The organism is Mesorhizobium sp. CA6, assembly GCF_020165035.1.
Lineage (GTDB): Bacteria > Pseudomonadota > Alphaproteobacteria > Rhizobiales > Rhizobiaceae > Mesorhizobium.
In genome coordinates this window covers 57,672-111,776 of the sequence record NZ_JAIUHI010000013.1, presented here as the reverse complement: position 1 = coordinate 111,776, position 54,105 = coordinate 57,672, and the positions used below count along the sequence as shown (strand labels likewise).

General features: G+C 63.7%; 60 protein-coding genes and 1 pseudogene (1 of these 61 cut by a window edge). 37 read left to right on the top strand and 24 right to left on the bottom strand.

From position 1 onward, the window contains the following. Positions 1 to 320 precede the first annotated feature (320 nt). Together LB526_RS20290 and LB526_RS20285 are read right to left on the bottom strand one after the other, a co-directional pair. The gene (locus LB526_RS20290; protein ID WP_224629466.1) at positions 321 to 476 is read right to left on the bottom strand and encodes a hypothetical protein; all 156 of its coding nucleotides are present in this window, start codon (positions 474 to 476) and stop codon (positions 321 to 323) included. A 42-nt stretch (positions 477 to 518) separates the two neighbouring features. After that, the gene (locus LB526_RS20285) at positions 519 to 2,279 is read right to left on the bottom strand and encodes a thiamine pyrophosphate-dependent enzyme (protein WP_224629464.1); all 1,761 of its coding nucleotides are present in this window, start codon (positions 2,277 to 2,279) and stop codon (positions 519 to 521) included. Between the two features lie 145 nt (positions 2,280 to 2,424). Here LB526_RS20285 and LB526_RS20280 point away from each other — a divergent pair, with 145 nt between their 5' ends. From LB526_RS20280 to LB526_RS20270, 3 genes are all read left to right on the top strand, one after another. Beyond that, positions 2,425 to 3,321 (top strand): alpha/beta fold hydrolase, encoded by an 897-nt coding sequence (locus LB526_RS20280; RefSeq protein ID WP_224629462.1) that lies wholly within the window; start codon positions 2,425 to 2,427, stop codon positions 3,319 to 3,321. Positions 3,322 to 3,455: 134 nt separating this feature from the next. Then, entirely contained in the window at positions 3,456 to 3,644 is a 189-nt protein-coding gene (locus LB526_RS20275; RefSeq protein WP_224629461.1) for a hypothetical protein, read from the top strand. A 617-nt stretch (positions 3,645 to 4,261) separates the two neighbouring features. Then, on the top strand, positions 4,262 to 4,525 hold the full coding sequence (locus tag LB526_RS20270) for a hypothetical protein (protein ID WP_224629459.1): 264 nt from the start codon (positions 4,262 to 4,264) through the stop codon (positions 4,523 to 4,525). A gap of 36 nt (positions 4,526 to 4,561) precedes the next feature. Here LB526_RS20270 and LB526_RS20265 read toward each other — a convergent pair whose 3' ends face one another. From LB526_RS20265 to LB526_RS20255, 3 genes are read right to left on the bottom strand one after another with little or no spacing between them, the layout of a single operon-like run. After that, entirely contained in the window at positions 4,562 to 4,774 is a 213-nt protein-coding gene (locus LB526_RS20265; protein ID WP_140696544.1) for a hypothetical protein, read from the bottom strand. Between the two features lie 49 nt (positions 4,775 to 4,823). Continuing rightward, positions 4,824 to 5,423 (bottom strand): hypothetical protein, encoded by a 600-nt coding sequence (locus LB526_RS20260; protein ID WP_224629458.1) that lies wholly within the window; start codon positions 5,421 to 5,423, stop codon positions 4,824 to 4,826. A gap of 14 nt (positions 5,424 to 5,437) precedes the next feature. Next, the gene (locus LB526_RS20255; protein ID WP_224629457.1) at positions 5,438 to 6,166 is read right to left on the bottom strand and encodes a DUF4142 domain-containing protein; all 729 of its coding nucleotides are present in this window, start codon (positions 6,164 to 6,166) and stop codon (positions 5,438 to 5,440) included. Positions 6,167 to 6,602: 436 nt separating this feature from the next. On the opposite strand from LB526_RS20255, the gene LB526_RS20250 reads away from it, so the two are divergent. Further along, positions 6,603 to 7,517, top strand: a complete 915-nt coding sequence (locus tag LB526_RS20250; RefSeq protein WP_224629456.1) for a hypothetical protein — start codon at positions 6,603 to 6,605, stop codon at positions 7,515 to 7,517. Positions 7,518 to 7,577: 60 nt separating this feature from the next. Here the strand turns inward: LB526_RS20250 and LB526_RS20245 are convergent, their stop codons facing one another. Both LB526_RS20245 and LB526_RS20240 read right to left on the bottom strand, forming a co-directional pair. Continuing rightward, entirely contained in the window at positions 7,578 to 8,651 is a 1,074-nt protein-coding gene (locus LB526_RS20245; protein WP_224629455.1) for a sensor histidine kinase, read from the bottom strand. After that, positions 8,651 to 9,394: a Crp/Fnr family transcriptional regulator gene (locus LB526_RS20240; RefSeq protein WP_224629454.1), complete on the bottom strand. Its 744-nt coding sequence runs from the start codon at positions 9,392 to 9,394 to the stop codon at positions 8,651 to 8,653. The genes LB526_RS20245 and LB526_RS20240 overlap by 1 nt, the downstream gene beginning before the upstream one ends. Positions 9,395 to 9,511: 117 nt before the next feature. On the opposite strand from LB526_RS20240, the gene LB526_RS20235 reads away from it, so the two are divergent. Then, positions 9,512 to 9,691: a hypothetical protein gene (locus LB526_RS20235; protein ID WP_224629453.1), complete on the top strand. Its 180-nt coding sequence runs from the start codon at positions 9,512 to 9,514 to the stop codon at positions 9,689 to 9,691. 184 nt (positions 9,692 to 9,875) lie between these two features. On the opposite strand, the gene LB526_RS20230 is transcribed toward LB526_RS20235, so the two are convergent. From LB526_RS20230 to LB526_RS20220, 3 genes are all read right to left on the bottom strand, one after another. After that, positions 9,876 to 10,094, bottom strand: a complete 219-nt coding sequence (locus LB526_RS20230; RefSeq protein ID WP_224544276.1) for a hypothetical protein — start codon at positions 10,092 to 10,094, stop codon at positions 9,876 to 9,878. A 226-nt stretch (positions 10,095 to 10,320) separates the two neighbouring features. Next, a complete protein-coding gene (locus LB526_RS20225) occupies positions 10,321 to 10,509 on the bottom strand; it encodes a DUF3606 domain-containing protein (protein WP_224629451.1) in 189 nt (62 codons plus the stop codon). A 251-nt stretch (positions 10,510 to 10,760) separates the two neighbouring features. Next, positions 10,761 to 11,069 (bottom strand): DUF982 domain-containing protein, encoded by a 309-nt coding sequence (locus tag LB526_RS20220; RefSeq protein ID WP_224629450.1) that lies wholly within the window; start codon positions 11,067 to 11,069, stop codon positions 10,761 to 10,763. Positions 11,070 to 11,437: 368 nt separating this feature from the next. On the opposite strand from LB526_RS20220, the gene LB526_RS20215 reads away from it, so the two are divergent. From LB526_RS20215 to LB526_RS20205, 3 genes are all read left to right on the top strand, one after another. Beyond that, positions 11,438 to 11,599, top strand: coding sequence for a hypothetical protein (locus LB526_RS20215; RefSeq protein ID WP_224629444.1), 162 nt, complete (start codon positions 11,438 to 11,440; stop codon positions 11,597 to 11,599). 93 nt (positions 11,600 to 11,692) lie between these two features. After that, positions 11,693 to 12,499 (top strand): nucleotidyltransferase family protein, encoded by an 807-nt coding sequence (locus LB526_RS20210; protein ID WP_224629443.1) that lies wholly within the window; start codon positions 11,693 to 11,695, stop codon positions 12,497 to 12,499. Further along, on the top strand, positions 12,492 to 13,238 hold the full coding sequence (locus tag LB526_RS20205) for a metallophosphoesterase (RefSeq protein WP_224605575.1): 747 nt from the start codon (positions 12,492 to 12,494) through the stop codon (positions 13,236 to 13,238). The genes LB526_RS20210 and LB526_RS20205 overlap by 8 nt, the downstream gene beginning before the upstream one ends. A gap of 179 nt (positions 13,239 to 13,417) precedes the next feature. Here LB526_RS20205 and LB526_RS20200 read toward each other — a convergent pair whose 3' ends face one another. The 3 genes from LB526_RS20200 to LB526_RS20190 all read right to left on the bottom strand — a co-directional run bounded on the left by LB526_RS20200 (position 13,418) and on the right by LB526_RS20190 (position 15,300). Next, positions 13,418 to 13,846, bottom strand: coding sequence for an SRPBCC family protein (locus LB526_RS20200; protein ID WP_224629441.1), 429 nt, complete (start codon positions 13,844 to 13,846; stop codon positions 13,418 to 13,420). 77 nt (positions 13,847 to 13,923) lie between these two features. After that, complete coding sequence (locus LB526_RS20195) at positions 13,924 to 14,523, bottom strand: NADPH-dependent F420 reductase (RefSeq protein WP_224629440.1); 600 nt, start codon at positions 14,521 to 14,523, stop codon at positions 13,924 to 13,926. A 42-nt stretch (positions 14,524 to 14,565) separates the two neighbouring features. Continuing rightward, positions 14,566 to 15,300: an SDR family NAD(P)-dependent oxidoreductase gene (locus LB526_RS20190; protein WP_224629439.1), complete on the bottom strand. Its 735-nt coding sequence runs from the start codon at positions 15,298 to 15,300 to the stop codon at positions 14,566 to 14,568. A 291-nt stretch (positions 15,301 to 15,591) separates the two neighbouring features. Here LB526_RS20190 and LB526_RS20185 point away from each other — a divergent pair, with 291 nt between their 5' ends. Then, positions 15,592 to 16,488, top strand: coding sequence for a LysR family transcriptional regulator (locus LB526_RS20185; protein ID WP_095768902.1), 897 nt, complete (start codon positions 15,592 to 15,594; stop codon positions 16,486 to 16,488). 219 nt (positions 16,489 to 16,707) lie between these two features. On the opposite strand, the gene LB526_RS20180 is transcribed toward LB526_RS20185, so the two are convergent. The 3 genes from LB526_RS20180 to LB526_RS20170 are packed head-to-tail and all read right to left on the bottom strand — an operon-like array spanning position 16,708 to position 20,260. Next, positions 16,708 to 17,523, bottom strand: a complete 816-nt coding sequence (locus LB526_RS20180; protein WP_224629438.1) for an alpha/beta hydrolase — start codon at positions 17,521 to 17,523, stop codon at positions 16,708 to 16,710. A 10-nt stretch (positions 17,524 to 17,533) separates the two neighbouring features. Continuing rightward, positions 17,534 to 19,018 carry an NAD-dependent succinate-semialdehyde dehydrogenase gene (locus tag LB526_RS20175; protein ID WP_224629437.1) on the bottom strand — a complete coding sequence of 495 codons (1,485 nt, stop codon included), beginning with the start codon at positions 19,016 to 19,018 and terminating at the stop codon, positions 17,534 to 17,536. 15 nt (positions 19,019 to 19,033) lie between these two features. Continuing rightward, positions 19,034 to 20,260, bottom strand: coding sequence for an iron-containing alcohol dehydrogenase (locus LB526_RS20170; RefSeq protein ID WP_224629436.1), 1,227 nt, complete (start codon positions 20,258 to 20,260; stop codon positions 19,034 to 19,036). Positions 20,261 to 20,395: 135 nt separating this feature from the next. On the opposite strand from LB526_RS20170, the gene LB526_RS20165 reads away from it, so the two are divergent. Continuing rightward, a complete protein-coding gene (locus LB526_RS20165) occupies positions 20,396 to 21,094 on the top strand; it encodes a GntR family transcriptional regulator (protein ID WP_224629435.1) in 699 nt (232 codons plus the stop codon). A gap of 107 nt (positions 21,095 to 21,201) precedes the next feature. After that, positions 21,202 to 21,795 carry a DJ-1/PfpI family protein gene (locus LB526_RS20160; protein WP_224629434.1) on the top strand — a complete coding sequence of 198 codons (594 nt, stop codon included), beginning with the start codon at positions 21,202 to 21,204 and terminating at the stop codon, positions 21,793 to 21,795. Between the two features lie 157 nt (positions 21,796 to 21,952). On the opposite strand, the gene LB526_RS20155 is transcribed toward LB526_RS20160, so the two are convergent. After that, a complete protein-coding gene (locus LB526_RS20155) occupies positions 21,953 to 22,717 on the bottom strand; it encodes an SDR family oxidoreductase (protein ID WP_224629433.1) in 765 nt (254 codons plus the stop codon). Positions 22,718 to 23,007: 290 nt separating this feature from the next. Here LB526_RS20155 and LB526_RS20150 point away from each other — a divergent pair, with 290 nt between their 5' ends. The 8 genes from LB526_RS20150 to LB526_RS20115 all read left to right on the top strand — a co-directional run bounded on the left by LB526_RS20150 (position 23,008) and on the right by LB526_RS20115 (position 29,809). Next, positions 23,008 to 23,280, top strand: a complete 273-nt coding sequence (locus tag LB526_RS20150; protein WP_095768828.1) for a hypothetical protein — start codon at positions 23,008 to 23,010, stop codon at positions 23,278 to 23,280. Between the two features lie 293 nt (positions 23,281 to 23,573). Next, the gene (locus tag LB526_RS20145) at positions 23,574 to 24,776 is read left to right on the top strand and encodes an ABC transporter substrate-binding protein (protein WP_095768827.1); all 1,203 of its coding nucleotides are present in this window, start codon (positions 23,574 to 23,576) and stop codon (positions 24,774 to 24,776) included. 77 nt (positions 24,777 to 24,853) lie between these two features. Then, complete coding sequence (locus LB526_RS20140) at positions 24,854 to 25,720, top strand: branched-chain amino acid ABC transporter permease (RefSeq protein WP_224544285.1); 867 nt, start codon at positions 24,854 to 24,856, stop codon at positions 25,718 to 25,720. Between the two features lie 7 nt (positions 25,721 to 25,727). Continuing rightward, positions 25,728 to 26,708 carry a branched-chain amino acid ABC transporter permease gene (locus LB526_RS20135; protein WP_224629431.1) on the top strand — a complete coding sequence of 327 codons (981 nt, stop codon included), beginning with the start codon at positions 25,728 to 25,730 and terminating at the stop codon, positions 26,706 to 26,708. Between the two features lie 3 nt (positions 26,709 to 26,711). Beyond that, complete coding sequence (locus LB526_RS20130) at positions 26,712 to 27,491, top strand: ABC transporter ATP-binding protein (protein WP_224629429.1); 780 nt, start codon at positions 26,712 to 26,714, stop codon at positions 27,489 to 27,491. Further along, positions 27,488 to 28,210: an ABC transporter ATP-binding protein gene (locus tag LB526_RS20125; RefSeq protein ID WP_224527782.1), complete on the top strand. Its 723-nt coding sequence runs from the start codon at positions 27,488 to 27,490 to the stop codon at positions 28,208 to 28,210. Before LB526_RS20130 ends, LB526_RS20125 begins: the two co-directional genes overlap by 4 nt. Positions 28,211 to 28,221: 11 nt before the next feature. Further along, a complete protein-coding gene (locus LB526_RS20120) occupies positions 28,222 to 28,965 on the top strand; it encodes an aspartate/glutamate racemase family protein (RefSeq protein WP_224629428.1) in 744 nt (247 codons plus the stop codon). 136 nt (positions 28,966 to 29,101) lie between these two features. Beyond that, on the top strand, positions 29,102 to 29,809 hold the full coding sequence (locus tag LB526_RS20115; protein ID WP_224629425.1) for a GntR family transcriptional regulator: 708 nt from the start codon (positions 29,102 to 29,104) through the stop codon (positions 29,807 to 29,809). A 46-nt stretch (positions 29,810 to 29,855) separates the two neighbouring features. On the opposite strand, the gene LB526_RS20110 is transcribed toward LB526_RS20115, so the two are convergent. Continuing rightward, on the bottom strand, positions 29,856 to 30,758 hold the full coding sequence (locus LB526_RS20110) for an SDR family oxidoreductase (RefSeq protein WP_224629423.1): 903 nt from the start codon (positions 30,756 to 30,758) through the stop codon (positions 29,856 to 29,858). Between the two features lie 80 nt (positions 30,759 to 30,838). Between LB526_RS20110 and LB526_RS20105 the strand changes: the two genes are divergently transcribed. Further along, positions 30,839 to 31,693 carry a helix-turn-helix transcriptional regulator gene (locus LB526_RS20105; RefSeq protein ID WP_224629421.1) on the top strand — a complete coding sequence of 285 codons (855 nt, stop codon included), beginning with the start codon at positions 30,839 to 30,841 and terminating at the stop codon, positions 31,691 to 31,693. Positions 31,694 to 31,803: 110 nt separating this feature from the next. Further along, complete coding sequence (locus LB526_RS20100; protein WP_224629419.1) at positions 31,804 to 32,139, top strand: hypothetical protein; 336 nt, start codon at positions 31,804 to 31,806, stop codon at positions 32,137 to 32,139. Between the two features lie 167 nt (positions 32,140 to 32,306). On the opposite strand, the gene LB526_RS20095 is transcribed toward LB526_RS20100, so the two are convergent. Beyond that, positions 32,307 to 33,260 carry a LysR family transcriptional regulator gene (locus tag LB526_RS20095; RefSeq protein WP_224629410.1) on the bottom strand — a complete coding sequence of 318 codons (954 nt, stop codon included), beginning with the start codon at positions 33,258 to 33,260 and terminating at the stop codon, positions 32,307 to 32,309. A gap of 85 nt (positions 33,261 to 33,345) precedes the next feature. Between LB526_RS20095 and LB526_RS20090 the strand changes: the two genes are divergently transcribed. Further along, entirely contained in the window at positions 33,346 to 34,176 is an 831-nt protein-coding gene (locus LB526_RS20090) for a class I SAM-dependent methyltransferase (protein ID WP_224629409.1), read from the top strand. Positions 34,177 to 34,188: 12 nt separating this feature from the next. Beyond that, the gene (locus tag LB526_RS20085; protein ID WP_224629408.1) at positions 34,189 to 34,692 is read left to right on the top strand and encodes a hypothetical protein; all 504 of its coding nucleotides are present in this window, start codon (positions 34,189 to 34,191) and stop codon (positions 34,690 to 34,692) included. Here the strand turns inward: LB526_RS20085 and LB526_RS20080 are convergent. Continuing rightward, on the bottom strand, positions 34,689 to 35,228 hold the full coding sequence (locus LB526_RS20080) for an Lrp/AsnC family transcriptional regulator (RefSeq protein ID WP_140785449.1): 540 nt from the start codon (positions 35,226 to 35,228) through the stop codon (positions 34,689 to 34,691). The two genes, LB526_RS20085 and LB526_RS20080, sit on opposite strands and share 4 nt — an antisense overlap. Positions 35,229 to 35,276: 48 nt before the next feature. Here LB526_RS20080 and LB526_RS20075 point away from each other — a divergent pair, with 48 nt between their 5' ends. Together LB526_RS20075 and LB526_RS20070 are read left to right on the top strand one after the other, a co-directional pair. Continuing rightward, positions 35,277 to 36,461 carry an MFS transporter gene (locus LB526_RS20075; RefSeq protein WP_224629406.1) on the top strand — a complete coding sequence of 395 codons (1,185 nt, stop codon included), beginning with the start codon at positions 35,277 to 35,279 and terminating at the stop codon, positions 36,459 to 36,461. A gap of 91 nt (positions 36,462 to 36,552) precedes the next feature. Further along, positions 36,553 to 36,978 (top strand): GNAT family N-acetyltransferase, encoded by a 426-nt coding sequence (locus tag LB526_RS20070; RefSeq protein ID WP_224629405.1) that lies wholly within the window; start codon positions 36,553 to 36,555, stop codon positions 36,976 to 36,978. On the opposite strand, the gene LB526_RS20065 is transcribed toward LB526_RS20070, so the two are convergent. Beyond that, positions 36,979 to 38,094 carry an anhydro-N-acetylmuramic acid kinase gene (locus LB526_RS20065; RefSeq protein WP_224629403.1) on the bottom strand — a complete coding sequence of 372 codons (1,116 nt, stop codon included), beginning with the start codon at positions 38,092 to 38,094 and terminating at the stop codon, positions 36,979 to 36,981. Positions 38,095 to 38,319: 225 nt separating this feature from the next. Between LB526_RS20065 and LB526_RS20060 the strand changes: the two genes are divergently transcribed. The 9 genes from LB526_RS20060 (at position 38,320) to LB526_RS20020 (ending at position 47,122) form a co-directional block, all read left to right on the top strand. Further along, complete coding sequence (locus LB526_RS20060) at positions 38,320 to 39,009, top strand: SDR family NAD(P)-dependent oxidoreductase (protein ID WP_224527819.1); 690 nt, start codon at positions 38,320 to 38,322, stop codon at positions 39,007 to 39,009. A 203-nt stretch (positions 39,010 to 39,212) separates the two neighbouring features. After that, a complete protein-coding gene (locus tag LB526_RS20055; RefSeq protein ID WP_224629401.1) occupies positions 39,213 to 40,049 on the top strand; it encodes a substrate-binding periplasmic protein in 837 nt (278 codons plus the stop codon). Between the two features lie 2 nt (positions 40,050 to 40,051). Next, complete coding sequence (locus tag LB526_RS20050; RefSeq protein ID WP_224629395.1) at positions 40,052 to 41,416, top strand: dicarboxylate/amino acid:cation symporter; 1,365 nt, start codon at positions 40,052 to 40,054, stop codon at positions 41,414 to 41,416. Then, positions 41,413 to 42,210 carry an aspartate/glutamate racemase family protein gene (locus tag LB526_RS20045; protein WP_224629393.1) on the top strand — a complete coding sequence of 266 codons (798 nt, stop codon included), beginning with the start codon at positions 41,413 to 41,415 and terminating at the stop codon, positions 42,208 to 42,210. The genes LB526_RS20050 and LB526_RS20045 overlap by 4 nt, the downstream gene beginning before the upstream one ends. Before the next feature lie 197 nt (positions 42,211 to 42,407). After that, positions 42,408 to 43,250: a MetQ/NlpA family lipoprotein gene (locus tag LB526_RS20040; RefSeq protein WP_224527832.1), complete on the top strand. Its 843-nt coding sequence runs from the start codon at positions 42,408 to 42,410 to the stop codon at positions 43,248 to 43,250. A gap of 83 nt (positions 43,251 to 43,333) precedes the next feature. Then, positions 43,334 to 44,425, top strand: a complete 1,092-nt coding sequence (locus LB526_RS20035; RefSeq protein ID WP_224629391.1) for a methionine ABC transporter ATP-binding protein — start codon at positions 43,334 to 43,336, stop codon at positions 44,423 to 44,425. Next, positions 44,406 to 45,059 (top strand): methionine ABC transporter permease, encoded by a 654-nt coding sequence (locus tag LB526_RS20030; RefSeq protein ID WP_140844297.1) that lies wholly within the window; start codon positions 44,406 to 44,408, stop codon positions 45,057 to 45,059. Before LB526_RS20035 ends, LB526_RS20030 begins: the two co-directional genes overlap by 20 nt. A gap of 225 nt (positions 45,060 to 45,284) precedes the next feature. Continuing rightward, entirely contained in the window at positions 45,285 to 46,304 is a 1,020-nt protein-coding gene (locus LB526_RS20025; RefSeq protein WP_224629389.1) for an isopenicillin N synthase family dioxygenase, read from the top strand. 464 nt (positions 46,305 to 46,768) lie between these two features. Beyond that, entirely contained in the window at positions 46,769 to 47,122 is a 354-nt protein-coding gene (locus LB526_RS20020) for a hypothetical protein (RefSeq protein ID WP_224629388.1), read from the top strand. Positions 47,123 to 47,254: 132 nt separating this feature from the next. On the opposite strand, the gene LB526_RS20015 is transcribed toward LB526_RS20020, so the two are convergent. Continuing rightward, entirely contained in the window at positions 47,255 to 48,157 is a 903-nt protein-coding gene (locus LB526_RS20015) for a LysR family transcriptional regulator (RefSeq protein ID WP_224629387.1), read from the bottom strand. 101 nt (positions 48,158 to 48,258) lie between these two features. Here LB526_RS20015 and LB526_RS20010 point away from each other — a divergent pair. Together LB526_RS20010 and LB526_RS20005 are read left to right on the top strand one after the other, a co-directional pair. Then, positions 48,259 to 49,244: pseudogene (locus LB526_RS20010) on the top strand (zinc-dependent alcohol dehydrogenase family protein). Positions 49,245 to 49,343: 99 nt separating this feature from the next. Continuing rightward, entirely contained in the window at positions 49,344 to 50,303 is a 960-nt protein-coding gene (locus tag LB526_RS20005) for a dihydrodipicolinate synthase family protein (RefSeq protein ID WP_224629385.1), read from the top strand. 73 nt (positions 50,304 to 50,376) lie between these two features. Here the strand turns inward: LB526_RS20005 and LB526_RS20000 are convergent, their stop codons facing one another. Next, complete coding sequence (locus tag LB526_RS20000) at positions 50,377 to 51,273, bottom strand: AraC family transcriptional regulator (protein ID WP_224629383.1); 897 nt, start codon at positions 51,271 to 51,273, stop codon at positions 50,377 to 50,379. Positions 51,274 to 51,422: 149 nt separating this feature from the next. Between LB526_RS20000 and LB526_RS19995 the strand changes: the two genes are divergently transcribed. Continuing rightward, entirely contained in the window at positions 51,423 to 52,148 is a 726-nt protein-coding gene (locus LB526_RS19995; protein WP_224629381.1) for an SDR family oxidoreductase, read from the top strand. A 64-nt stretch (positions 52,149 to 52,212) separates the two neighbouring features. Here LB526_RS19995 and LB526_RS19990 read toward each other — a convergent pair whose 3' ends face one another. Beyond that, positions 52,213 to 54,105, bottom strand: partial view of an acyl-[ACP]--phospholipid O-acyltransferase gene (locus tag LB526_RS19990; protein WP_224629379.1) — the 3' portion only. It continues 1,512 nt past the right edge of the window; the window shows 1,893 of its 3,405 coding nt (coding positions 1,513-3,405); the start codon falls outside the window, past its right edge; its stop codon occupies positions 52,213 to 52,215.

The following is a 54,105-nucleotide window of genomic DNA, read 5'->3' as shown; positions in this document are numbered from 1 at the left end:
AGCCGAGAGAAGTCTAATCATGGGGAAGTCTCCTGTTTGATCGCCAGATTGCGATATGTCTCAAACAAGAAATCCCTGTCGATGTTCCAGACTGGCAGGTGCTATTCCATAACTTCTTGTCGATTACACCTGGAACCAACAATGCTGCCATATCGAATGCGCGTCATAGAACAACTAGGCTTATCTGTTGTTCGAACTTTCTGCCTCGGGTCGATCCCGGCCGCGATGTTGGAGTCGTTTCACATCGCCTTCGACCGTGTCCCGCCATGGCTCCTTGAACGTGCCCTTAGAGGTGCCGATGCCGGGATCGTTCTCCCATATCAGCGTCGCTCGGATTTTTTGGATTTCGGGCGCTGGTTTCCCTGATGACCATTCCTCGCAGCCCGGTCCATCAAGACTTCACGCGGAACCTGCCGCATCGCCGCCAGGATTTCCCGATCCGGGGTGCCGCCGCCGCCGAGATGAACATCGACCATTCGACGGCGCTGGCGGGAAAGGTCGAGTGTCAGAATTCCCGCCTATTCGCCGGCCTCCATCATCGTCTTGGCTGGCTCCTGCGCGACGTTTTCCTCGATCTGGTCGCGGCCCGGAGTCCGAGGCAGCGCCTTGCGGAAGTTCTTGGCGTAATCGGGCGGCATTTTCGGCGGCATCATCGGCTCATAGGCGTCGACGAGCGCTTCTATGATCACCGGCCCGCTGGCGGCGAAAGCCTGGTCGAGCACGCGCTCGACCTCCTCCGCCCGCTCGATGCTGAAACCTTTTCCACCCATCGCCTCGGCGGCCTTGGCAAAATCGATCGGCTGCAGCTCGCAGCCGAATTGGGGATTGCCGAGGAACATCATCTGCTCCCAGGCGATCTGGTTCAGCATGTTGTTCTTGATGACCAGGAGTTTCAGCGGAATGCCATAGCGCACGGCCGTCGAAAACTCGCCCAGTTGCATGGCGAGCCCGCCATCCCCGACGATCGCCGCGATAGGGCGGCCGGGAAAGGCTATGCCGGCGGCGATCGCATAGCTGAGGCCGCAGGACATGGAGGCAAGCGCACCGGAAACGCTAAAGGCTTGTCCCGCGCGGAGATCGACATGACGGGCGGCAAGCTCCGTGTTCTGGCCGGAATCGGTGGCCAGAATCGCATTCTCCGCAAGACGTTCGCCGAAGGCGCGCGCGACGCGTTGCGGCTTGAGAGGATGAGCCAAGTCGTCTTCGGACTGGCGCATCATCTCGCGCCATTTGCGCATCGAGCCTTGCGCCGTCGCCAAGAACTCGCCGTCAGCTTTCTGCTTCAGCCGCTTGTTGAGGGCGCGCAAGGTCCCCGCCGCGTCGCCGACCAGACCGGCTTCGACCGGAAAGCGCAGGCCGATGCGCTGCGCATCGCAATCGATCTGGACGCCACGCGCCTTGCCCGGCCGCGGGTAGTACTCGATGTAGGGAAAGGTCGAGCCGACAATGAGGACGGCGTCGCATGTTTCCATCGCCTCCTGCGATGGCAAGGTGCCCAGAATGCCAATGCCGCCAGTGGTGTAAGGATGGTCGTCCGGCAGCACCGCCTTGCCCAGCAGCGCCTTGACGACCGGCGCCTGCAACAGCCGCGCCGATTCTTCAAGCTCGGCCGCCGCGCCGATCGCTCCGCGCCCCGCAAGGATCGCCACGCGCGCTGCGTTGTTGAGAATGGCCGCGGCCTTGTCCAACTCCCCGTCTTGCGCGACGCAGTGAGGAGCGAACATGCCCTGCGGCGTGTGCGCCGGCCGGTTGCGCTTGGATCGCTTGGCCGCGTTGGCGGGCTGTTCCTGGATATCGCTGGCGATTGAAAGATGGGCGACGCCCCTGCGGGCGAGCGCGGTGCGGCAGGCGAGGCTGGCCACGTTCTCCATATGCGCCGCGTCCGAGACCTGGACGTTGTAGACGCTGACGTCGTTGAAGACGCGGGTGAGATCGACATCCTGTTGGGTGAATGTCTCGATCAGGTCATGGAACTGCATGCCGGTAATTGCCAGCACCGGCGCCTGGTCGAGCTTGGCGTCGTAGAGGCCGGTGAGAAGGTGAGTACCGCCGGGCCCCGACGTTGCGAGGCATACGCCGAGCTTGCCTGTCCATTTGGCGTAGGCGCAAGCCATGAAAGCGGCCGATTCCTCATGCCGCACCTGGACGAAGGATATCCTGTCCCGGTTTTTGCGCAGCGCCTCCATGACGCCATTGATGCCGTCGCCGGGCAGGCCGAACACGACTTCGACGTTCCAGGCAATCAGGGTGTCGACGAGGATTTCGGCTGCGTTGGGCATGGCGAGGCTCCGCTGTTGGCTTCCGAACCGGCAAGACCACGGTTGGTTCCCTCGTCGGATCGGGCCGGGCCGGCGGTCACAAGGAACAAACCTGATTGCAAGGGGTTGTGGCGGCCATTGCCATGTGCTGCTCTGAGGAGGATCTGTGGACGAGCCTGTTTTCTGCGACACGCCGCTGCTGCGGGTCGCCTATGTGAGCGGCGGATCCGAGGACGGAGCGCCTGTGCTGCTCCTTCATGGCTGGCCCGATGATGCAACCACGTTTGCGGACGTGTCGCCATTTCTTCACGCCGCGGGCTTTCGCACCTTCGCGCCATGGCTGCGGGGGTTTGGAGGAAGCGTGTTCCACTCCGGCGAAACGATGCGCTCAGGCGAGATCGCCGCCATGGCGCAGGACGCGCTCGACTTTGCCGATGCCATCGGCCTCGTACGGTTCGCGGTTGTCGGCCACGACTGGGGGGCGCGCATCGCCTACCTGCTCGCCTCCGTCTTTCCGCAGAGGATAAGATGCTGCGCGGCGCTTTCGCTGGGATGGCAACCCGGCTCGCTTCCGACGCCGCCTTTGGAGCAGACGAGGGCCTTCTGGTACCAGTGGTTCATGGCGACCGAGCGTGGCGAGCAGTTCGTGCGACAGCACGGCCATTCCTTCGCGCGATTCCAATGGGGCAGCTGGAGCCCGCCAGGCTGGTTTGACGACGCGCTGTTTGAACGTGTGGCGAGGTCCTTCAAAAATCCGGACTGGCGGGATGTGACGCTGCATTCCTATCGCGTGCGCTGGGGGGAGGCGGATCCCGATCCGCGCTACGCTGAACTCGCGCGCAAGCAGGTTGAGGCGAAGGTCATCTCGGTGCCGACACTGGTCCTTCATGGCGATGACGACCGCGTCGTTCTGCCGGGTTCGTCCGAAGGCAAGGAGGAGTATTTCTCGGCAAGCTACGAACGTGAGCTTCTGCCGGGCGTCGGCCACTTTCCGACCCGCGAGGCGCCTGAGCAGACCCGAGAGGCGCTGGAGAGCTTCCTGACAAGCTTCGGCAGGCAATAGGCTGCGCCGACTTCGATATTCGGGACAGCTGTCCCGAGAGGAAGTTCGTCGGTCCAGCAGACTGGCGAGACAGGAACCTTTTTCCCGTCAGTGGGTTAGTGGGGAAGGCATTAACCCATGTTAGGGGAACGGCCGTGACACGCAAGCTTCGTGAAGTGCTCGGATCGGAGGAGGAACCCTCCAAGATCACGACGCCGGAGCGCGAGACGAGCGTCGCGTTGGAGGCGCTGAGAGGCGAGAATGCACCGTCTCGAATGTTGGCACTGGCGCGTAAGCTCGACGCGGCGATAGCGTTGCGGACGCGCAAAGCCCGCCCGAATTGATTGTCGACTGCGACGTTCCGATCGCGACGATGCGGAACAATCATGGCCGGCAGTTGTTCGTCTCCAAACCTTCCATGGGCGATCGGATGAAGGGCATAATTCAAAGCCTGATTGCCGAGTTTCTGCCGCGATGGTGGCGCCGAAAATCTCGCGCCCCGGCACCGAGGCAAGCGCCGGTTCGTGTGTTCTCGCGGGTAAAATCGGACAGTTCCCAAGCGACCGGGGCAGGGGAAGGATCGGATGAAGGTCCAAGATAGCCAAGCCAGGGCATGCCCGCTCCGCCGGCTGAAACATTCATCCCGATTGCCGTTCGGCAACATCATTTCCGCGGGCGCGAGGCGACACCGAAAATGCCGAAGAAAGTTTTCCCAGTACCCGACGTGCTAGAAACGTGGAAACTTTCTCCGGAACATTTCTGTCGCCTGCCGGTTCGAAAGCCGATCGCCCTCCCTCTAGCGATCCAGGGTCCCATCAGGCCCATGGCCCGTTGCCGCATGCAGGCAGCGGGCCTTCTTCGTCTGGATCGCCGCGTGGCTCCCGAACCGGACGCAAGGGGAACAAGCGGGATATCTTCGGGTTCCTCTGAGATAGCGGGAACTGTCACCCAGGAGGCCGCAATGAGCGAGGCTATGACGACCTCAAATCACGAAGTGATCCGAGCTTGGATCGAGGCGCGCGAGGGTAGGCCTGCCGTCGTCGCCGGGCCGGGGAAGGGCGCGATCCTGCGGGTCGATTTCGGCGCAGGCGACGAAGATCTGAGACCGATCGAATGGGAAGACTTCTTCAAAGTGCTGGACGATGACAATTTGGCGTTCGTCCACCAGGACATGACCGCGGAGGGTGCCATCAGCCGCTTCAACAAATTCATCACGCGCGAGTAGGCCTCCGGGAAAGAGCGGATATCGCGCTCGAACTCTTCACTGAACCCCCGGCATCTTGCTGGCATCCTGCGGATTCTTCGTGATGCCGGCGGCCGGTGAGGTATCCTGCGGCGCGTTCCCGCCCTGGTTTTGCTCGGGTGTCCGTTTGACGGGCGCTGTTTGCCAGCCTGTGCCGACATAGACGAAGGCCCAATAACAGAGCACCAGGACCACCGCAGCCAATATCAGTGGCAGAAGCACCCGTCTCATGTCGAACTCCTGGCTGGCTTTGCGTCTGTTGTGGCCGCCGACGGCGAGGTTAGGTCGCCCTTCGGCGCGCCGCTTCCCGCTCGACATCCTCAGCCGAGTAATCGCCGGCAGCCGGATCGAAGGCTGCCCACCCGTCCGCTTCATATTCGCTGCGGCGGTCGGCGATGTTGACCGACGCGGAGCTGTGAAGGACTTCCCGGGCTTCCGAAGCGAGGTCGTCCTCGACGCGAGCTGTCACCAGCGTGCCGCCGCGGCGGACGCCTTCGGCATAGACATGCGCGTCTTCCTCCGGCACGCCGGCATCGGTCAGGCTGCCGATAATGCCGCCGGCCGCGCCGCCCACAATCGCTCCGGCGACGGCGCCCGCGGCTGTCGACGCCAGCCAGCCGGCCGCGACGACCGGCCCGACGCCAGGTATCGCCATGGCGCCCAGGCCTGTTGCCAAGCCTCCGGCGCCGCCCACGACCGCGCCGATACCGGCGCCGCTGGCGGCATCCTCGGCGGCCGGGGATGGCGTGTTTCGATACCAGCCGCGGGCATTGTTGGCCATGATGCTGATGTCGGATGACGGGACGCCAATGGATTCCAGCTCGCCCACCGCGTCAGCGGCGTCGTCATAGTCGTCGAACAGCGCGGTGATCGTTTGCATGTCGGTTCTCCTGTCTATTGTTGGCCGGCGAAGACGTTGCCCTGATAGTCGAGTGCAACGGAGGTGCCCTTGCCGTCCTTCGTCGCCTGGCCACGCCAGATGCCCTGCTCGTCCTTGGCGAGCGCTGACACGTCCGCATAACCGGCATCCTGGATGCGCTTCTTCGCCTGCGCCTCGGTGAAGCTGTTTGCGCCGGGAACCGGAGCGGGTGGTTTGGGTGTCGATGCCGATTTGACCGCCGGCATGCTCGCGCTGGCGCGGGCGATCTTCTCGATCATGTCCTGATGCATTTTCAGTGTCGGCAGGGTTTCCGCCGCGAAAGATTTGAGCGCGGGATTGTCTCCGTCCTTGGCGTAGGCCTCGAACAGGCCGACCGCGTCCGCATGTGCCTTGCGCTGCATCTCCACGTAAGGCTGATCCAGCGAGGCCGTCGTGCTCTGCAACCGTTCCAGATCGCTCTTATGCTCCGCATCGGATCCCGTCGGTACCTGCAATTTCTGCTCGGCGGCGATCTTCTGCAGTTTGGCGTTCGCCGCGCCGTGGTCGGTGATCATCCGCTTGGCGAAATCCTTGATCTGCTGATCCTTCGCATTGTCTTGCGCGATCTTGCTGGAATCCACTTCGAACATCCCGCCGATGGCGGCCTTGTCGACGAAGGTCTGCGCGTCGTCGGCCGCGAAGGCCGGAAGGGCAAGCATCAACGCGACGGCCGTCGATGGAACGAGCAACATACGCATGCTCATGGCTGAAGGCTCCTTGCTGTTTGATGGGGCCCGAACCGCTATTCCCGGCCTTTGTTCCGCGACAGACTTGTGGCGTTTCAAAAGGCCAAAATGGAATCCGCCAGCTCTGGCCGGGCGGGTTTCTGATCGACCGACCATGGCGAAGCCCGGTCAGCGGGCAAGAGAGGAGCCGGTGAATTCGTCGATGAGGATCGGCCCTTTTTCACAACGGAGACGGGCCTTTGCCTCAATCAAGCGTTCGGAGTCGAGGCGAAACCGGCCTTTGCCTCAGAGCTCTGCTCGCGGGTGGAACGAAAGCCGAATCCGGGAATTACCTACAAGCACTGAACATTACTTGCAGGAGGAAGAAATGGGACGAGGTATTTTACTCTGGCTGCTCGGCGTTCCGATTCCGATCATTATCCTTTTGATGCTTTTCGCGCGGTAGGAGCGGACAATGACCAATGCCTTTTCCGCGGTCGACGAAGCCGCGGTCGAAACATCTTCGTCTGCCGTCAATTGGGGACCCATCGTGGCGGGCGCTTTCGCCGCGGCCACTCTGACGCTCGTCCTCATGCTCGTCGGTTCCGGGCTTGGTCTGACGATGATGTCGCCCTGGGGCGGCGCTTCGCTGACGACTTTCGCCGTGTCGACCGCGGTCTGGCTGATCATAGTGCAATGGCTGTCATCCGCGCTTGGCGGCTATGTTGCCGGACGGCTTCGCACCAAGTGGGTCAACGTTCATACCGATGAGGTGTATTTCCGCGATACCGCGCACGGGTTCCTGGCCTGGGCGCTTGCCACCTTGCTGGTGGCCACCGTCCTTGGTACGGCGATCTCGGGAATTGTCGGCACTGGCGCCCAGGCGACGACCGGCTTGTTGAGCGGCGCCGCAGCCGGTGCAGCTTCGCAGGCCTCGTCGGCGCAGTCGCCATCCGCCAATGATTTGGCTGGATATTTCGTCGACGCGTTGTTCCGGCCGGCCGATAACGCAGCCGCTGCAACACCACCGGCCGGCACGCCTCAGAACAATGCCGATGCCGCTGGGCAGGCAACACGCATACTGGCAATCAGCGCTGCGAACGGCGAAATGAGCGCGAATGACAAGGCATATCTTGCCCGCCTGGTGGCATCGCGGACGGGCCTGCCACAAGCCGATGCGCAGAAGCGGGTGGACGACGTCCTCGCTGGCGTCGAGGATGCCAAGAACAAAGCCAAGGCGGCCGCCGACAAGGCCCGCAAGGCAAGCGCCACCACTGCTCTGGTTGGCGCATTGTCGCTGGTGATCGGCGCCTTCATCGCGGCCGTTGCGGGAGTGCTTGGCGGCCGGCAAAGGGACGAGGACGAGGCTCGCTTTTTGAGAAGCAGCTGACGGTCATCGCGCCTAGTCTGGATGAGGGCGGCAACCATGTCGCCGACGGCGGTGGTCGTGCTACTGGCCGCCGATGGCCTCAAGCGGGATGGCAGCCGTGAAATTGAGCCCGCTCGGAGCCAGCCGCAAGTCCACCGTCGCTCCGAGCTCGTATGGCAAGGTGCCCTCCAGAACCTCCAAGCCGAAGCCGCGCCGCTCGACGGGTTTGAAATCGTGGGATCCGCTCTCCATCCATTTGAAATGGAGCAGGTCCTCTTCCTCCAGCTGCCATTGGATGTCGATGCGGCCTGCGCGGCTAGACAGTGCTCCGTATTTCAGGGCGTTGGTCGCTAACTCGTGGATGGCCAGCCCTATTGTCTCGGCGGCCTTGGGCGCAAGCGTCACGGGCGGACCGTCGATCGTCAGGTTCTCGCCTTCCCGGCCGCCCGCAGCACGCAATTCTTCCGCCACGATCAATGCCAGACTGATACCGATCGACGGACGGCGTGTGATGGCCGCCTGGACCCGGGCGAAGGCGTTGATGCGGCCTTCCAGATGGGCCGCGGCTTCGTCCAGGGATTCGCTTCTCTCCATCGTGCGCCGCACGATCGAGCGGATGACGGCCAGCGTGTTGCGCACGTGATGCTGCAATTCGGCGAAGCGGGCCCGGTGTTGTTCCTCGCATTCCTTCTGATGCGTGATGTCGTAACCGATGCCCCCGATCTGGGCGACCTTTCCCGCTTCATCGCGCATCGGAAAATCGGCGTTGCGCAGCCAGCGTATCTCATTGTCGGCCGGCCGGCATATACGGTATTCGAAGGTGACGCTTTTGCCGTCGCGAATGCGCTCGATCTGGGCCAGCACATGCTCGCGGTCTTCAGGCAGGACAAGGTCGATCCAGCTGGCGAAGTTGTCGCCAGCCAGGGCCTTTTCACGGCTCATGCCGTAAATGGCGTCGAAAGCCGGGCTCAGATATTCCCACTGCAGCGTCTCGGCGTTGCGAATCCAAAGCACGTCCGAGGCGGCCTCTCCGAAATCCTGCAGGTTCTCCTCGCTTGCGCGCAGCCCGGCTTCGGCACTCGCATGCTCATGCAGGGCCGTCTGGACCTCGGCCAGGCTGCGTTCAAGCGGCTCTTTGGGCGGACCCTTTGACATCACTCTTCATTGGCATCGAGATGCCTGCCTTCGCGATCGAGATGCAGATAATTGGGATTGAACAGCGCGACGTCCTGCAATGCCTTAAGGTTGGGAATGGTCAGAGTCCTGTCCTTCAGCACGATGAGGTTCGAGGCGCGCAGCTCCTGCAGCGTGCGATTCACATGAACCGTCGACATGCCCAGCGTCTCGCCCAGTTCCGTCTGCGTCAACGGGAACTCGCAACTGCTGTTGCTCGTGCAGCCCGCAGCTTCCAGCCGGATGAACAGCTCGCATAGTAAATGCGCCATGCGCTCCAGTGCATCGCGCTGCCCGAGGTTGACGGTCCACTCGCGCTGTATCGCCGCTGCGACGAGCGATTCCCACCACAGTGCCTGGGTGATGCGCGGATGCCCGATCATCATCTCGTCGAAGGCCGTGCGCGAGATTTCCGAGACCACGACCGGCGTGATGGCGCCGATAGAATGGTCCATTTCCTTCAGGACGAAGACATTCAGATCGCACAGGTCCCCAGGCAGGAAAAATGCGATGATCTGCCTGCGGCCGTCTTCGAGGGTCTTGTAGCGGCAGGCCCAGCCCTCGCTGATCAGATTGATGAATTCGGGCTTCTCGCCCTCGTGGATGATATCCTCGCGCGCGGCGAAACGTCGAACCCGTTGCGCCGCTATTCTGAGCAGCATGTCCTTGTCGGCCTGCGAGAGCCGCGTGAACTTCTCGAGCTTCCGGATCAGAGGCCGCCTCATCCTTATCCTTCTTGTCCGTGATACACAGAACGATCGGGCAACGACCTTACCTATGTTAACGTCCGTTTGCCGCGGACGACTGCGAGCAGGAAGCGCATATGGACGACAAAGTCGCCGATGCTCGTGCACCGTCCTGGAGACGCGTATTTTCCTGAGCAGGATATCACAGCCGCGATTTTCGCGCTCGGTTTCACGGCTATCGATCCCGTCGCGGCCAGCCACGAGGCCTTGGAAGCGCCTGGTCAAGATCGCGTCGAAATGGGCATCACCGATCTCGAGGGCCGGAGCCGCGATTGATCATGCGTCGTGTGCCAAGCGCTGAGAAGCGGCTGCCGCGAGTGTCCGCCACCGGCTACGACGCAGCCGCGCCCCTCTCGTGTTGCCAATCGCAGCTGGACAAGCCCACTGCCGACCAATCCGGCGCGTCACCCGCTGGACATGGCGCGCCGGCCTTGCGGCCCCTTGAGAGATCCTCGCCGGATTAAACCGACATCAAGTCGAAGCTGACGGCGTGTCCGTGCTTGACGGCCGACCGCGCGATCATGTTGCTCAATTGAGGAGACTCTACCGAGCAATCCGGCATGACAGTAAGGATGGCCCGCGTGGCCGCGGCCACCGACACCGGCGAGCGGTGCGAGGAACGCGTTTCCATATAGTGCTCGATGAGTTCGTTCAGCCGGACAGGATGATATTTGATCACGCCGCACCTCCCTAAGCCGCGCTTATTCTCTTGCAGCCAACGAATGCTCCCGGTCTCGCGGTCGCGCATTAACCCATGAGAGGGAGTCGGGAAAATTCTTTGAAGCTTCGGCGCTGCAACGACACGTCTGGAGACATTGGCGCTTCGGTCAATCACACTGGCTTTGCGCGCGCATTCCCTTCGCCGGCGGCTTCAGCCAGACGCATCCGCGCCAGGTCATTCCGGCCTAACGGGAACCAAGCGCCTTGGCTTCGCGCTCCAGCGTCGCGCGGTCATTGCCGTGTTTGCGAATAAGCTCCCGGGCTTCGGGCATCGTCAGCTGGAATTTCCGCGCGAAATACGCGACCTCATATTCTTCGTCGCCCGATATTCGGTCGCGGTCGCGGAAATCACGCTGGTTCTTGTCGTCGGTCATCACCGTTCCTCCTGGTTGAAGAACAACGTCCGCCGGTAAACGTTCCGTCGGCCGCTGCACGGAACATGCGGCTCGGTGCGGTTCGGAAGTCCCCCCTCGCACCCGCCGGCGTACCGAGCGCCTGATCGGAGAAACGGCATGGCCATCGCGGGGAGCCGCCTTTTTGCTGGAACGATCCCGCTGGCTGGTGGATCAGATCGGGGCGGGCAAAATCTCGGCTCGCCCATGGCGGACCCGGGATGCGTCTGATCTCAGCTCTGGTCGCGAAGCAATATTCTGGCGTCCTCGGCAGCAGCGATGAAAGCCTGGTGTGCGACCCTTGGCGGCTCCTGATTGCGCAACACCGCAAGGCAGGCCTGGATCGCGCGGCGCCGTGTCCTCAAATGAGGCTTGGGCCAATCGTGCAAAAGCACGTCAGCCGCATCCAGCACCGACACGACGACGCGGTCACGGTCGATGCGACCTGGCTGCACCACGACCGGTTTGCGAAAACGTTTGCTGCGATAGCGCATGGCCGCTTTGCCGCTGAAACGGTGATCGGACACGGCATCATCCTTCAATCGGCGTTTGCGACAACAACCTATGTTAAGGCGGCGCGACCGATCGTGGCGCAGAGTGCGGCGGCCTTAGTTCCCTCACCGAGGCAGGCCCGGTCTGCGCTCCTGTGTCACCAACGAGGATAAGCAGACCGGGCTTTCAATTGGCTCCGCAATGCCTGCGGAAGGCCTTCAGCGATCCCATTCTCCATGGAAAGCGCGCTTCTTCAGTAAACATGGACGCGACCGCTACGTTCCGTCTCGTCGAGCAAGGGTACGGCCGTGAATCGAGATCGGCTTAACTGTAGCCTCGCAGGGACGGTGGGCGGAACATTTGGCCGCCAACTCGGTTAGCCGGACGACCGACCGCCTCCAACCGGGAAGGAAAAGCCATGCTCGGTGTCGATCTGTGGGCCTTCGTCGTGATCGGCGGGCCGATTATTCTCCTGCTCGTGCTCGTTTATGCTCTTTTGACTCGCCGGCACCGAGGGCCGGCCGAACGCCGCGAGAGCGATCGTGCAACCGAGCGCCTATACCGCAACCAAGGGGACTGAGGTGAGGCTCACCCACAGTCGCCGGCAACGGAACCAGCCGGTCAGGTTGCTGTTTACATCCCGGATGAAGATTTGAGCTCGGAGCAACGGTCGATGGCCGATGACGAGTTGCCGGGCGTGCTGGCGACGCTGCCTGTGATCGACGCCAAGGCGGAGCCGACGCTGAAGAGCGCGGAGGCGGAAGCTTTCTATACGCACGCGATCCGCGAGCTCGCCACCACCGACATTCCTTTTCTGGTTGCCGGGACATATGCGGTGAGCGCCTATACCGGCGTCGTGCGCCAGACCAAGGACCTCGATATCTTCTGCAAGGCAGGCGATTGTCCGCGCATCCTCGCCCATTTCAAGGATATCGGCTACGCCGTCGTGATCGAGGACGATCGCTGGCTGGGGAAGGTCTTCGAAGGTCCGCATTTCTTCGACGTGATCTTTGCTTCCGCCAACGGCACCATGCAGGTCGAGGACCAGTGGCTGGAGCATGCCCGGCAGGTCGAGCTGCTGGGCAGCCGGGTCAGGATCATCGGACCTACGGAACTTATCTGGTCGAAATGCTTCATCCAGGACAGGGGACGGCACGACGGCGCCGATATCGCCCATACCATCCTCAAGGCACATGAGCAGATCGACTGGCAAAGGCTGCTGTCTTATCTCGACATCCACTGGGAGGTGCTGCTGATGCAGTTGCTGAATTTCCGCTGGATTTATCCCAGCGAACGCGACCGCATTCCCGACTGGTTGCTTGACGATCTGCTCGACCGGCTCGCCAGGCAGCGGCAATTGCCTTCACCGAGGATGAAGATCTGCCGCGGCCGACTGCTGTCGCAAGTCGACTACGAGATCGATGTCAAGGAATGGGGCTTTGCCGGTGTCGGCGGCGTTGGAGAATTTCACGATGGCTGAACAAAGCAGGGCAAACAAAACGAGCGGAAACGGCAAAATCAAAGTCGCCGCGGTGGGCGATCTGCATGTTCAGGAAGATGCCCAGACCTCCCATCGCGACCTGTTCGGCGAGGTTTCGCGCGAAGCCGACGTCCTGGTGCTTACCGGCGACCTCACCAATCTCGGCAAGCCGAAGGAGGCCGAGCTTTTGGCGGAGGATCTCCGGGCCTGCTCGATTCCCGTGGTCGCGGTGCTCGGCAACCACGACTACGAATCCGGTTGCGCCGAGCAGATAGCGGCGACACTTCGCCAGGCCGGCGTTTACCTCCTCGACGGACAGGCGACGGAACTGATGGAAGTCGGCTTCGTCGGCGTCAAAGGTTTTGTTGGCGGGTTCGGCTCGAGGATGCTCGGGTCCTTCGGTGAGCCGGCAATCAAGGCCATGGTGGCCGAGAGCGTCAGCGAGGCGATGCGGCTGGAAAACGCCATGCGGCAAGTCCGCGCCAAGCGGACGCTTGTTGTGCTTCACTACGCCCCGATCGCGGAAACGGTCGCTGGCGAGCCGCCTGAAATCTTCCCGTTCCTCGGCTCTTCCCGGCTGGCCGAAACGATCGACCGGTTCAAGGTGAGCGCCGTCGTGCATGGTCACGCGCATCGAGGCACCTTCGAAGGTCAAACTCCCGGCGGCGCGAAAGTCTACAATGTCGCCATGCACGTCGCGAAGCCGACGGGCCGGCCCTATGCGCTGCTCGAGATCTGAGCCGGCCAGCGACTTGGTGACCGGGTGGCTAGACCTCGTCGACCTGGCTGCCTTCCTTGGAAGGGCCCGCGGTGTGGACAGTCCCCAAGGAGCGGATGAAGCGCTCGAAGGCGCACAATGTTTCTCTGTCCGCTCAATGTGCAGAGGCGCTGGGCAGCCCAAGCCTAAGGACCCGTAGGTTAACCTGCCTTGACTTCTACTTTCGCCTCCGCCGCGCCGGCGAGACGTTCGATCCGTTCCTGGTGATAGCGATAGAGCCCACCGGGATGCTTGCGCCCGAGTTCTTCAAGGAACCAAGGCCCCTGCTGTGTTTCCTCGGTCAGCCAGTGGCAGCCATCATCCGTGGGAGTGATGACCCAGCCATGGTACGCGCTCGAGCCGGTGTCATCACCATCGACAGTCGTTGCCCACGCAAGTCGGCGGAAGGGCTCGCACTCCGTAATAACCAGGCTCATCGGGAATCCGACGGTCACTCGGCTGTATTTGGTCCCGCGCGCCAATTCCCTTTCGCCGCTCAGGATTTTCACCTGGTCTTCAGGAGGAAAGTAGCTCGACCAGTTCTCAGCATCGACCAGCAGCTTCCATACCACTGCTGGGGGCGCTTTCACGTCTATGTCGTTGAGAGCATAGATCGCCGACGTTTGGGGTCGTGCTTTTCGGGCCAAATCACACGGTTGTACACCGATTACTGCTCCTTCTTGAACAGATCCTGGAAGATGAGCCGGCCCCAGATGCGGCCGCGTGCGTGCACCAGCGCGCCGCCCTCGTTGAGCCTTCCCAGCTTGACGGGTGCGAACCCGAGTTGTTTGGCCAAGGCCGCCACCTGAGCGGTCGCGTCCTCATCGTCGCTCGACAGGAAGACCACCCGGTGGCCGCCCTCGACGACCGGATCGGCAGCCAAGATGGCTGCAATGAGGTGATTGAAGCCTTTCACGAACTTGGCGCCGGTGAACGACTTTGCGACGAAGGCGGAGGACGGGAGGCCGTGCAGCTCGTCAGGTACAGGAAACGCATTCATCGCGTCGATGACCGTCTTGCCGTTCCAGCTCGGCAGGCCCTTCGCAACCTCGCGATGCTCCCCGAAAGGGACCGCCAAGATGATTGTGTCGGCCTCGAGTGCTTCCCGCAGCGACTTGGCGACTACCGTGGGTCCAATCGCTCGAGCCTGCGGCGCCAATGCCTCGGGCGGCTGGCGGCTCGCGACGGTCACGCCGATGTTCTTGCGGGCGAAGGCGCGGGCGAGGGCCTGGCCTACCGCACCGAATCCTACAATTGCATAGCTCACAATGCTTCTCCGATCCGTGTTGATATTGGATTTCCCGGCCTTTCAGATCGCCGAGAAGCCGCCGTCGACAGACAGCTCCAGCCCATTCACGAAGCTCGAATCGTCTGACGCAAGAAACAGCGCGGCCGCCGCAATTTCCTCAGGACGCCCCATCTTTCCCCGCGGGATCAGGGACTCGAACATCCGCTTCGCCTCCTCGGTGAGAACTTGGTCCTGCATCGGTGTGGCGATCGGCCCCGGGTGCAGCACGTTCACCCGGATATTCCTGCCCTTCAGCTCGTTGAGCCACCCGCGGGCGAATGCATGCAACGCTGCCTTGCTCGCTGCATACACGCTGTAGCCGGGGAAACCTTTCAGCGAAGCAACTGATCCGGTCATGAAGATCGAGCCGCCATCGTTGAACAGCGGCAACGCCTTTTGCACCGTGAACAGCGTGCCGCGCGTATTCAGGCCGAAGGTCGCATCGAAATGCTGCTCGGTAATCTCGCCCAGCGGGACGGACTCGCCCATGCCGGCGCTCGCATACAGGACGTCGATCTTGCCCTTTTCCCGTTTCACCGTGTCGAACAGGCGGTCGAGATCGTCGAGATTGGCCGCGTCGCCGCGCACGCCGGTTACGTTCCGGCCAATCGCCTTGACAGCCTCATCGAGCGCCTGTTGTTTCCGGCCCGTGATGAAGACATAGGCGCCTTCTTCAACGAACCGCTTGGCGCTCGCCAGCGCCATGCCGCTCGATCCACCCGTGACGACTGCAACCTTACCGTCGAGCTTTCCCATGATTTGTCCTTTCAGGCTCCATCTTTGGTTGTTCGGGGAAGGACCCCGAGAACTCCGAGATGGGTCCGCCGGCATCGGGCTTTGAGTGCACAAGCGCGCACATCGGTGGTGCGAAATCGATCCGGCTGGACGACTGACGCCAGCCGCGACGATCGGTGTCCGCTGTTCGGAATGGGCCGCGCTTGTCAGCGTGGGCTATGACGATCGCCCGTGCTACTCACATACGAGATGCTGTTCGATGTATTGGACACATGCTTTGGAAGGCGCACCTCGGCGGTGCTGGATTGCACCATGATCGACTGGGATGACGTTCGCCACTTTCTTGCCGTCGCGCGCGGAGGCTCCGTGCGGGCTGCCGCTGAGCGCCTCGGTGTGAACCACTCGACCGTGCTGCGACGCATCGCCCAGCTCGAGGAACGCCTCGGGGTGCACATGTTCGAAAAGCTGCCTTCGGGCTACCGCCTGACGGCTGCGGGCGAGGAGGTCCTTGAGTTCGCGGATCAGATGGAAGCGTCGTCGCACCTGCTGGAGACGCGCATCTTTGGGCGAGACCAGAGCGTGCGCGGGCTTCTGCGGGTGACGCTGGCGCCGCCGCTCGCGACACACCTGCTCATGCCGGACTTCGCCGAGTTCGCGCGTCTGCATCCAGATATCGAGATGGACATCTTGTCGTCCGGCGAGCTGGCAAATCTGACCAACCGAGAGGCCGACGTCGCGATCCGCGTCGTCTACGACCGCAAAACCCTGCCGCTCAATCTTCACGGCCTGAAGGGGCCGGAGGTGTTCGGCGGCGTCTATATGTCTCGCGATCGGCTGGCCGCGTGGCGTGCGGGCGCGCCTGATCCGATCCGGTGGATCGTCATAAGCATTCATGGAATTCCGGATTGGGCGAGCGACGGCGAGGTTCGCACCACCGGGGTTCCATTCAGGACCACGGACGGCGAGGCGCAGATCGTTGCCGTCCGGCAAGGGCTCGGGATGACCACGCTGCCGTGCTTCGTCGGCGATGCCGACCCTCTACTGGTGAGGGTGCCGGGAACCGACCTGCACATGTACGGAACGCTCTGGCTTCTCACGCAGGGGGAGTCCCGCAAGACGAAGCGCGTGCGGCTCTTCACCGAGTTCATGTCCCGCAGGCTTGCCGCGCACGCGCCGCTTCTCGCCGGGCTGTCCATATCGCGCGACTGACGCGCGGCAGGTCGCCGGAGACGCTTGCGCATCTGATGGTTCGGGCGACGGCAGCCTTCAAGGCGGGGAACTTTTTGAGCGGCTACGGTCTCTTACGGTTTGACGCTTTTGTCGCCATAGCCGCCCCATGCAGCCGGCGCGCTTGCGGCCTGCGCCGCTTGAGCGGGATTGAGCGCAGCATTCCACTTCGCGGCCAGCGCCCGGTATCTGGATAGGGCTCTATGTGGCGATGAGCTTGGCCAGACGATCCGATGCCTCGGTTCCACTCACTCCAAGGTCGCGAACGCTGCTCATGTGATTGGCACCGAGGAGGGCGGTTTGAGAGACTGCCAGCCCTTGCTTTCGCAGATGCTTCGCAAATGCCTCGGCCTGGCTGTGGAACGGCGGCGTTTCCTCGGCTCCAACAGCAATCTCGACCTCTACGGCGGGATCGAAGCGATGTGTCAGCGGCGACAGGCTGGCGGCCTCCTCGTCCGTTATGGCGATCTCGGCGGCAAGGAAGGAGGTCTGCAGAGGCTTCAGCTCGTACAAGCCGCCAAGCAGCAGCGCGCCTTTGACGCTTGATGATCGGCCGTCATCGTTGAACAGCATCGTCGCCAGATGGGCGCCGGCGGAGTGCCCGCTGACCGTCAGGCGGCCGCAATCGCCGCCATGCTCGGCGATGTGCTCGAGCACCCAACGCTTGGCTCGGCGCACCTGCTCGACGATGGCGGCCATCCTCACCGAGGGCATCAGTGAATAGTCGACGATGATCGCGATCGCGCCCGCCCGCGTCACCGTGTCCGCGACATAGGAATAATCGCGCTTGGAGAACATGCGCCAGTAGCCGCCGTGGATGAACATGTGCACCGGCAGGCGATCGCGTTTTCCCAGGGGAAAGAACAGATCGACGGTTTCGGCGGCGTCCGGTCCGTAGGCGATATCGGCGACGCTCGGGATTTTCGCCCGGGTCTCCGCGCTGCGGCGAACGATCTCGGCGACGATATCGTCGAACTCCGTAACGTGGTCGCGGATGCGAAACGGATCCCTGGTCACGCCTGCGCCCTCACATCGTCACGGCGATATATTTGGGTTCCAGGAACTCGCTGATGCCGTGCTTTTGCCCGCCTTCGCGTCCCAGGCCGCTCTGCTTGACGCCGCCGAAGGGAGCCGCAGGGTCGGACATCAGGCCCCGATTCAGCGCTATCATACCCGACTCTATCCTTGATGCCACGCGCATGCCCTTGGCCAGATCGCGCGTATAGATATAGGCCGCCAACCCGTATTCGGTGTCGTTGGCGCGCGCGATGACTTCGGCCTCATCGTCGAAGCGCATGATTGGAGCGACGGGACCGAATATTTCCTCGTGCGCCATCTCCGAATCCGGGGCAACGTCGCAAAGAACCGTCGGCGGGTAGAAAAAGCCCTTGTCATCCGAGGCTGCGCCTCCGCACAGCACCTTTGCACCGCGACGGACCGCGTCTTTGACGAGCCGGTCGATTTTCTCGATGGCTTTGCGAGTGATCATCGGGCCGCATTCGGTCTCGACGTCCGTGCCGAGGCCTACCTTGAGCGCGGCCATGCGCTTGCGCAGTCCCTCCGCGAACGCATCATGGATACCCGCCTGGACATAAAGCCGGTTGGCGGCAGTGCATGCTTCGCCGGCGTTGCGCATCTTGGCAATCATCGCTCCGTCGAGCGCTGCCTCCAGGTCGGCGTCGTCGAACACGACAAAGGGAGCGTTGCCGCCAAGCTCCATCGAACAGGAGATGACGTGCCTGGCGGCTTCGGCCAGAAGAACGCGCCCAACGCCGGTGGAGCCGGTGAACGAGAGTTTGCGCACTCGCGGGTCGGCGAGCATGGCAGCGGTCAGTGGCCCCGGTTTGGACGTGGTGAGAACGTTCACGACACCGGGCGGGACGCCGGCGTCCTCATACAGCGCGGCAAGCGCATAGGCAGTCAGCGGCGTTTCGCTGGCGGGCTTCAGGATCACGGTACAGCCGGCTGCGAGCGCCGGCGCGATCTTGCGTGTGGCCATGGCAGCTGGAAAATTCCATGGCGTGATGAGCACACATATGCCTATCGGCTGGTAGTCGATGACGATGCGGTTTGCGCCGGAAGGCGCAAGGCCGAACTCGCCGCTGATGCGAACCGCTTCCTCGGCGTTCCACCGAAAGAACTCGGCCGCATAAGCGACTTCGCTGCGTGCATCGCGCAGCGCCTTGCCGTTCTCCAACGAAATCAGCACGGCCAACGTCTCCGCCCGCTCGGTCATCAGTTCGAAGCAACGTCTCAGGATCTCCGACCGTTTGCGTGGGGCGGTTTCGCGCCAGGACGCCGCCGCCTTGGCCGCGGCGTCGACGGCGGCGGCGGCGTCAGCCAGCGTAGCATCGGGAACATCCGCGATGACGGATTCCGTCGATGGATCGACCACCTCGATAACGCGCCCGTCCGACGAGGGCCGCCATTGCCCGCCGATATAGAGCCCGTGTGAGAACGTGGCATATTCGGAGACGTCCTCCTCATCCAAAAGCCCTGGAGAAGCGTTCATCAGGTGTCTCCTGTTTCACATCAGAACGGCGGGCATGTCGCCGTCATAGGCCGCTTGCACCAGCCGTCGCATCGCGGCGGCGTCGAAAGGGCGGGGGTTGTTCTTGATCAGGCGGTCGATGCCGAGCGCCTGCTCGGCGGTCCACTCGATCTTGCCGGCAGGCAGGCCCAGCTCAGCCAGCGTCCGTGTGATGCCGATCGAGCCGAAAAGCCGTGAGACCTCTGCGATCGCCGCGGAAGCCCTGTCCTTGAGTTCAATGTCCGCCTGGGGCAAACCGAGCGCGGCGCCGACCTCCGCAAACTCGCCGGCGGCGGCGGGCAAGTTGTAGTTCATCACATAGGGAAGCATGGTCGCCACCCCCAACCCATGCGGCGTGTGGGTGAGCGCGCCAACCGGATACTGCACGGCATGGGCGGCGGCCGTCCCGGCGGTGCCGAAGGCGCAGCCGGCCGCCAAGGCGCCCATCATCACATCGGCGCGCGCATCCTCGTCCGCACCGTCCCGGTAGGCCCTTTCCAGGCTGCGGCCAAGAAGCTTGACGGCCAATAGCGCGAAATGGTCGGTGAGAGCGCTCTTGCCCACAAAGACGTGCTGCTGCGGCAGTGTCGGATCGGTTCCGCGCCTCGCCGCCGTAAAGGCTTCGATGGCGTGCGTCAGGGCATCGGCGCCGGCAATTGCCGTGAGCGCGGGCGGGCAGGTCGCGGTCAGCTCCGGGTCGCACAGCGCGACGGCGGCGATGAGGTGGGGACTTGAAATGCCGACCTTCAGCAGGCGCTCCGGATCGGAAATGACGGCTACCGGAGTCACCTCCGAGCCGGTGCCGGCGGTGGTCGGCACGGCAATCAGCGGCAGTGCTGGGCCCGGGACCTTGAACTCGCCATAGTAGTCCTGAAGCCTGCCGCCATGACTGATCAGCAGCGCCGCGCATTTGGCCATGTCGAGGCAGCTTCCGCCACCGATCCCAACGATCATGTCGGGTTTGAAATCCTTCGCCTCGGCAACACAGACCGCGACGCTGTCCCGAGGCACGTCCGGCAGCGTGCGGTCATGGACAAGGATTTCAACAGAGGCATTGCTCAGCGCGGCCATCATCTCGCCGAATATGGCCGTTGCCGCGAAGCGCTCGTCCGTGCAGACGAGCGCGCGCTTGCCATGCCTGGATGCGACCTGCGGCAGCACCTGGCGCTGGCCTTTGCCGAACAAGATCTCACGCGGCAATCGCGCTGCGGCGAACAAGGTCATCGAGTGAGCCCTTCCAGTATGGATCGGCGATCCATCGCTTCCATTTAGGCGTATCCGCTATAAAATCGTATAGGATATAGGATTGAATTGGCCGGAGCATCGTGTTAGTGGTCCTTCCTGTCAAGAGGTAAAAAGATGCAGAACCCCGATGTGAAGCTTGATGACGACGCGCGGCCGACAGGCAGAATTCAGCGCGCAAACAGCCTCGCGGGAGACGTCTACGAGGCGATCTTCCAGCAACTCATGTCGCTCAAGATCGCGCCGGGGTCCCGGATTACGGTGGACAATCTCGTCCGGGAGCTGGATGTCTCGCATACGCCGATCCGCGAGGCTCTCGGGCGCCTGGAAGGCGAAGGCCTGGTGATCAAGACCCATCTGATCGGCTATCGCGCCGCACCGCAGATCACACGCCGGCGTTTTGACGAGCTTTACGAGTTGCGCCTTTTGCTTGAGCCTGCCGCCGCGGCCAAGGCAGCGGCCGGCCTGGACGCTGCCCGGCTGGCGGCCCTGCAAGAGGCGGCGGGGGTCATGACCCGCCGCGACGGCAGGGACGAGCGCCTTCGCTATTCCAACTTCGCCCGCCAGGATGCGATCTTCCATGACAAGATCATGGAGTTCGCGCAGAACGAGATCATCCGCGAGACGCTGAACCACCAGCACACGCATTTTCACATTTTCCGGCTGATGTACCACTCGCGCGTAACCGAGGAGGCGCTCGACGAGCACGAAGCCATTCTCTCGGCTTTCGCAGCCGGCGATGCGAACGCGGCGCGAACGGCGATGCGGGTGCACATCGAGAACTCGCGCGACAGGCTCCTGCCTGCGTTCGAATAGCAGCCGGACGTTCCAGGCGGGTGAAACATGCCCTTTGCTGACATCCACAATCCGATGCCCAAAACCCAAGGCGCGCCTTGCACTGCCACGCAACCGAGAGGAAGACCATGCCAGCCAAAAAGATACTGATGCTGACCGGAGAGTTCACCGAGGAATACGAAATCTTCGTCTATCAGCAGGCCATGGAAGCCGTAGGCCACACCATCCATGTCGTGTGCCCCGACAAGAACGCCGGAGACCGGATCAAGACCTCGCTGCACGACTTTGAGGGCGACCAGACCTATACCGAGAAGCCCGGACACTACGCGCTGATCAACAAGACGTTTTCGGAGGCGGAAAGGCAGATCGACCAGTATGATGCGGTCTACTGCGCCGGCGGCCGCGGACCGGAATACATCCGCACCGACAAGCGCATTCAGGCCATGGTCCGCCACTTCCACGAGACCGGCAAGCCGATCTTCACGATCTGCCACGGCGTGCAGATTCTGATAGCGGTGGATGGTGTCGTGCGCGGCAAGAAGGTCGGTGCGCTGGCGGCCTGCGAGCCGGAGGTCACCCTTGCGGGCGGCACCTATATCGACCTCTCGCCCACCGACGCCTATGTAGACGGCACGATGGTTTCGGCCAAAGGGTGGACCGCACTTGCTGCCTTCATTCGTGAGTGTCTGAAGGTGCTCGGCACGGAAATCCACCATAATTAGCCACTGCCGGCCGCTGCGCTTGAGAAGGCGGGCGACCTGGCACAAATGCAACGGCGGATCCCGGTTTCGGGTCGGATCGCGACGCGTTTCCCGCGGCCCTTTGCAAGGGCCGCGACGTCCTTGGATTTAAGTACGAAGCACGCCGTGCTTCGCTTTGCTACCAGCACACGAAGCCGCCATCCACGATAAGATCGATGCCGGTGACGAAAGACGCGGCTCGACTGGCCAGAAACACCGCCGGGCCTATCATCTCCTCGGGTGCCGCGAGGCGACCCATGGGCGTATCGCGCTCGAAGTTCTTCACTTGCTCGGCCACTTCCGGCCTGCGGTTCATCGGGGTCAGCGTGTATCCGGGGCTGAGCACGTTCAGCCGCAGTCCGCGGTCCGACCACTCCATCGCCAGGCTCTTGGTCATGTGAATGACCGCTGCCTTCGACGAGTTGTAGTGCGTCTGGAGGAGACCTCGGTTGACGATAGAGCCGGATATGGAGGCCACGTTGATGATCGATCCCTTGCGGCGCGGCAGCATCACGCGAGCCTCGGCCTGGCAGGACAAGAACACACCGCCGACATTGATGCCGTAAAGTTCTTCCCACGTGGCCAGCGGCAAGGTCTCGGCCGCGTGTGCGCCGCCTATACCTGCATTGTTGACGGCAACAGTAAGCGCGCCGAGCTCCCTTTCGATACGCTCGACGGCGGCGGCAAGATCGGTTTCCGACGTCACCGAGCCGGTAATCGCAAGCGCCTTGCGGCCGAGCGCGGTGATCCTTTGCGCCGTCGCCTCGAGCCCTCCCTTCGAGGCGTGACCGAAGCACGCGACGTCGGCACCGGCCTCCGCAAGGCCGACTGCTATCGCCTGACCGATGCCGCTGCCGGCGCCGGTGACCAGCGCGACGTCGCCAGCCAGTTTGAACAAGTCCATTGGGGTAGCTCCTTCCTAATTCCTTGATCGCAATCGGGCGAACATACAGGAGTCTTGGTCTCGGCTGCGGTTTTTGTCGCACCCCATCCTTGCTGGTCGCTCAAATGCTGCTGCTGAACGTGGCGGCGATCGATCGACACCTCGAGCGCGAACTGCTCCCCTATCCATGATGCGCATCGCACAAATTTCTGTGTCGAGGAACTCACCGGCCGCGAGTGCGAAACGGGAACTTTTGTTCCACTGGCGATTTTGGCTATGCTGCAGATCCGAATTGCCGGAAGGTCGCTGCCATGACGAAATATTTTGCAATCGCCGCGCTCGTGCTTGCCGCAGCAGCCATGATGGCGGGCCCGGCCGCCGCTGGCGAACAGCATCGCTACCGCGTCGTCAAACAGGAGCGTTATGTTCCAGCCAGCGACGACATCATCGAGACGCTGTTCGGCGGTCCGCGCTATTACGATCAGCAGATGACCACCACGGCGGCGGGCGCCTGCGCGTATCACCGCGTCGGACCGGACGCGAATGCGGTGAACTACATCAACGATAACTATTGCGGGAAGTAGGATTCCCTGGGGGCGGCGTTCCTCGGAGCGTTTTCGACAAGCCTCGACCCTCTTTGCGTTATGGTCTCTGCGAACTTATCGGAGTTCGCCGGGGTGGCTGTGGTTGGCCGGACGTGGCCTCTTTGAATACCGATCCTCTCGCGGGTCTGCGGGTCATCGCACACAGTCGACCCAGACATTGTATACAATAATGAAGAAAGATGTTGACAATCGACCTCGGCCGGTTTCCCTTACGCTATACGCGCAGCCTACGAGCAAAACACAAAGCGCGATAACCAAGGGGAACTGAAACTATGATCAACCGTCGCTCGACTCTGAAATCAATGGCGCTCGGCGCCGTCTCGACCCTGGCGCTTGCCGCTCTCGGCATTTCGTCCGCGCAGGCTGAAAACAAGGAACTGAAGATCGGCTTCGTCGGCGTTACCAGCGGCCCCGCTGCCGCCTGGGGCACGTCGAACGTGCGCTCGATGCAGACCCGCGCCGCCTGGATCAACGAGACAGGTGGCGTCAAGATCGGCAACGACACCTACAAGATCAATATCGTGACCTTCGACGACCAGAAGGATCCCAAGCGCGCCATCGCCGGCATGGAGAAGATGGCGCAGGAAGGCATCCACTATGTCGTCGGGCCGAATGTCGATGACGGCGCCGCCGCGGTGCGCCCCGTCGCCGAGGCCAACGGCATCATTTATTTTCCCTACGCTTTCCCCAAGGCGCTCTACCAGAAGCCGGCCTCCAATGCGGTGCTCGGGATGATCGCCAACTATCAGTCAGGCCCTGCGATCTACAAATATCTCAAGGAAAACAAAGGCGTGAAGAAGATCGCCTTTGTCGCGGCCAATGAATCCGACCCGCTCAGCCAGCGCGACAGCGGCGTCGAGGCGGCGAAGGCACTTGGACTGGAAGTCGTCGCCCAGAACGACACCTACCAGAATGACACCCGCGACTTCACGCCAGTGCTGACGCCGATCGTCGCTTTGAAGCCCGACCTGCTCGTCCTGTCCGGCGTGGCCCCGGCCAACGCGCCGCTGCTCATCCGCGCCGCCCGCGAGCTCGGCTATGAAGGCCTGATCTCGACGGAAACCGCGCAGGACGCCAAGGTCCTGGAAGAGGGCGCCGGCGAATACGCCAACGGCTTCATCTCCGTCGGCGGCGCCTCCACGCCGGAGATCGCCTCGGACGCGATGAAGGAATTCGTCGCCCGCTACACCAAGATGTTCGGCGAATACAACGACGAGTCAAACACCAAGGTCTATGCGCTCGAATACATCATCGAGACCTTGAAGGCCAATCCGGCGGCCATCAACAACGTCGAGGAATTCAAGAAGACCATGGACACTTTCTCGGCGCCCAATCCCTTCCTGAAGGGCGACGCGAAGCTCAGCTATGTCGGCATGACCTCCTTCGGCCAGAAGCGCCAGCTTTCGGTGCCGATGGTGGTCAACGAATATAAGGACGGCGCTTTCCAGACCTTGTTCGTCGGTTCCGTCGACTAGCGCCACCTTCGAGCGTCATTCCTCCAGCTTGCCGCGGGGTCCGATAGGCCGGACCCCGCGGAAGATCGAAGGTATCCATGGAACAGGTCATCGCCAACGGATTGTATCTCGGTGCCCAATACGCGCTGATCGCGCTGGGCTTGACCCTGATCTTCGCCCTGATGAACGTGCTCAATTTTGCTCACGGGCAGATGTATGTGCTGGGCGGGTTCATCACCTACACTGTCTACGGCCAGCTCGGCCTGCCTTTCGTGGTCGCGCTGCTCGCCTCTGGCGTCACGCTCGCCGTCATCGGCGCGCTGATGGAGAAATTCCTCTTCCGCACCGTCATCAGGCGAAGTCACCGCGAGGAGAGCACCATGCTGCTCGCGGCCGCGACGGCCTTTTTCTTCGACGCCGTCATCCTGCTTCTGTTCGGCGAAAAGCAGCGCGGCGTTCCCAAGATAGTCAAGGGCGTCTTCAACGATGCCGGCATCATCATGCCTTACGATCGCATGGTCGTCGGCGTGCTGGCGATCGTCTTCATCGCAGCCTTCGTGCTCTATATGCAGTACAGCCGGGTCGGGCGCGCCATGCGCGCGCTTGCCCAGGACCGCGTCGCGGCCCAGCTGATGGGCGTCCGCGTCGACCGCTATTCGATGATCGGTTTCGCGATGGGCGCCATGCTCGCGGGCGTCGTCGGCGGGCTGCTGGTCACCATCACCGGCGTCAATTCCGGCATTGGCGGGCCGATCTCCATCAAGGCCTTCCTGATGGTGATGATCGGCGGCGCGGGCGTCGTCGGCGGGGCCATCGCCGGTGGCTTCATTCTCGGCATGATGGAGTCGGTCGGCCTCACCGTGCTGCGCGAATATGGCGACGTGACCTACCTCGTCATATTCGCCGCCCTGATGGTGTTCCTGTCGGTCCGTCCCAACGGGCTGATGGGCAAGCCGTGGGGTTGATGGCGCCATGACCCGCAACCGCAACATGAAAATCGCATCGGTCGCGGCCTTCCTGGCGATCGTCTTCATCGCCGTGCCGGCCGCGATCTCGGCAAGCGGTCGTTTTGATCTCTACTACACGCTGACCTCGGTGGCGCTGCTCAGCATCGCTAGCGCAGGTGTCTGGCTCACCTTCTATATCGGCCGCATCAACATCGGCCAGGGTGCCTATGCGCTGATGGGCGGCTACGTCTCGGCCATACTGGTGATGAACCATGGCTGGTCGTTCTGGCTGACGCTTCCTGTCGCAGGCCTGTTCTGCGCCGCTGCGAGCGTGCTGATCGGCCTGCCGATCCTGCGGCTGCGTGGCGTTTACTTCGCCATGGTCACGCTGGTGCTGACCGAGGTGGCGCGGCTGCTCGCGCTGGCGCTGCCGATCACCAACGGCGCCAAGGGCATAGTCAGCATCCCGCTGCCCGGCGCGCTGTCGGTCTTCGGCATCACGCTGATCCCTGATTTCGCCACGCTGCAGAATTCGCGGCTCGCCTTCTATCTGCTGGCGGTCACGCTGATGGTGGTCTGCTTCGGGGTCATGTACCGGCTGGTCAATTCGCGCATCGGCAAGCTGTGCCAGTCGCTGCAGCAGAATGAGGAGCTTGCGTCCTCGATCGGCGTCAATATCGCCTATCTGCGCGTCATTGCCTATGCCGTGTCGTCCTTCTTCGGGGGCGTTTCCGGCGCCATCTTTGCCGCCATCTCGCAATCGATCTATCCGTCGAGCTTCACGGTCACCGATTCCGTCAACTTCATGCTGAACTGTTTCCTCGGCGGCCTCGGCTATGTGTTCGGTCCGATGCTCGGCACGCTCGTGCTCTATTTCGGCTGGGACCTCCTGTTCCAGACCGGCCGATTCCAATTGCTCATCTATTCCGGCCTGATGATCGTCCTGATGCTGGTGCTGCCCAACGGCCTGCTCAGCCTCGCCGAAACGACCCGGAAGAAGGGTTGAGCGATGGCCGAAATGCTCGAAGTCTCAGGCATAACCAGGCGCTTCGGCGGTCTCGTCGCGGTCAACAACATCTCCTTCTCGGTGCGCGAGAAGGAAATCCTGTCGGTCATCGGTCCGAACGGCGCCGGCAAGTCGACTTTGTTCAAGCTGATCTCGTCGTTCCTCAGGCCGACATCGGGCGAGGTGCGCCTGAAGGGCGAACGCATCTCCGGTCTCGCTCCGCATATCGCCGCCCGCAAGGGCGTCGTGCGCACCTTTCAGGAGACCACCATCTTCAAGAACATGAGCGTGCGCGACAACGTCGTCATCGCGCATCACCTACGCTCGAAGGCAAGCCTTCTCGGCTTTTTCCTCGGCACCGGCGTGGCGAAGGCCGACGAGGTGGCCTTCGGCGCCTCCGCCGACGAAATCCTGGCGCTGCTCGGCCTCTCCTCGCTTGCCAATGAGACCGCCCGCAACCTGCCGCACGGCCATTTACGGGCGCTGGGCATCGCCATCGGCCTTGCCACCGATCCTTCGATCCTGCTGCTCGACGAGCCCTTCGCCGGCATGAACCACGACGAAACGATGCGCATGGTGGCGATGGTGCGGCGCCTGCGCGATCTCGGCCTCACCATCCTGCTCGTCGAGCACGATATGCCGGCCGTGATGAAAATCTCGGACCGCATCGTGGTCCTCAATTTCGGGCAGAAGATCGCCGAAGGAACGCCGTCGGAAATCCAGGCCAACGAGAAGGTGATCGAAGCCTATCTGGGCAGCGAAGACGAGGCGATCGGCCTATGAACCAGATCCTGAACTTCGCCAATGTCGAGCTTTATTACGATCACGTGTATGCGCTGAAAGGCGTCTCGCTCGAGGTCAACGAGGGCGAGACCGTCGCGCTGATCGGCGCCAACGGCGCCGGCAAGTCGTCGATCCTTCGCGCCATCACCGGCTTGCGCAAGATCAGGTCCGGCGAGATCCATTACGGCGGCAAGCGCATCGACGGCGCCGCCCCCGACGAGATCGTCAAGATGGGCATTGCCATGGTGCCGGAAGGGCGCCGCGTCTTCCCCTTCATGTCGGTCAGGGACAACCTCCTGATGGGCGCCTTCACCCGCACCAGAAAATCCGAGATCGCCGCGTCGATGGAGATGGTGTTGGGGCGCTTTCCGCGGCTGAAGGAGCGCTTCTCGCAGGCCGCCGGCACGATGAGCGGCGGCGAACAGCAGATGCTGGTCATCGGTCGTGCGCTGATGGCGAAGCCGAAGCTCCTCCTGCTTGACGAGCCGTCGCTCGGCGTCGCGCCAAAACTCGTCCAGGACATCGCCCGCTCGATCGTCGCCATCAACCGCGATGAGAAGGTCAGCGTGCTGCTGGTTGAGCAGAATTCGCGCATGGCGCTGCGTATCTCGCAGCGCGCTTATGCGCTCACCACCGGCAGTGTCGCGCTGAGCGGCAACTCCGCCGAATTGCTGACCGACGACCGGGTCAAGCGTCTTTATCTCGGCGGCGAGATCTGAGGCTGATTTCAATGCGCATTCTCGTCATCAACCCCAACACGACCGCCTCGATGACCGTCAAGATCGGCGAGGCGGCGAAAAGCGTCGCCTCCGCGGGAACCGAAATCATGGCGGTCAATCCGGCCGACGGTCCGCCAAGCATCGAAGGCTACTTCGACGAGGTCTTCGCTGTGCCGGGCATCATTGCCGAGATGCGCAAGGCGCCGGCAGCTGATGCCTATGTGATTGCCTGTTTCGACGACACCGGGCTCGACGCGGCGCGCTGTGCCAGCGGAGCCCCCGTCATCGGCATCGGCGAGGCGGCGTTCCATATGGCGAGCCTGATCGCCGGCAAGTTCAGCGTCGTCACGACGCTTGCCCGCTCGGTGCCCGCGATCGAGCACAATCTGGCGAAATACGGTCTCGCCTCGCGCTGTGCCAAGGTACGCTCGTCGGAGGTCGCCGTGCTTGAGCTCGAACGTCCGGGCTCGAATGCAAGGCACAGGATATCGCAGGAGATCGCCCGCGCCATAAGCGAGGATCACGCCGAAGCCATCGTGCTCGGCTGCGCCGGCATGGCCGACCTTGCCAAAAGCCTTTCCGAAGAACATGGGGTGCCCGTGCTCGATGGCGTCGTCTGCGCCGTCACGCTGGCCGAGAGCCTGTGCAAGGTGGGCTTGAGGACGTCGAAGATCGGTGGCTATGCGGCGCCGCGCGGCAAGCGGTTCGCCGGCATGTTCGCGCCGCTGTCGCCCACGGAAGTTAAAGTCATCTAGGCGGCTTCATGCTGGCGGACGGCCGGCCGGCGCCCGGGCAGGTGGGATTGACCGCCGCGCGAGCGATACTAGATTGGACGGGCTGCCGGCGATTTGGGGGGCAGATCGGGCCATTTCGGGCCTGCGCATTGAAAGCATGTTGACGGTACTCAAGGAAGAAGATCGGGACGACAAGCCGGCCGCGCGCTGGTCGCCGATCTATTATGGGCTGAGAGACGCCATCGTCAGCCATCGTCTCGCGCCGGGTACCAAATTGCCGGAGGACGAGCTGGCCTCGATCTATTCGGTGAGCCGCACGGTGGTCCGGTCCGCGCTGCAGGCCCTTGCCCATGACCGGCTGGCGCGGCTGGAGCCCAATCGCGGCGCCTTTGTCGCGCAGCCATCGAAGATCGAGGCCCGGGAGGTGTTCGAGGCGAGGGCGCTGATCGAACCCAAGGTGGCCGCGCTCGCCGCCAGGACGGCGGTGCCGTCCGATATCGTGCAATTGCGGTCACACCTGGAGAAGGAGCACGACGCGCTGCATGCCGGCCGCGACAGCGACGCCATCATGCTGTCGGCGCGTTTCCACGTCGGCATCGCCGAGATCGCCGCGCATTCGGTATTCACCAACTTCGTGCGCGATCTCGTTTCGCACTCCTCGCTGATCATCGCGCTCTACTGGAAGCGCCGCGACGCCACCTGCGAGAAGCACGCCCACCACGCGCTGGTCGACGCTATCGAGGCCGGCGACAGCGCCGACGCCGCCGCCCTGATGAACAGCCATCTGGTCGACCTGCTGTCCGGACTCGACCTTACCGACAAGGTGGAGAAGTCCGACAGCCTGGCGGATCTGCTTCGAGCTTAGAGCGAACGGCGGTTCAGCCGGGTCGCTGAACCGCCGGAGGACCAGGCTAGGCTGCGGCCGCCTGCTTGTAATCCATTCGCTCGAGATCGGCGATGAGGCCGGGTCCGGTAGGCTGCCAGCCGAGATGCGCGCGCGTCCATTCGCTCGACGCTTGCATGTCGAGGCTGGCGAACATGGCAAGCCATCCGAAATGGTCGGCAGCCTCTTCCTGCGACAGCGAGACCACCGGCACGTTGAGACCGGCACCGATCACTTCCGCGATCTCGCGCACCGGAATGCCTTCCTCGGCGACGGCGTTGTAGCGAACGCCGGCTTCCTGCTTGTCCAGCGCCAGACGGTAGAGCTTCGCGACGTCCAGCACATGCGCCGCCGACCACCGGTTGCGGCCTTCGCCAAGATAGGCGGACACGCCCTTGGCGCGCGTCTGCGCGATCAGCGGTGTGATCAGGCCCTGCTTCACCGTGTCATGCACCTGCGGCAACCGCACCACCGACACCTTGACGCCCTTCTCGGCCATCGCCGCGCCGGTGAGCTCCGACAGGATACGCGGATTGGGATGGTCGGTGTTGAACACGTCTTCTCTCGCTGGCTGTCCGTGCTCGGCGGAACCCATGCCCACACCGGACGTGATGATAAGCAACCGGTCCGAGCCGGCCAGCGCGCCGCCCAGCGCTTCGATGGCGCGCTTGTCCTTCTCGCAATTCGCCGCGAAATTCGAGAAATTGTGGTCGAAGGCGGTGTGGATCACCGCATCCGATTTCGCCGCGCCGTCGCACAGGCTGTCGAGGTCTTCGAGGTCGCCGCGATGCGGCTCGGCGCCTGCGGCGACAAGCGACCGCGCGCCGGCTTCGGAGCGGGTCAGGCCAAGCACCTTGTGCCCAGCTGTAAGAAGTTCGGGCACGATCCTGGAACCGATGAAGCCGGTCGCGCCGGTAAGGAATACACGCATGGAGGGTCTCCTGTGGTTGTTCGGAGGCCCTGTTTGCGCTATAAATCATTCTGTTAAAGTAGTGACTTTATCATGGTATAATGGTCAACAGGATCGCGATGGCGCTCGAAACGACCAACAAGCTTGGCACCTTTTTGCGGGATCGCCGCATGCGCCTCGACCCCGCCGCCTTCGGCTTCGCCACGGGGCGCCGGCGCACACAAGGGTTGCGCCGCGAGGAGGTGGCGCAGCGCGCCAATATCAGCCCGACCTGGTACACCTGGCTGGAGCAGGGGCGGGGCGGCGCGCCGTCCGCCGACGTGCTGAACCGCATCGCGACCGGGCTGATGCTGACCGAGCCCGAGCGCGAGCATTTGTTCATGCTGGGTCTCGGGCGGCCTCCGGAAGTTCGCTACAAAAGCGTGGACAGCGTGACGCCGCGACTCCAGCGTGTCCTCGACGCTTTGGACCCCAGCCCGGCGATCATCAAGACCGCGACCTGGGACGTGGTTGCCTGGAACCGTGCGGCGGCGGCGATGCTGACGGACTATTCCAAGCTGCCGCGCGAGCAGCGCAACATCCTGCGCCTGATGTTCGGCAATTCGCGCGTGCGTGACGCGCAGGACGACTGGCAGAGCGTCGCGCGTTTCGTGGTCGGCTCCTTCAGGGCCGACGCCGTCCGCGCCGGCGCCGGCGCGGAGGTCGCGGAACTTGTCGAGGAGCTTTCCAGGGTGAGCCCCGAGTTCGCGGCACTCTGGCGCGACAATGACGTCGTCCCGGCGCATGGCGAAGGCGTGAAACGTCTGCGGCATCCCGAAATCGGGCTGATCGAGCTGGAGTTCTCGGTCTTCGCGGTCGACGGCCGCCCGGAACTCGGCATGATCGTCTACAATCCCGTCACGCAGTCGGATGCGGAACGTATTCGATCACTGATCGCGGCTCGCGCCGCAGAATGATGGCCGCCATGCGCGGTTTTCCGCCAAGGTGGGGCGAAGCGGAAAACAGGTCACAAAGTCGACCCGGTTAGGATAATATCCACCGCCCGACTCCTTCGTGGAAGATGTCTATGACCTTGAATGAGCTTAGTTGGTCGCCCTCCGAAAAGAAAGTTGCCCGCGCCGCATATGACAAGGCTTTTGAGAGGGCACTGGCCAGCATCATGGCCGAATTCAAAAGACGGGCGAACGCCGCGACCACACCCTCCGAGATGTGGGAGGTCGAGGACTATCTGAAGGAGCAACGTCGCGATTTGGATCGGACGTTCGACTATCGCTATTCGCAACTGACCGTCGTTTTCGCAACTCTCATCCGGCAAGGATATCTGGACGAGGACTTACTCTCGGGCCTGTCGGAAGAAAAACGCGAGGAGATCCGCAGAATGCTTGCGTGGCACAAGGGATAAAGGCTTAGAAGGCGTTACCTTCGCGCCCCCGCACGCCGGATCGCTTGCGGTGGTTGGCTGAAGCTCCTCATGAAGGCGCGGCGCATGCGGCCGGCATCGCCGAAGCCGCTCTGTTCGGTCGAGCGGATTACTGCCTGACTTAACCGCCTTCACGGGCCTTCGAAGCGTCAGCTTTGCCGCCGCCTGCCTGATCGCTTCGGGGCGGCGTCAGCGCCGCCCGGCTGCCTGATGTGGTCGATGAAAGCGCGCAGCTTGGGCAACGCCTGGTGCCTTTCCGGATAATAAAGAAAAACGCCCGGCGTGGTTACCGCGAAGCGGCCGAGCAGCGCCTGCAGTCGCCCGTCGGCGATCGGCCCTTCGGCGATCGGGCCCGGCACCTGCGCCAGCCCGACACCCTGGATCGCCGCGCCGAGCAGCGACGGATAGTCGTGCGCGATGAGCGGTCCCGACACGATTGCCTCGACGGCCTTGTTGCCGTCGACAAAAGACCAGGGCGCGACCGAACCATTCGAGCGGCGCAGGCGCAGGCAGGCATGGTCGCGCAGATCCTCGATGCGCTCGGGCGCCGCGCGCTGGCGCAAGTAGTCCGGACTGCCGACGACCGCCATCGGAAAGGAGGGCGTCAGGCGAACCGCGACCATGTCGGGCGCGATCAGGTCGCCCATCCGGATGCCGGCGTCGAATCCTTCGGCGGCGAGATCGGCGAGCTCGCCGCTGGCAACGATCTCCAGCTCGATCTCGGGATAGGCCTGGCAGAAGGAGGCGACCATCGGCTCCAGCAGCATCGGCACCACGGCCGGCGGTACCGAGAGGCGCAAGAGCCCCGCCGGCCGCTGGCCCATCCCGCGCGCGATCTCGCTCGCCGCGATCAGTTCCTCGAAAGCCGGCCGGGCGCGCGCGAAGAAGCGCTCGCCGGCTTCGGTGAGGCCGACGCTGCGAGTCGTGCGGATGAACAGCGCGGCGCCGATGCGCGCCTCGAGCGTTCGTATCGCCTGGCTGATCGCTGACGGCGTGACGGCGAGCTCGGCCGCCGCCTTGCGGAAATTGCGATGCCTTGCGACGCTCAGGAATGCTTCGACACCGTCGAGCGCGCCGTGCCTGACTGTGAAGTTCTGCTTCATGACCCATCGACATTATCGTGGATAGTGGTTCGCGGAAAGCGGCCGTATTTCTTCCATGACTTTGGAAGCCTGAAGGGAAGCGGCAATGACCGATGAACTCGATCGCGTGCGCGATCACTATCGCGCGACCGGCTTGACCGGTCGATTGAAGAACGCACTGGCGGTGTTTGGGCCTGAGCAACAGCGGCTGAAGCCCGAACAGCTGGCGACCCTCGACCAGTTCCATACCCGCGGGCTGGCCGCGACGGCGGAGCTCGCCGATCTTGCCGCCATCAAGGCCGATATCTCCGTGCTCGACGTCGGATCGGGCGTCGGCGGGCCGGCCAGGTTTCTTGCCGAGACCTATGGCTGCGCGGTGACCGGCGTCGATCTCAGCGAACCCTTCGTCGAGGCCGCGCGTTACCTGACCACGCGCACCGGCCAAGACGACAAAGTGTCGTTCGAAGCCGGCAGCGCGCTGGCGCTGCCTTTCGAAAACAGCCGTTTCGATGCCGCGCTCTTGCAGCATGTGGCGATGAACATCGCCGACCGGCCGTTGCTCTATCGCGAGATCAGGCGCGTGCTGAAACCGGGTGGAAAATTCGCGACCTTCGACGTCGTGCTCAATGGCGGCGATCCGCACTATCCGGTGCCCTGGGCGAAGACGCCGCGCGAAAGCTTCCTGCTGACGGCCGAGGCGACCTGCGAGGCGATCGAAGCCGCCGGCTTCGGCACGCTCGTCCGCCGCGACGACACGGCTGCCGCCAAGGCCTGGTTCGCCGAGCTCCGTGCCTCCGGCCCGCCGCCTTCGCTCAATCTCGGCGTCGTCATGGGCCAGGGTTTCGCCGATTTCGCCACCAATCTCGGGCGCAATCTCATGGAGGGACGGCTGGGCATTCTGACGGCAGTGTTCGAGGCGATTCCGGCCAAGGCTTGATAGGGGGCGAAGATGTCACCTGCGATGATCTTCAACATCCATCTCGTGCTCGGCTACGTGCCGTGGCTGCTTTGCTTCGCCGCCTATATCTGGCCAAGGCTGAGGTCGATGGAGCCGATAGAGGCGCAGCGCGCCATCGCAACGCTGCACAGCTTCCGCTTCTTCGGGCTCGTATTCCTCATCCCGGGCGTGGTCGGCCCCGACCTTGCACCTGCCTTCGCAAGCTTCGCCGCCTATGGCGACTTCGCCACCGGCTTGCTCGCCATGCTGGCGCTAATCACCGTGGCGAGGCCTGTGATCTTCTGGCCGCTGGTCGTCGCCTTTAACCTCGTAGGCGTGGTGGACATTGTCGGCGACTACTATCACGGCGTCGCGCTCGACCTTCCGGGCCATGCCGGACAGTTGGGCACGACCTATGCGATCCCGATCCTCTACGTGCCGCTTTTGATGGTCACGCATGTCGCGGCTTTCTATCTGCTGGCGCGTTCCAGGCGCCATCAGCTCACGGCGACTTAATAAACCGGTGTCGCCATATGCTTGGGCGCCGGCCATTCGTTCGTGATCTCGGGCTGCACCGGCCGCTCGAGATAGGTCGACAGCACCACATAGCTGCGCGTCGAGGTCACGCCGGGCGTGTCGTAGAGACGGGCCAGCAGGCCCTCCAGCGCGCGCGTGTCCTCGGTGCGCACCTTGAGCAGCATGCAGGTGTCGCCGGCGACCGTGTGGATCTCCTCGACCTCCGGATATTTGGAGACCGCCATCAGCTCCGGCGTCTTGCCCCAGCCCCTGGTGTCGATATGCACGAAGGCAAGCAGCGGCTTCTTCACCGCCCTCGGATCGATGATCGCCGATGTGGCGCGGATGGCGCCGCTGCGCTTCAGCCGCTTGACCCGCTCATGCGCCGCCGGCGGCGACAGGCCAACGCGTTCGCCGAGCTCGGCATAGCTGATGGTCGCGTCCTCGACGAGGACGCCTAATATCTTTCGGTCGATAGGGTCGACCTCCCGGGCCGGATGCTTGTTCCGCTGAATGTCATCTGTTTCTGTGTCCATATTGAAATTCTCCATTGATGCGGAATTTAATTCGGCCATTATGATGATATGTCGAACAGCAATCAATCAGTAATTATGACTGAGGCGCCGCGCGCGCCGATCCCGGCCACGGCCTATCTGCTGACCGGCTGCATCGCCGTCATCGGCTCCAATTCGCTTGTTCTCGGACCGATCGCGCCGGCCGTCGCGGCATCGTTCGGCGCCAGCGTGCCGGCGGTGATGACGGCCGCCGCCACCTTCGGCCTCGGCACGTCGGCCAGCGCGCTCTTCCTTGCCCGCTACATCGACCGGATCGGCGCGCGCCGCATGCTGCAGGGCGCGTTGCTGCTGCTGGCCATCGCGCTGGTCGCCAGCGCCCTGGCGCCGACGGTGACGATGCTGGTGGCCGCCCAGCTCGTCGCCGGCATTGCCGCCGGCATCGCCATGCCGGCGATCTATGCCAGCTCGGCCGCGATCGCGCCGCCCGGCCGCGAAAGCGGCACCATCGGGGTCGTGCTGACCGGCTGGACGCTTTCCATGGTCGCCGGCGTCTCGCTGTCGGCCGTGATTGCCGATCTTATCCACTGGCGCGCCGTCTTCGCGGCCGTTGCGCTGCTCGCAGGAGCGGCCGTTGCCGGCCTGGCGATGAGCTCGCTCCACGACACCGGGGAAAGCGGCCCTGCGCCGTCGCCGCTCGGCGCGCTCGCCGTTCCCGGCATCCTGCCGCTGCTCATTGCCTGCGGCGCCTTCATGACCGCCTTCTACGGCGTCTACGGCTATCTCGGCGATCATCTTCACCAAGCCCTCGGCGAGCCGGTCAGCGCCAACGGCCTGGCGGCGGTCGCCTACGGTCTCGGCTTCGGCGCGGCCGCCTTGCTCGACGGCGTCATCGACCGCCTCGGCGCCCGCCGCATCATGCCTTTCGCCTATCTTCTCGTCGCCGCCGTCTATGTCGCGATCGCGCTGGCAAGCGGCGGCTTCGGCCTGCTGATCGCGACGATCGCCGTCTGGGGCCTCGCCAACCATTTCGGGCTGAACGTGCTGGTCATGCGCCTCACCGCGCTCGACCCGGCGCGGCGCGGTACCATCATGGGCCTGAACAGCGCGGTTACCTATCTCGCCGTCACCGTCGGCACGGCAGGCTTCGGCCCGCTCTACACGAGCCTCGGCTTCGCCCACTGCGCCTTGATCGCCGCGGGATTGATGCTGGTGGCGGCGGGCGCAGCGGCTTGGCGGTCAGTCGGCCCGCGGTGACAGGCCTCAGTCTTCGCTTGCGGCCGGAATACTGTTTCGCACTTTTCCTGGAATTGCTCTAAGGCTGGCTTGCGAACCGGAGTCGCAGCCGATGAAGACGAGTCTCGAGATCACCGCCGAGCCCTCGCCGCAGGACCTCGCTTTCCTGGGCGCAAGCCTTACCGCTTTCAACGATGCCGATGTCGGAGCGTCAGGCCGAAAGTCGCTCGCGGTTTTCGTGCGCGGAAATACCGGCACCCTCGTTGCCGGTATTTCCGGCTACACCGCCTGGGGCTGGCTCTACGTGCAGTGGCTGTGGGTCGACGAAAGACTGCGCGGAAAAGGCATTGCCGCCGGCATGCTCGACGCGGCCGAACAGGAGGCTGCCGCGCGCGGCTGCCACAGCGCCTGGATCGACACTTTCAATCCGATCGCCGAGAAGGTTTACCGGCGCCAGGGCTATCAACCGTTCGGCACGCTGCCTGACTTCCCCATCGGCCGCAGCCGTGTCTTCCTGCAGAAGAAGCTGTCGGCCTGATCAGCCCGCCAGTTTTCCGCCGCGCATCGGCTTTGGCGCGCCGGTGGTGCTCGGAAAGCTGATCGGCAGGCCGCGCAGCACGCGCACGGCGAGGAAAGCAAAACACTCTGCTTCGACCGCGTCGCCCTTCCATCCGAGCGTCTCGGCCTGCACCACTTCGACGCCGGCGCGGCTCTCGAGCATTGCCATCATCGTTGGGTTGTGACGACCGCCGCCGCTGACCGCGAGCCGCTTCGGTCGACGCGGCAACAGGTCGAGCGCCTTGCCGACGGCCGAGACGGTGAAGGCGGTCAGCGTCGCAGCGCCGTCCTCGGCGTTCAGCCCTTCGGCCATCGCCGCGGTGAAGTCGAAGCGGTCGAGCGATTTCGGATAGGGCTTCGTCAGGTACGGATGCTGCAAGAGCCTGGCGAGCCGTTCCTCGTCGACCTTGCCTGCGGCGGCCAGCCTGCCGTCGCGGTCCATCTCGCCGAGGCCTTTCGACTTGATGAAATCGTTGACCGGCGCATTGGCCGGACCGGTGTCGAAGGCGACGATTGCGTCTTTGCCGTCCCACCATGTGATGTTGCCGACACCGCCGAGATTGAGCACCGCGGTGTCGCCGCTGTCGTCCGCCTCTTTAAGCAACGCGGCATGATAGGCGGCGGCCAAAGGCGCGCCTTGCCCGCCGGCCGCGACATCGGCCGAGCGGAAATCATAGGCGACCTTGGTGCCGAGCAGCGAGGCCATCAGCTCGCCATCGCCGAGCTGGCGGGTGCGGCCGATGCGCCCCGGCTGCGGGGCGCGATGCAGCACGGTCTGGCCGTGGAAGCCGACGACGCCGATATCGGCCATGCTCATCCCCTGGCTCTCGACCAGATCCCTGACCGCCGCCGATTGCGCGCGCGTCAGCGCCTCCTCGGCTTCGCGAAAAATCGCCGGCTCCGGCCCTTCGAAATTCCAGGCGCGCGCCTGGCGCAGCGTTTCTTCCAGCAGGGCGCGGATCGATTGCGGATAGGGGGCCAGCGTGTAGGTGCCGGTGTCGGCGATGCGCTCGCCGTCCGTCTTGATCAGCGCCACGTCGATATTGCCATCGAGTACCGTGCCGGTCATCAGGCCGACAGCCCAGATTGGTTCCATGGTCGTTCCTCGAATCGCCCTTCATTCACGTGTCGGACGGATCGGCCCGGCAGGCAAGTGTCTCGCTACACCCGAGCAGGCGGCGCATAGACCGACGGCTTTTTGCATCGAATGGTGAAAACGGAGCAACGCCGTTCTTGCCTCTCGGCGAAGAAGGCGCGAGGCTGCGAACAAGACCATCGGCCGGGCGACTGCCCGGATGGACTATCGCAAGGAGAAAATGCCATGGCAGCCAACGTCGCAGTGATCGCGGGCGCCGGTTCCGGGTTAAGCGCCTCACTGGCGCGACTTCTCGCCAAGCAGGATTTCCGTGTCGTCCTTGCCGCCCGCAACGTCGACAAACTGGCCGCGCTGGTCAAGGAAACCGGCGCGCAGGCCCTCGAAACAGACGTATCGGACGCAGCCTCCGTGGAGCGCCTCTTCGAGACGGCCGACAAGGCAGGTCCCCTCGAAATTGCCGTCTTCAACGCCAGCGGCCGCACGCGCGGCCCAATCGCCGAACTCGACGCGCAAGCGGTCAAGCAAGCCCTGCTCGTCGGCGCCTATGGTGGCTTCCTTGTCGGCCAGCAGGCGGCGCGCCGGCTTCTTGCACGTGGTTCCGGCTCGATCCTGTTCACCGGCGCCAGCGCAAGCCTGAAAGGGTTCTCCGGTTCCGCCGGTTTCGCCATGCCGAAATTCGGCCTGCGCGGGCTGGCGCAATCGATGGCACGCGAGCTCGGTCCGAAGAACATCCACGTCGCGCATTTCATCATCGACGGCCAGATCGAGCCGGCCGGGCAGGCGCCCGAGTCCGACCGGCCGGATCGTCGCCTCTCGCCCGATGCGATCGCCGAGACCTATCTCGCCGTCCATCGCCAGCATCGCAGCGCGTGGAGCTTCGAGGTCGAGCTGAGGCCCTGGGTCGAGACGTTCTGACGATCCCTCGCACGAACCGGACAACAACACGCCCCGTCGCGGACTCGTTTATTTTAGAAAGTCTGCATGTCTCCTGATGCCGTTTCAGCCGTCTGCAATGTAAAAAAGCGCAAAACAAAAGATACCTTTACTTAACTTCGGCGTGCATACTGCGCATCGGTCAGAATTGTTGTCCGGCTCTCCTGCACGATAGAGAAATGCGCATGCCGCTTACACGTCGCACGCTGTTTGCAGCCGGAGGCGGAGGGCTGCTGCTCGCGCAGGCGCAAGCCCTGGCCACGCCGGCCCAGGCGCAAGACGCTCCCAAACCCATCGTCAGCGACAACAAGCTACGCATCGCCATGCCGGCTTTCGCTTCCGATCCCTTCTTCCCGGCCGACGGCTCTGGGGACAGCGGCATCGATATGGACCTGGCGCGTGGCATAGCCGCGGAACTCGGCGTCGAACCGGTGTTCGACCGATCAGCCGGGACCTTCGACGCCATGGTGCAGCAGCTGACGTCCGGCCAGGCGGACCTGGCGGTCGGCAAGCTGAGCCGCACCCTCCGGCGCGGCCGCTCGATCCTCTATTCGCGGCCATACGCCATGCTGCACCAGGGGCTGCTGGCGAACCGCGTCAACCTGGCGCGCATCACGCAAGGCAAGCCGCCTGAGCAGATCATCCGCGACTTCTCCGGCGATCTCGGCGTGATCGAAGGCTCGTCCTTCGCCACCTACGCGGCCGCCACGTTTCCGCACGCGACGATCCAGCGCTTCGCCGGCTGGAACACGGTGATCGATGCGATCCGCAACGGCACGATCGACCTCGCCTATCGCGACGATTTCGAGATCAAGAAGCTGATGGTCGACGATCCGTCGATGACGGTGGTCGCGCGCTCGATCACGCTGACGGACAAGGTCGACACGATCGCGGTCGGCATCAGTCCGGACAACCCGCATCTTGCGGCGTTCGTCGATCTCTATCTCGATCTCGCGCGAGGCCAGCAGGTCCTCAACACCGACGAGATCATCGCGCGTTATCGCCAGGGGAGCAAAGCCTGACAATGGCTGTATCGGATGTAGCCGCAGCCATGCCTTTCGATTGGCGCCTGGCGGCAAAGCGCATCCTGCGCTCGCCGGCGACGACGATCATCATGATCCTGGCCGGGATCCTGTGCGGCCTCTATTACCCGGCCTTCGCCCATGCGATCAGCCCTGTCGCGCAGGTCTACCTGAATGTCCTCAAGATGGTCGTCCTGCCTTATCTGGTCTCGTCGGTGATCTTCTCCATCACCGCCATGGTCCAGGACCCGAAATCGGTCCGCTACCTCGGCAAGGTCGGCATAGCGGTACTGGTCGTGTCGTTCCTTGCCGTGCTGGTCAGCGGCACATATTCGCTGATCCTCAAGCCCGGCCAGATCGAGAACCCGCAGTCGCGTATCGAGCTCGGCGAGTTCATCAATTCGCAAGGCAGCGTCTCCACCGATCTCGCATTCCCCTTCCAGCCGCCGCCGTCGACCGGGGATCCGAACAGCGGACATTCGATCTTCCTGGATCTGGTGCCGAACAACGTCTTCAACGCGCTGGCCTCGGGCCAGACCATCCAGGTCCTGTTGTTCTGCCTGCTTTTCGGGCTCGCGATGGGCAAGATTCCCCAGCCCTCGTCGCTCAGCCTCTCACAGGCGCTCAACGCGGTGTACAAGGCCTGCACGGTGCTGACCAACTGGTTCGTCTGGGGATTGCCCTTCGCGACCTTCATCCTGATCGCCGACCAGACCGCGTCGACCGGCATCAAGCCGCTGATGCTGATGGGTGGCTACCTGCTGGTGATGGGCCTTTCCTGCGTGACATTCCTCGCCGGCGCGTTTGCCGTCATCGCCATACGCTCGCGGCGAAGCTACTGGGCCACGATCAAGACCCTTCAGCCGCTTCTGATGGTGGCCATCACAACGCGCTCCACGGTCGCCTCGCTGCCCTGGGTCATCAACCTTTTGACAGAGCGCCTGAGGTTCAATCTGGTGGTCGTCGAGCTGCTCGTGCCCCTGCAGGCTGCGCTTCTGCGAACCGGCCCGGCGCTGGTCTACACCTCGGGCGTCCTGTTCATCGCCCAGCTCTACGGCCATCCCCTGGCGATCCCGGACCTCTTGCTTGTCGGTGTCGTCTCCGCGCTTCTGGCGTTGACGACAGGCGGCATGGGCAGCCTGCTCATCCTGTCGCAGATGTCCATTGTCTGTGGCTATCTGAAGCTTCCCTTCGAGGCGGCGTTCGTCCTGTTCGTCGCGGTGGACGCGGCCGTGGACACGCTGATGACGCTGTCCAGCGTCTCCACCGTGGCCGCAAGCACGGCAATGATCGCGCCCAGCCATCGGGAAGCGGCGCAGGCTGCTGAAACCGTCGCGCAAGAGCTCGAAGCCGAGCCCGCCCGATGATCGACGACGGCATCCGTCCGCAGCTCGGCATCATCGGCGGTCTTGGGCCGCTCGCATCGGCCGACTTCTACTTTAAGCTGACCCGGATGACCGGGGCGCTGCGCGACAACGAGCATGTGCCTTCCGTCATCCTCAGCGTGCCGCAACTGCCTGACAGGACCGAAGCGATCCTGGCTGGTCATGACGGGCCGCTGGCGCCGCTGCAAGCTGCGGTCTCGACGCTCAACGCGCTCGGCGTTTCCTGTATCGCTATGCCCTGCAACACCGCCCATCATTGGTACGAAAAGCTGGCGGCGAACTCGCCAGCCGAGATCATCCACATCGGCGACGCGGTGGTGGCGGAGATCCGCCGGAGCCTGGACCGGGGCAGAGTTGCGAACCTCGCAACCCGGGGCACGCTTGCCTCCGGCTTTTATCAGGACAGGATTTCGCCGGCGGGGTTCGAGGTCTGCGTTCCGGCAGACGCGGAATTCCAGGAACGCGTCGACAGCGCGATCAATCTCGTAAAGGCAGGCTCGATTGCGGAAGCCGCGGCTGAGACTGAGCGCGCGCTCGATCTCGCGCAAATGGCCGGCGCCGATGTGGCACTTCTCGGCTGCACCGAACTGTCCGTGGTGGCCGCCAGCCTCAACGATCCGGCCGGAGTATTGGTCATCGACAGCAATGCGGCCCTGGCGCGGGCCTGCCTGACCCGATTGGGCTTTGCCACGCAGGAGGCGCGCGGCTTGCCGTCCGTCTCGTCGCTGCCGGGAGGCGACCGATTGCCCTTGCGCCTTGCCCGGCGCGCTTCATAGGCGCTGCCGCCTTTACGATATCGAACATCCGCTCAACGGGCGTGCTCCAAGTCATCAAATCTTTGAGAGAATATTTCCCGCACTCCGCTTCAGAGGAAATGCGCTTCTTTGCCCGATGAGGCAGCATTGATGATCCTGAAAACAAGGCTTCGCATTCCGCCAGGCCGAACTGATTTCAGGATTGCAAGGAACGCATCATGTCCGACGCTTCAAAGTCTCTCGTTACGTCAGTCACCAGGCGCGCCGGACTTGGCGTGCTTCTCGCCACGACATTGGCCGTCATCAGTCTTGGTGCGCCGTCGCCATCCTTCGGCGAGGACAAGAAGTCGATCAAGGTCGGCATCATCAGCGGTGAGGATGAGGATGTCTGGCGCGTCGTCACGGCCGAGGCGGCCAAGAAAGGGCTGACCATCGAGACCGTCGTCTTCAACGATTACACCCAGCCCAACGAGGCGCTGGACCGCGGCGAGATCGACGCCAATGCCTTCCAGCACAAGCCCTACCTCGACAACCAGATCAAGACGCAAGGCTACCACATCGTGCCGGTCGGCTATACCGGCGTCTGGCCGATCGGCCTTTATTCGAAGAAGCATGCCAAGGTCGCCGATTTGCCCGAAGGCGCGGTGATCGGCCTGCCGAATGATCCCTCCAACGAAGGGCGCGCACTGCATGTCCTGGAGCATGAAGGCCTGATCAAGCTCAAGGACGGCACGGGCATCCTGGCGACGACCGCCGACATTGCCGACAACCCGAAGAAGCTTGAGATCAAGGAACTCGACGCCGGCATCGTCGGCCGCTCGGTGGACGATCTCGACGCCGCCGTCGTCAACACCGACTGGGCGCTGAAGAGCGGCCTCGGCCCGGAAAACCGCATCGCGCAGGAGCCGGTGGCAGACAATCCCTATCGCAACTTCATCGCTGTCAAGGCGGGCAACGAGAACGAGCCATGGGTGAAGACGCTGGTCGCTTCCTACCAGAACGAAACGGTGAAGGCCGAATTCGACAAGGTCTACAAGGGCACCGGGATCAGCGCCTATTGATCGGCGCCTGGCTGCCAGAAATAGGCGGCCCGCTGCTGAGCGGGCCGCCGTCGCGTTTGCGCGGCACAGAAACGGACATGGAAATGAACCAGCATGTCACGGCCGAACGGGCCGATCCGATCCACATCCAGCCGACCGGGCGGGAAGACGTTGTCCGCCTCGTCGGCCTGAAGCGCCGCTTCGGCGCGACGCCGGCGCTCGACGGTGTGTCGCTGACCGTTCAGAAGGGCGAGATCCTCGGGATCATCGGCCGCAGCGGTGCCGGCAAGTCGACGCTGATCCGCTGTCTGAACGGGCTGGAGCGGCCCGATTCCGGCGAGGTCTTCATCGAGGGCCGCGAGATCAGCCGTCTCAGCGAACGCGAGTTGCAGCCGCTGCGCCGCCGCATCGGCATGGTTTTCCAGCACTTCAACCTTCTGTCGGCCAAGACCGTCGAGGAGAATGTCGCGTTGCCACTCAAGATCGAGGGCCGCCCGCGCGCCGAGCGTATGGCGCGCGCGGCCGAGCTGCTGCAATTGGTCGGCCTCTCGGAGAAGGCGAAGGCCTATCCGGCGTCGCTGTCGGGCGGACAAAAACAGCGCGTCGGCATCGCCAGGGCGCTCGCCGCGCGGCCGGCGCTGCTCTTGTCGGACGAGGCGACTTCGGCGCTCGATCCGGAGACGACGCGCTCGATCCTGGCGCTGCTTAAGGACATCAATTCCAGGCTCGGTCTCACAATCCTGCTCATCACCCACGAGATGGAGGTGATCCGTTCCATCGCCGACCGCGTGGCGGTGATCGATGCCGGCCGGATCGTCGAGGAAGGGGCCGTCTGGCAGGTCTTCGCCAATCCGAAATCGGAGATCACCCACAGCCTGCTCGGCAGCATCCGGCCGCAATTGCCGCCCGAGATCGCCGGCCGGCTGGCTCCGGGCGAAGGCGCCGAAACGATTCTCCGGATCGATGTGGCCGGCGAGGCAGCGCGCGGTGCTTTGCTTTCCGATCTTGCCGCAGCGGTGCCAGGCCAATTCCGCCTGGTGCAGGGCGGCGTCGATCATGTCCAAGGTCAGCCTGTCGGCACGCTGTTCCTGGCCGTTGCCGGCGCTGAAGCCGCGCATCTTGCGCGGGTGACGACATTCCTGAAGGACCGCGGCGCTCGGGTGGAGGTGCTTGGCCATGTCGCCGGTCCTGTTTGAACTCCTGCTTCGCTCGATCTGGGAAACGGTGCTGATGACCGGCGCGTCCGGTATCATATCGCTCGTCTTCGGCCTGCCGCTCGGCCTTGCCTTGGTCGCCACCGATCGCGGCGGCATCGCCGAGAGCCTTTGGGTCAACCGTACTCTCGGCGCCGTCATCAACGGCTTCCGGTCGGTTCCTTTCATCATTTTGCTGGTGGCGCTGATCCCGGTGACGCGGCTGATCGTCGGCACCTCGATCGGCACCTGGGCGGCGATCGTGCCGTTGTCGATCGCCGCCACGCCCTACTACGCCCGCATCGCCGAAGTGTCGCTGCGCGAGGTCGACCACGGGCTGATCGAGGCGGCGCGCGCCATGGGTGGTAATCGCTGGACGATCATCCGCGAGGTGCTGGTGCCGGAGGCGCTGCCCGGCATTGTGGCGGGCTTCACCGTGACGCTCGTGACGCTGGTCGGCGCGTCGGCCATGGCCGGCGCCATTGGCGCCGGCGGCCTCGGCGACCTTGCCATCCGCTACGGCTATCAGCGCTTCGAGACCAGCGTCATGGTTGCCGTGGTCGTCGTTCTCATCGTGCTGGTCTGCGGCATCCAGTGGATCGGCGACCGGCTCGTCGCGCGGCTGGATCATCGCTGACCGGGCGAGCAAGGGCGCCGGCGCGAACGCAATTTGCCGCAAAAGACGGGAATTGAGCGCCGGCTTGCTCCGTTTGCAACGAGATTGGGCGGTGCGTTTCTTCACCCGCAATGGCGCGCATGTCATCGTGCCGCGGGGTAGCTGGAGCAATTCGGGGAAAGTGCGCAGCGGTTTTCCGTCCGGAATCGCGAAAAACAAAGAGTTGGCGCCAAGAGGAGCCTGTCCATGGCAAGAATAATTCCGGTGCTCGATCTCGACCGCCTGGAGCAGGGCGCATCGGAACTGCGGACATTCTTGTTCGATCTGCGCACCGCCGCCCGCGATGTCGGTTTCTTCTATCTGAGCGGCCACGGCATCACCCAGCCGGAGATCGATGCGGTGCTGGGCGCCGCGCGTCGCTTCTTCGCCTTGCCGGAGGCCGACAAGCTCGACATCGAAATGGTGAAGTCGCCGCAGTTTCGCGGCTATACGCGCGCCGGCGGCGAGCTGACCAGGGGCAAGGCCGACTGGCGCGAGCAGCTCGACATCGGCGTCGAACGCGCGACCATTCCGCAAGGGCCAGGCGTGCCGGCCTGGACGCGGCTGCAGGGCCCGAACCAGTGGCCGGCCGCGCTCCCCGATCTCAAGCCCGCGCTGCTTGCCTGGCAGGCCAAGGCGACCGATGTGGCGATCCGGCTGCTGAAAGCCTTCGCGCTGTCGCTCGACCAGCCGGAGGACGCTTTCGATCCGATCTATCGCGGCGAACCGAACCATCGCATGAAGATCGTGCGCTATCCCGGCCGCAATGCCACCGGCGACGACCAGGGCGTCGGCGCGCATAAGGATGGCGGGTTTCTCACGCTTCTGCTGCAGGACGAGAACAAGGGCCTCCAGGTCGAATATGACGGCAGCTGGGTCGATGTCGACCCGATCCCGGGAACGCTCGTCGTCAACATCGGCGAGTTGCTGGAGCTCGCCTCGAACGGCTATCTCAGGGCAACCGTGCATCGCGTCGTCACGCCGCCGGCCGGCGTCGAACGCATTTCGGTGCCGTTCTTCTTCAGCGCCCGGCTCGATGCCATTATCCCGCTGCTCGACCTGCCCGAGGAGCTCGCGGCCGAAGCGCGCGGCCCGGCCAGCGATCCTGACAATCCGCTCTTCCGCAACGTCGGAACCAATGTGCTGAAAAGCCGCCTGCGGTCGCATCCCGACGTGGCGCGGCGTCACTATGCCGACCTTCTGGAAAAAGCAGCGGCCATCGGCTGACGATTTCGTTGGGTTTGAGCGAGATTTTTTCGCGTTTCCCGTCTTTTTTGGAATTCCGTTCGTGGAAAATATGCCGCTTCAGGCCCACATAGGAACCATCGCTCGGTGTTTTCCTCCCATTGCGCCGGGCGATGTTCCCCTCTGAAGGTTATGACCTTCATACTTTGGCCGGGCCGCTTTCGCGCCCGGCCTTTTTCTTATCTGCGTCGGGAATCCGCCGATCAGACCGGCGACGCGCTCGCCCTGCATTTGGATGTCGATCCCTTCACCGGCTCCGGTCCCGGTCGGCCGCCGCCGCTCGAATATTTCGCGCTCGAGCCTCAAGCGCGTTTTCCTCGCTATTCCATCCTGACATGAATGCGCGAACCGTTGTGTTACGGTGTTGGCGATGTTCACGGCATCCGCTCGGACCTGCCGTAAAGTGAAGAGGAGAGTTCGCCACGTCCAGGATCAGCCGCCGCGCCTTGCTTTTTCATTCCGGCTGCGCGGTCGTCGCCTCGACCGTCGCAGCAAACGGTCACAGCACGAAGGCGCCGAGGCGTGACCGGCAACCATCCGATGACCTGTTCGCCCTGATTGAGGCGCACAAGGCAGCGTACGCAGCGTTCGGCAAGGCCGTCCACAAAAGGGGCAGCCATAGCCGTGACCACATCGAGGCCGGGCGAGAGGAGGAGAGGGCGCTGCTGGCCATCTGCGCCTATCGGGCGGTCAAGCAAGGCGACCGCCTGGCCAAGGCCAGATATCTTTTGGAGGTCGAGGCGCGCGGCGAGCTCGACCTGCCAGAACATATGCAGGCCATTCTGCGCTCTACGGTGTGAAAGGCATGAGACTTCCAGCGCATAGACGTCGAACCCGCCGCAGTGCTGAAGGTTTTGGGGCTTACGATCATCTGTTCGCGACGAAGGTGCTGACGCGGCTCGGTGTGATGCAGCGACTGAAACGGCGTGGACTTAGCTCATCATCTTCGGCAATCCCGCCGCCAGCGCGTCGATGGCCAGCCGCACTTTCAGCGGCAGGTGCGGCGTCTGCAGCCAAAGCGCGTGGCAGTCATAGAGATAGTCGCGTCGCTCAGGCAGCAGGCGGACCAGTGTGCCGCCCTCGATGCGTTCACGCACCAGCCAGTATGGCAGCCAGGCCAGTCCCATGCCATCGGTTGCCGCATCGGCGATGGCGTCGAGGTCGTCGAGCCGCAGCCGGCCGGCGGGGGCGATCTGCGTCACCGAGTCATCGTCGCGCGTAAACAGCCATGGCTGCAGCACGTGGCCGAGCCGCCGGTAGATGATCGCCTGATGGCTGGCGATCTCTTCGGGCTGATGCGGTCGGCCGAAGCTTTCGATGTAGGACGGCGACGCGCAGACGATCATGCGCTGGCGCGCGACGCGGCGCGCGATGATGCCGGCCCTGTCGTCCAGCGTGCCGGTGCGGATCGCCAGGTCGAACCCGTCCTCGACGAGATCGGCGAAGCGATCGCTGAGCGACAGGTCCAATTCCAGCGTCGGATAACGCCGGGCCAGCTCGATTAGGATCGGCGTGACGCAGTGGCGACCGAAATGCGCCGGCATCGTCACGCGCAGTGTGCCGCGCGGCTCGGACAACTGATCGGCTGCCAAGGCATCGGCCGCTTGCACTTCGGCCAGCACGATGCGGCAGCGCTCGTAATAGGCGCGCCCGAAATCGGTCAGGCTCTGCCGGCGCGTGGTGCGGTTGATGAGCCGCATGCCGAGCCGCTCTTCGAGGAAGCGGACATGCTTGCCGACCATCGGCCCCGACAGGTCGAGCGCCGCCGCGGCGGCCGCGAACGAGCCGAGATCGACAGCCTTGACGAACACCTCCATGCTTTCGAGGCGATCCATATTCAAAACCAACCGTTTCGACTGTTCTGTCTGCGTGCAGATTTATCGGTTCTCGATACCGCTGCATAGTCCATTCCATCAGGTGGGTTTGGAGTTGCAGGATGACAAAGGTTGTTCGCTTTCACAGTCACGGCGGTCCCGAGGTGCTTCGCATCGAAGATATGGATGTTCCGTCGCCAGGCCCCGGCGAGGTGCGGATGCGCGTCAGGGCGCTGGGCTTGAACCGCGCCGAAGCCTTGATGCGCAACGGCTCTTACATCGAGACGCCGACGCTGCCATCGGGCCTCGGCCTCGAAGCGGCGGGGATCGTCGAGGCGGTGGAGCCGGCGTGGAAGTCTTCGCACTGGGCGATGCAGTCAGCATCATCCCGCCGCGCTCGATGGCGCGCTGGCCGGCCTATGGCCAGCTCGTGAATTTTCCCGCCGAGCTTGTGGTGAAACATCCGCCATCGCTTTCGTTCGAGGCCGCCGCCGCGACATGGATGCAATATCTCACCGCCTATGGCGCGCTGGTCGATATCGCGCGTCTCGGCCCTGACGAGCCTGTCGTCATCACCGCCGCGTCGAGCAGCGTCGGACTGGCCGCCATCCAGATCGCCAACAGAATTGGCGCGGTGCCGATCGCCGTCACCCGAACATCGGCCAAGAAGATGGCGCTGCTCGACGCCGGCGCGGCGCATGTGGTGGCCTCTGCCGAGGAGGATATTGAAGCGAGGCTGAGGGAGATAGCACCGCAAGGCGTGCGCGTCGTCCTCGACGCGGTCGGCGGCCCGATCTTCACGCCGCTTACGGCCGCCATGGCGCGCGGCGGCATTCTCATCGAATATGGCGGCCTCAGCCCCGAGCCGACGCCGTTCCCGCTGTTCGAGGTCCTGGCGAAGACGTTGACGCTGCGCGGCTACCTCGTCCACGAGATCACTGGTGATCCTGCCCGGCTTGAAGCCGCCAAGACCTTCATCCTCGGCGGCCTCGCCTCAGGCGCGCTGAAGCCGATTGTCGCCAGGACGTTTCCGTTCGAGGAGATCGCCGAAGCGCACCGCTTTCTGGAAGCAGGGGAACAGTTCGGCAAGATCGTGGTGACCGTTTGAGGCTCTCTTCAGCCGGAAAAGCGACTATCTGCTTGGCAAGCGGTGCTGCGTCGGGCCAAACTGGTCATTCCGCATGCCTGCCTCAAGGAGACTTCGAAAATGCCCGCCAATGTTTTTTCCGGCTGCATGCCGGCGCTGATGACGCCTTGCACCGATGACCGCCTTCCCGACTTCGACGCGCTGGTGCGCAAGGGACGCGAGCTGATCGCCGCCGGCATGTCGGCCGTCGTCTATTGCGGCTCCATGGGCGACTGGCCGCTGCTGACCGACGCGCAGCGCATGGAAGGCGTCGAGCGCCTGGTGAAGGCCGGCGTCCCGGTGATCGTCGGCACCGGCGCGGTCAACACCGCCAGCGCCGTGGCGCACGCCGCCCACGCGCAAAAGGTCGGCGCGCGGGGCCTGATGGTGATACCGCGCGTTCTGTCGCGCGGGCCGTCGGTGACGGCGCAGCGCCATCATTTCAAGGCGATCCTTGCCGCCGCGCCCCACCTGCCGGCCGTCATCTACAACAGCCCCTATTACGGCTTTGCCACGCGCGCCGATCTCTTCTTCGCGCTGCGCGCCGAGCATCCGAACCTGGTCGGCTTCAAGGAGTTCGGCGGCCCGGCGGATTTGCGCTACGCGGCGGAAAACATAACCAGCCGCGACGACGACGTTGCGCTGATGATCGGCGTCGACACCGCCGTCTTCCACGGCTTCGTCAATTGCGGAGCATCCGGCGCCATCACCGGCATAGGCAATGTCCTGCCGAAGGAAGTGCTGCATCTGGTGGGTCTCAGCCAAGCGGCGGCGCAAGGCGATGCCGAAGCGCGCCGGCTGGCGCAGGAGCTGGACGCGGCACTGGCCGTGCTGTCCTCTTTCGACGAGGGTCCGGACCTCGTGCTCTATTTCAAGCACATGATGGTGCTGAAGGGTAATCCCGAATACAGGCTGCACTTCAACGAGACGGATGCGCTGAGCGACAGCCAGCGCGGCTATGCCGAGCAGCAGCTCAAGCTATTCGACACCTGGTATGCCCAGTGGTCGAGGCAGCCCGTCATGGCAAGATACGCGGCCTGAGCCGATCGGTCCGGCACAAAATCTCCGGCGATCCAGGGCCTGTTTGACAGCTGCACCCCGTTCGGCCAAAGCCTCAATAGGCTGCGGCCGAGCCGGGCATGGCCTGAAGACGCTCGATGTCCTGACGGGGCGGGGCGCCGAACAGGCGCCGATATTCGCGGCTGAACTGGGACGGGCTGTCATAGCCGACCGCGAAACCGGCCGTGCCGGCGTTGGCCCCGTCGGCCAGCATCAGCCTTCGCGCTTCCTGCAGGCGTAGCTGCTTTTGATATTCCAGTGGAGTCATGCGCGTGATCGCCTTGAAGTGAGCATGAAACGACGACGCGCTCATGCCTGACGCCGCGGCAATCTCGTCGATCCGCAACTGCGCCTGGAAGCCGTTCCGAATCGTGGCGATCGCGCGGCTCACCTGGTTCAGGTGGCTGTCCACGGTTCCCATTTGACGAAGCGTTGCGCCATGCGGACCGGTAAGCAGACGGTAGAGGATTTCGCGCTCTATCAGCGGGGCCAGAACGTCGACGGTTTCGGGGCGATCGAGCAGCTTCACCAATCGGCTCGCGGCATCGATCAGGTCCGGGTCGCTTGGATAGACAGCAAGCACAGGCAAGTCCTTTTCGCCAGAAGCCCGCCGCTCCGTCACCAGCAGATCGGCAAGTGCCGCGAGGTCGAAGTCGATCTTGCAGCATAAATATGGTGCGGCCGGACTGGCCTCGAGAACATGGCCGACCAGAGGCAGGTCGACCGAAACAAGAAGATAGCTCGATGCATCATAGACCACGCTCTGGTCTGCCAGCGAGACGCGCTTCGACCCTTGGGCGATTATGCAAAGCGAAGCTTCATAGACCGCCGGCACCGGCGCGCTGGGCCGGTCGGCACGAATGAGCGTCAGCCGGGGGATCGCGGTGCCGGACATGCCTGAGTCCGGGGCATGCCGCGCAATCAGCCCGGCCAGTTCGGTGATTTTTTCCATGCCGCATAAATCTGCATGACGCGGAATGTTGCAAGGCTTGTCTGCCTCGTTTGGAGGATTGTGCAAACTCTTTGGACGATCGCGCTACCGGTCTTCGCCTGTGCGGCGCCATTTTCCATCCCGTCACCGCAAGCCAAAAAGGAACGATCATGACGGGACTGAAAGACAAGGTTGTACTCATCACCGGCGCATCGAGCGGCATCGGCGAAGCGACGGTGCGAGAGCTTGCCGCGGCCGGCGCCAGACTGTTCATCGGAGCCCGGCGCGCCGAGCGTCTGAAAGCGCTGGCCGAGGAAATCGGTGAACGCGTCGCCTGGCGCGAGCTCGACGTAACGGATGCCGAGAGCTTCGAGGCTTTCGCCGATGCCGCTCATGCCCAATTCGGGCAGATCGATGCGCTGGTCAACAATGCCGGCGTCATGCCGCTGTCGCCGCTTGTCGCGCTGAAGCGCGATGAGTGGGCGCGCATGATAAACGTCAACATCTTCGGCGTGCTGAACGGGATCGCTTCGGTGCTGCCGCGCTTCGTCGCGCAGAAAAACGCGCACATCGTCAATGTGGCGTCCGTCGGCGCGCATCTCGTGCTGCCCACCGCGGCGGTCTACTGTGGCACGAAATATGCGGTGTGGGCGATCACCGAAGGCCTGCGGCAGGAGCACGACGACATCCGCGCCACGATCATCTCGCCTGGGGTGACAGCGACCGAATTGGGCGACGACATCAGCGACCCGCAGGTGGCAGCGGCGTTGAAAGAGTGGCGGCAAAAGTCACTGAAGCCGGACGCCATTGCCCGCGCGATCCGCTTCGCGCTCGAACAGCCCGACGGCGTCGACGTCAACGAAGTGATCGTGCGCCCGACCGCCGCCAACATGTGAGTGAACGGCAGGGACTGGCAATGAACAGGCCGGAGCTTGTTGCCGGCCTGTTCGCATGCGCGGGTCAGGCGGCCTTGACCTTCAGGTCCTCCTCGCCGCGCACCATCCTGGTCACGCCGGCGAAGTCGAGCTTGCCGGAACCGAGCACCGGCACTTTCGCCACGACGCGCACTTCGGCCGGAACCATCAGGTCCATGGCCCCGTTCGCCTTGGCGAAGGCCAGGAAGTCGGCGCGGGTGGCGTTGGGCGCTTCCGTGATCAGGATCAGCTTCTCGCCCTTGCGCGCGTCGGGCAGCGTGGCGACGGCCGAAAGCGAGCCTTTCCAGAGTTCGCCGGCCAGCGCCTCCACCGCGGCCAGCGAGACCATCTCGCCGCCGATCTTGGCGAAGCGCTTGGCGCGGCCGCGGATCGAGATGAAGCCCGCGTCATCGACTGTCACGACGTCGCCGGTGTCGTGCCAGCCATCGGCGAGCGGCTCGATCACGCCCGGATTCTCGGTGCGCAGATAGCCGGCCATGACGTTCGGGCCGCGCACGAAGAGCCGGCCGCCTTCATCGACGCCGGGCACCGGCTGCAGCCGATACTCCATGCCGGGCATGATTTTACCGACGCTGCCCGACTTGTTGTACATCGGCGTGTTGATGGCGATCACCGGCGCGGTCTCGGTCACGCCATAGCCTTCCAGGATGCGCAGGCCGAATTTCTCCATATAGGTCGTGCGCGTGGCGGCCTTGACCGGCTCGGCGCCGGCGAAGCAGTAGCGCACCGAACGGAAGTCGTAAGGATGCGCCGTGCGGGCGTAGCCGGACAGGAACGTGTCGGTGCCGAAGATGATCGTCGCGTTCGACCCGTAGATCAGTTCCGGCACGATGCGGTAGTGCAGCGGCGAGGGGTAGAAATAGACCGGCACGCCGGAGATCAGCGGCAGCACCGTGCCCGCCGTCATGCCGAAGGAGTGGAAGATCGGCAGCACGTTGAACACCTTGTCGCCCGAATGGAAGTCGATGCGCGAGGCGGCCTGGGCGGCATTGGCCAGGATGTTGCGGTGGGTGAGCACCACGCCCTTGGGCGTGCCTTCCGAGCCCGAGGTGAACAGGATCGCGGCCGGATCGTCCGCCTTGCGCGCCACCCGCGGCGTCGCCTTGCGGAGCAGGCCGAGCAGCTTGTCCTTGAGGCCGATCGTGGCCCGCAGGTCGTCGAGCCAGACGATGTCGACCGAGCGGCCGATCTCCTCCACCACCGGCCCGAGCTTTGCCTGCTCGACGAAGGCGCGGGAGGTGAGCACGGTGCGCACCTCGGCTGCCTTGCAGGCCGACAGGATGTTCGCGGCGCCCGCGGTGAAGTTGATCATCGCCGGAACCTTGCCGGCTGACATCACGCCGAGCAGTGCCGCGCAGGCGCCGTTGGCGTTAGGCAGCATGATGCCCAATGTCTGCTGGCCGGCATAGAGATGCTCGAACTTCTCGCCGAGCACCGCGGCGGCCGTCAGCAGCTTGCCGTAGCTCAGCGACCCGGTAACCGGATCCTGCACGGCGAGCTCCTTCATGCCGCGCTCGTTGGCGGTCTCGATGATCTTCTCCAGTACCGTCTTGCCGATGTCCTGGGTGCGGAAGACCAAGTCCGACATCACCTGGTAGAGCGCGGAGCCGGCCGCGGCGCGACGCTGGCGGCCCTTCAGTTCCTGCGCGACTTCGAGCTTCACCGGCTCCAGTATGGTCACCTTGACCTTCGGGAACAGGCGGCGGCGCACATGCTGCGAGGTCAGCCGCGAGAAGTAGCTCTTCTCCAGCCCCTCGATGCGCACCGGCACCACCATCGAGCTGGTCTTGTCGGCCACCATGGCCGCGCCGTCATAGACCTTCATCAGACCGCCGGTGACAGTGATGCGGCCTTCCGGGAAGATGACCAGCGGATCGCCGCCCTGCACGATCTTGATCAGTGTGCGGGTCGACATAGG

Excerpts from the sequence above, each read along its gene's own strand:
- LB526_RS20265 (WP_140696544.1), bottom strand. The coding sequence starts at position 4,774 with ATGAGACGGGTGCTTCTGCCACTGATATTGGCTGCGGTGGTCCTGGTG.
- LB526_RS20155 (WP_224629433.1), bottom strand. The coding sequence starts at position 22,717 with ATGGACTTGTTCAAACTGGCTGGCGACGTCGCGCTGGTCACCGGCGCC.
- LB526_RS20110 (WP_224629423.1), bottom strand. The coding sequence starts at position 30,758 with ATGCGTGTATTCCTTACCGGCGCGACCGGCTTCATCGGTTCCAGGATC.
- LB526_RS20290 (WP_224629466.1), bottom strand. The coding sequence starts at position 476 with ATGGTCGATGTTCATCTCGGCGGCGGCGGCACCCCGGATCGGGAAATC.
- LB526_RS20145 (WP_095768827.1), top strand. The coding sequence starts at position 23,574 with ATGATCAACCGTCGCTCGACTCTGAAATCAATGGCGCTCGGCGCCGTC.
- LB526_RS19995 (WP_224629381.1), top strand. The coding sequence starts at position 51,423 with ATGACGGGACTGAAAGACAAGGTTGTACTCATCACCGGCGCATCGAGC.
- LB526_RS20075 (WP_224629406.1), top strand. The coding sequence starts at position 35,277 with ATGTCGAACAGCAATCAATCAGTAATTATGACTGAGGCGCCGCGCGCG.
- LB526_RS20025 (WP_224629389.1), top strand. The coding sequence starts at position 45,285 with ATGGCAAGAATAATTCCGGTGCTCGATCTCGACCGCCTGGAGCAGGGC.
- LB526_RS20215 (WP_224629444.1), top strand. The coding sequence starts at position 11,438 with ATGCTCGGTGTCGATCTGTGGGCCTTCGTCGTGATCGGCGGGCCGATT.
- LB526_RS20130 (WP_224629429.1), top strand. The coding sequence starts at position 26,712 with ATGGCCGAAATGCTCGAAGTCTCAGGCATAACCAGGCGCTTCGGCGGT.
- LB526_RS20255 (WP_224629457.1), bottom strand. The coding sequence starts at position 6,166 with ATGAGCATGCGTATGTTGCTCGTTCCATCGACGGCCGTCGCGTTGATG.
- LB526_RS20000 (WP_224629383.1), bottom strand. The coding sequence starts at position 51,273 with ATGGAAAAAATCACCGAACTGGCCGGGCTGATTGCGCGGCATGCCCCG.
- LB526_RS20235 (WP_224629453.1), top strand. The coding sequence starts at position 9,512 with ATGCTCGTGCACCGTCCTGGAGACGCGTATTTTCCTGAGCAGGATATC.
- LB526_RS20040 (WP_224527832.1), top strand. The coding sequence starts at position 42,408 with ATGTCCGACGCTTCAAAGTCTCTCGTTACGTCAGTCACCAGGCGCGCC.
- LB526_RS20055 (WP_224629401.1), top strand. The coding sequence starts at position 39,213 with ATGCCGCTTACACGTCGCACGCTGTTTGCAGCCGGAGGCGGAGGGCTG.
- LB526_RS20100 (WP_224629419.1), top strand. The coding sequence starts at position 31,804 with ATGACCTTGAATGAGCTTAGTTGGTCGCCCTCCGAAAAGAAAGTTGCC.
- LB526_RS20135 (WP_224629431.1), top strand. The coding sequence starts at position 25,728 with ATGACCCGCAACCGCAACATGAAAATCGCATCGGTCGCGGCCTTCCTG.
- LB526_RS20015 (WP_224629387.1), bottom strand. The coding sequence starts at position 48,157 with ATGGATCGCCTCGAAAGCATGGAGGTGTTCGTCAAGGCTGTCGATCTC.
- LB526_RS20105 (WP_224629421.1), top strand. The coding sequence starts at position 30,839 with ATGGTCAACAGGATCGCGATGGCGCTCGAAACGACCAACAAGCTTGGC.
- LB526_RS20205 (WP_224605575.1), top strand. The coding sequence starts at position 12,492 with ATGGCTGAACAAAGCAGGGCAAACAAAACGAGCGGAAACGGCAAAATC.
- LB526_RS20095 (WP_224629410.1), bottom strand. The coding sequence starts at position 33,260 with ATGAAGCAGAACTTCACAGTCAGGCACGGCGCGCTCGACGGTGTCGAA.
- LB526_RS20065 (WP_224629403.1), bottom strand. The coding sequence starts at position 38,094 with ATGGAACCAATCTGGGCTGTCGGCCTGATGACCGGCACGGTACTCGAT.
- LB526_RS20175 (WP_224629437.1), bottom strand. The coding sequence starts at position 19,018 with ATGAACGCTTCTCCAGGGCTTTTGGATGAGGAGGACGTCTCCGAATAT.
- LB526_RS20050 (WP_224629395.1), top strand. The coding sequence starts at position 40,052 with ATGGCTGTATCGGATGTAGCCGCAGCCATGCCTTTCGATTGGCGCCTG.
- LB526_RS20240 (WP_224629454.1), bottom strand. The coding sequence starts at position 9,394 with ATGAGGCGGCCTCTGATCCGGAAGCTCGAGAAGTTCACGCGGCTCTCG.
- LB526_RS20120 (WP_224629428.1), top strand. The coding sequence starts at position 28,222 with ATGCGCATTCTCGTCATCAACCCCAACACGACCGCCTCGATGACCGTC.
- LB526_RS20260 (WP_224629458.1), bottom strand. The coding sequence starts at position 5,423 with ATGCAAACGATCACCGCGCTGTTCGACGACTATGACGACGCCGCTGAC.
- LB526_RS20270 (WP_224629459.1), top strand. The coding sequence starts at position 4,262 with ATGAGCGAGGCTATGACGACCTCAAATCACGAAGTGATCCGAGCTTGG.
- LB526_RS20170 (WP_224629436.1), bottom strand. The coding sequence starts at position 20,260 with ATGACCTTGTTCGCCGCAGCGCGATTGCCGCGTGAGATCTTGTTCGGC.
- LB526_RS20225 (WP_224629451.1), bottom strand. The coding sequence starts at position 10,509 with ATGACCGACGACAAGAACCAGCGTGATTTCCGCGACCGCGACCGAATA.
- LB526_RS20210 (WP_224629443.1), top strand. The coding sequence starts at position 11,693 with ATGGCCGATGACGAGTTGCCGGGCGTGCTGGCGACGCTGCCTGTGATC.
- LB526_RS20035 (WP_224629391.1), top strand. The coding sequence starts at position 43,334 with ATGAACCAGCATGTCACGGCCGAACGGGCCGATCCGATCCACATCCAG.
- LB526_RS20160 (WP_224629434.1), top strand. The coding sequence starts at position 21,202 with ATGCCAGCCAAAAAGATACTGATGCTGACCGGAGAGTTCACCGAGGAA.
- LB526_RS20080 (WP_140785449.1), bottom strand. The coding sequence starts at position 35,228 with ATGGACACAGAAACAGATGACATTCAGCGGAACAAGCATCCGGCCCGG.
- LB526_RS20140 (WP_224544285.1), top strand. The coding sequence starts at position 24,854 with ATGGAACAGGTCATCGCCAACGGATTGTATCTCGGTGCCCAATACGCG.
- LB526_RS20245 (WP_224629455.1), bottom strand. The coding sequence starts at position 8,651 with ATGTCAAAGGGTCCGCCCAAAGAGCCGCTTGAACGCAGCCTGGCCGAG.
- LB526_RS20085 (WP_224629408.1), top strand. The coding sequence starts at position 34,189 with ATGTCACCTGCGATGATCTTCAACATCCATCTCGTGCTCGGCTACGTG.
- LB526_RS20125 (WP_224527782.1), top strand. The coding sequence starts at position 27,488 with ATGAACCAGATCCTGAACTTCGCCAATGTCGAGCTTTATTACGATCAC.
- LB526_RS20090 (WP_224629409.1), top strand. The coding sequence starts at position 33,346 with ATGACCGATGAACTCGATCGCGTGCGCGATCACTATCGCGCGACCGGC.
- LB526_RS20030 (WP_140844297.1), top strand. The coding sequence starts at position 44,406 with ATGTCGCCGGTCCTGTTTGAACTCCTGCTTCGCTCGATCTGGGAAACG.
- LB526_RS20165 (WP_224629435.1), top strand. The coding sequence starts at position 20,396 with ATGCAGAACCCCGATGTGAAGCTTGATGACGACGCGCGGCCGACAGGC.
- LB526_RS20150 (WP_095768828.1), top strand. The coding sequence starts at position 23,008 with ATGACGAAATATTTTGCAATCGCCGCGCTCGTGCTTGCCGCAGCAGCC.
- LB526_RS20070 (WP_224629405.1), top strand. The coding sequence starts at position 36,553 with ATGAAGACGAGTCTCGAGATCACCGCCGAGCCCTCGCCGCAGGACCTC.
- LB526_RS20115 (WP_224629425.1), top strand. The coding sequence starts at position 29,102 with ATGTTGACGGTACTCAAGGAAGAAGATCGGGACGACAAGCCGGCCGCG.
- LB526_RS20190 (WP_224629439.1), bottom strand. The coding sequence starts at position 15,300 with ATGGGAAAGCTCGACGGTAAGGTTGCAGTCGTCACGGGTGGATCGAGC.
- LB526_RS20045 (WP_224629393.1), top strand. The coding sequence starts at position 41,413 with ATGATCGACGACGGCATCCGTCCGCAGCTCGGCATCATCGGCGGTCTT.
- LB526_RS20250 (WP_224629456.1), top strand. The coding sequence starts at position 6,603 with ATGACCAATGCCTTTTCCGCGGTCGACGAAGCCGCGGTCGAAACATCT.
- LB526_RS20060 (WP_224527819.1), top strand. The coding sequence starts at position 38,320 with ATGGCAGCCAACGTCGCAGTGATCGCGGGCGCCGGTTCCGGGTTAAGC.
- LB526_RS20185 (WP_095768902.1), top strand. The coding sequence starts at position 15,592 with ATGATCGACTGGGATGACGTTCGCCACTTTCTTGCCGTCGCGCGCGGA.
- LB526_RS20285 (WP_224629464.1), bottom strand. The coding sequence starts at position 2,279 with ATGCCCAACGCAGCCGAAATCCTCGTCGACACCCTGATTGCCTGGAAC.
- LB526_RS20005 (WP_224629385.1), top strand. The coding sequence starts at position 49,344 with ATGCCCGCCAATGTTTTTTCCGGCTGCATGCCGGCGCTGATGACGCCT.